Origin of the sequence: Ralstonia pickettii (assembly GCF_030582395.1) — a bacterium.
Lineage (GTDB): Bacteria > Pseudomonadota > Gammaproteobacteria > Burkholderiales > Burkholderiaceae > Ralstonia > Ralstonia pickettii_D.
Genome location: NZ_CP104381.1, coordinates 394565 through 450278, shown reverse-complemented (window position 1 = coordinate 450278; position 55714 = coordinate 394565). Strand labels below are relative to the sequence as shown.

General features: G+C 64.5%; 55 protein-coding genes and 1 other RNA gene (2 of these 56 cut by a window edge). 28 read left to right on the top strand and 28 right to left on the bottom strand.

Annotated elements, in window-relative coordinates; genetic code table 11:
- The 9 genes from lnt to N5B55_RS02085 all read left to right on the top strand — a co-directional run.
- Window positions 1-78: the 3' portion of an apolipoprotein N-acyltransferase gene (gene lnt / locus N5B55_RS02125; RefSeq protein WP_304539743.1), read on the top strand. 1434 nt of this gene lie to the left of the window's left edge; the window shows 78 of its 1512 coding nt (coding positions 1435-1512); the start codon falls outside the window, past its left edge; the stop codon is at window positions 76-78.
- A 169-nt stretch (window positions 79-247) separates the two neighbouring features.
- Window positions 248-1234: a glycine--tRNA ligase subunit alpha gene (gene glyQ / locus N5B55_RS02120; protein WP_065856698.1), complete on the top strand. Its 987-nt coding sequence runs from the start codon at window positions 248-250 to the stop codon at window positions 1232-1234.
- Window positions 1231-1890: a hypothetical protein gene (locus N5B55_RS02115; RefSeq protein WP_304538981.1), complete on the top strand. Its 660-nt coding sequence runs from the start codon at window positions 1231-1233 to the stop codon at window positions 1888-1890. Before glyQ ends, N5B55_RS02115 begins: the two co-directional genes overlap by 4 nt.
- Window positions 1891-1976: 86 nt before the next feature.
- Window positions 1977-4070, top strand: a complete 2094-nt coding sequence (gene glyS / locus N5B55_RS02110; protein WP_178959320.1) for a glycine--tRNA ligase subunit beta — start codon at window positions 1977-1979, stop codon at window positions 4068-4070.
- Between the two features lie 31 nt (window positions 4071-4101).
- Window positions 4102-4680, top strand: coding sequence for a D-glycero-beta-D-manno-heptose 1,7-bisphosphate 7-phosphatase (gene gmhB / locus N5B55_RS02105; protein ID WP_065856692.1), 579 nt, complete (start codon window positions 4102-4104; stop codon window positions 4678-4680).
- A gap of 11 nt (window positions 4681-4691) precedes the next feature.
- Complete coding sequence (locus tag N5B55_RS02100) at window positions 4692-5444, top strand: lysophospholipid acyltransferase family protein (RefSeq protein WP_304538980.1); 753 nt, start codon at window positions 4692-4694, stop codon at window positions 5442-5444.
- Window positions 5441-6319, top strand: coding sequence for a M48 family metallopeptidase (locus N5B55_RS02095; RefSeq protein ID WP_304538979.1), 879 nt, complete (start codon window positions 5441-5443; stop codon window positions 6317-6319). Before N5B55_RS02100 ends, N5B55_RS02095 begins: the two co-directional genes overlap by 4 nt.
- A gap of 120 nt (window positions 6320-6439) precedes the next feature.
- Window positions 6440-6847: a lactoylglutathione lyase gene (gloA, locus tag N5B55_RS02090; protein ID WP_004635533.1), complete on the top strand. Its 408-nt coding sequence runs from the start codon at window positions 6440-6442 to the stop codon at window positions 6845-6847.
- Complete coding sequence (locus N5B55_RS02085; protein ID WP_304538978.1) at window positions 6831-7736, top strand: DMT family transporter; 906 nt, start codon at window positions 6831-6833, stop codon at window positions 7734-7736. The genes gloA and N5B55_RS02085 overlap by 17 nt, the downstream gene beginning before the upstream one ends.
- Here N5B55_RS02085 and rsmA read toward each other — a convergent pair.
- The 4 genes from rsmA to N5B55_RS02065 form a co-directional block, all read right to left on the bottom strand.
- Window positions 7723-8568, bottom strand: a complete 846-nt coding sequence (rsmA, locus tag N5B55_RS02080) for a 16S rRNA (adenine(1518)-N(6)/adenine(1519)-N(6))-dimethyltransferase RsmA (RefSeq protein ID WP_304538977.1) — start codon at window positions 8566-8568, stop codon at window positions 7723-7725. The genes N5B55_RS02085 and rsmA overlap by 14 nt on opposite strands.
- A 31-nt stretch (window positions 8569-8599) precedes the next feature.
- Window positions 8600-9616: a 4-hydroxythreonine-4-phosphate dehydrogenase PdxA gene (gene pdxA / locus N5B55_RS02075; RefSeq protein ID WP_304538976.1), complete on the bottom strand. Its 1017-nt coding sequence runs from the start codon at window positions 9614-9616 to the stop codon at window positions 8600-8602.
- Between the two features lie 88 nt (window positions 9617-9704).
- Entirely contained in the window at window positions 9705-11192 is a 1488-nt protein-coding gene (locus tag N5B55_RS02070) for a peptidylprolyl isomerase (protein WP_175402377.1), read from the bottom strand.
- Between the two features lie 7 nt (window positions 11193-11199).
- Window positions 11200-13641: an LPS-assembly protein LptD gene (locus N5B55_RS02065; protein WP_304538975.1), complete on the bottom strand. Its 2442-nt coding sequence runs from the start codon at window positions 13639-13641 to the stop codon at window positions 11200-11202.
- 176 nt (window positions 13642-13817) lie between these two features.
- On the opposite strand from N5B55_RS02065, the gene N5B55_RS02060 reads away from it, so the two are divergent.
- Genes N5B55_RS02060 through murU form a run of 4 tightly spaced genes read left to right on the top strand, consistent with a single transcriptional unit; the run spans window position 13818 to window position 16652 of the window.
- Complete coding sequence (locus N5B55_RS02060) at window positions 13818-14891, top strand: aminoglycoside phosphotransferase family protein (RefSeq protein WP_304538974.1); 1074 nt, start codon at window positions 13818-13820, stop codon at window positions 14889-14891.
- The gene (locus tag N5B55_RS02055) at window positions 14891-15619 is read left to right on the top strand and encodes an AzlC family ABC transporter permease (RefSeq protein WP_304538973.1); all 729 of its coding nucleotides are present in this window, start codon (window positions 14891-14893) and stop codon (window positions 15617-15619) included. Before N5B55_RS02060 ends, N5B55_RS02055 begins: the two co-directional genes overlap by 1 nt.
- Window positions 15616-15942, top strand: a complete 327-nt coding sequence (locus tag N5B55_RS02050; protein ID WP_304538972.1) for an AzlD domain-containing protein — start codon at window positions 15616-15618, stop codon at window positions 15940-15942. Before N5B55_RS02055 ends, N5B55_RS02050 begins: the two co-directional genes overlap by 4 nt.
- Window positions 15943-15959: 17 nt before the next feature.
- Window positions 15960-16652, top strand: coding sequence for an N-acetylmuramate alpha-1-phosphate uridylyltransferase MurU (murU, locus tag N5B55_RS02045; RefSeq protein ID WP_304539742.1), 693 nt, complete (start codon window positions 15960-15962; stop codon window positions 16650-16652).
- 4 nt (window positions 16653-16656) lie between these two features.
- On the opposite strand, the gene N5B55_RS02040 is transcribed toward murU, so the two are convergent.
- Entirely contained in the window at window positions 16657-18714 is a 2058-nt protein-coding gene (locus tag N5B55_RS02040) for a putative bifunctional diguanylate cyclase/phosphodiesterase (RefSeq protein ID WP_304538971.1), read from the bottom strand.
- A gap of 225 nt (window positions 18715-18939) precedes the next feature.
- Between N5B55_RS02040 and N5B55_RS02035 the strand changes: the two genes are divergently transcribed.
- From N5B55_RS02035 to N5B55_RS01985, 11 genes are all read left to right on the top strand, one after another.
- Window positions 18940-20328 (top strand): aminopeptidase P N-terminal domain-containing protein, encoded by a 1389-nt coding sequence (locus tag N5B55_RS02035; protein WP_304538970.1) that lies wholly within the window; start codon window positions 18940-18942, stop codon window positions 20326-20328.
- On the top strand, window positions 20325-21560 hold the full coding sequence (locus N5B55_RS02030; protein ID WP_304538969.1) for a UbiH/UbiF/VisC/COQ6 family ubiquinone biosynthesis hydroxylase: 1236 nt from the start codon (window positions 20325-20327) through the stop codon (window positions 21558-21560). Before N5B55_RS02035 ends, N5B55_RS02030 begins: the two co-directional genes overlap by 4 nt.
- A gap of 3 nt (window positions 21561-21563) precedes the next feature.
- Window positions 21564-22847, top strand: coding sequence for an NAD(P)/FAD-dependent oxidoreductase (locus N5B55_RS02025; RefSeq protein ID WP_304538968.1), 1284 nt, complete (start codon window positions 21564-21566; stop codon window positions 22845-22847).
- 196 nt (window positions 22848-23043) lie between these two features.
- Window positions 23044-24111 carry a tRNA dihydrouridine synthase DusB gene (gene dusB / locus N5B55_RS02020; protein WP_304538967.1) on the top strand — a complete coding sequence of 356 codons (1068 nt, stop codon included), beginning with the start codon at window positions 23044-23046 and terminating at the stop codon, window positions 24109-24111.
- A complete protein-coding gene (locus N5B55_RS02015; RefSeq protein WP_004635563.1) occupies window positions 24108-24341 on the top strand; it encodes a Fis family transcriptional regulator in 234 nt (77 codons plus the stop codon). Before dusB ends, N5B55_RS02015 begins: the two co-directional genes overlap by 4 nt.
- A 96-nt stretch (window positions 24342-24437) precedes the next feature.
- Window positions 24438-26012: a bifunctional phosphoribosylaminoimidazolecarboxamide formyltransferase/IMP cyclohydrolase gene (gene purH / locus N5B55_RS02010; RefSeq protein WP_304538966.1), complete on the top strand. Its 1575-nt coding sequence runs from the start codon at window positions 24438-24440 to the stop codon at window positions 26010-26012.
- Between the two features lie 83 nt (window positions 26013-26095).
- Window positions 26096-26641 (top strand): crossover junction endodeoxyribonuclease RuvC, encoded by a 546-nt coding sequence (ruvC, locus tag N5B55_RS02005; protein WP_012761187.1) that lies wholly within the window; start codon window positions 26096-26098, stop codon window positions 26639-26641.
- Window positions 26642-26720: 79 nt separating this feature from the next.
- Complete coding sequence (locus N5B55_RS02000; RefSeq protein ID WP_304538965.1) at window positions 26721-27860, top strand: glycerophosphodiester phosphodiesterase; 1140 nt, start codon at window positions 26721-26723, stop codon at window positions 27858-27860.
- A 99-nt stretch (window positions 27861-27959) separates the two neighbouring features.
- Window positions 27960-28541, top strand: coding sequence for a Holliday junction branch migration protein RuvA (gene ruvA, locus N5B55_RS01995; protein ID WP_304538964.1), 582 nt, complete (start codon window positions 27960-27962; stop codon window positions 28539-28541).
- Between the two features lie 64 nt (window positions 28542-28605).
- A complete protein-coding gene (gene ruvB / locus N5B55_RS01990; protein ID WP_154206339.1) occupies window positions 28606-29682 on the top strand; it encodes a Holliday junction branch migration DNA helicase RuvB in 1077 nt (358 codons plus the stop codon).
- A gap of 15 nt (window positions 29683-29697) precedes the next feature.
- Window positions 29698-30408 (top strand): queuosine precursor transporter, encoded by a 711-nt coding sequence (locus N5B55_RS01985; protein WP_154206338.1) that lies wholly within the window; start codon window positions 29698-29700, stop codon window positions 30406-30408.
- Here the strand turns inward: N5B55_RS01985 and N5B55_RS01980 are convergent.
- The 3 genes from N5B55_RS01980 to tyrS are packed head-to-tail and all read right to left on the bottom strand — an operon-like array spanning window position 30405 to window position 32879.
- On the bottom strand, window positions 30405-31085 hold the full coding sequence (locus N5B55_RS01980; RefSeq protein WP_065859166.1) for a histidine phosphatase family protein: 681 nt from the start codon (window positions 31083-31085) through the stop codon (window positions 30405-30407). The genes N5B55_RS01985 and N5B55_RS01980 overlap by 4 nt on opposite strands.
- Window positions 31086-31104: 19 nt before the next feature.
- On the bottom strand, window positions 31105-31617 hold the full coding sequence (gene dtd / locus N5B55_RS01975; RefSeq protein WP_012761182.1) for a D-aminoacyl-tRNA deacylase: 513 nt from the start codon (window positions 31615-31617) through the stop codon (window positions 31105-31107).
- The gene (tyrS, locus tag N5B55_RS01970) at window positions 31614-32879 is read right to left on the bottom strand and encodes a tyrosine--tRNA ligase (protein WP_304538963.1); all 1266 of its coding nucleotides are present in this window, start codon (window positions 32877-32879) and stop codon (window positions 31614-31616) included. The genes dtd and tyrS overlap by 4 nt, the downstream gene beginning before the upstream one ends.
- Before the next feature lie 175 nt (window positions 32880-33054).
- On the opposite strand from tyrS, the gene N5B55_RS01965 reads away from it, so the two are divergent.
- Window positions 33055-34209, top strand: a complete 1155-nt coding sequence (locus tag N5B55_RS01965) for an anhydro-N-acetylmuramic acid kinase (protein ID WP_304538962.1) — start codon at window positions 33055-33057, stop codon at window positions 34207-34209.
- 65 nt (window positions 34210-34274) lie between these two features.
- On the opposite strand, the gene erpA is transcribed toward N5B55_RS01965, so the two are convergent.
- From erpA to rplM, 5 genes are all read right to left on the bottom strand, one after another.
- On the bottom strand, window positions 34275-34649 hold the full coding sequence (erpA, locus tag N5B55_RS01960) for an iron-sulfur cluster insertion protein ErpA (RefSeq protein ID WP_004633183.1): 375 nt from the start codon (window positions 34647-34649) through the stop codon (window positions 34275-34277).
- A 126-nt stretch (window positions 34650-34775) separates the two neighbouring features.
- Complete coding sequence (locus N5B55_RS01955) at window positions 34776-35180, bottom strand: bactofilin family protein (RefSeq protein WP_012761179.1); 405 nt, start codon at window positions 35178-35180, stop codon at window positions 34776-34778.
- 43 nt (window positions 35181-35223) lie between these two features.
- On the bottom strand, window positions 35224-35979 hold the full coding sequence (locus N5B55_RS01950) for a DUF6776 family protein (protein WP_012761178.1): 756 nt from the start codon (window positions 35977-35979) through the stop codon (window positions 35224-35226).
- Window positions 35980-36209: 230 nt separating this feature from the next.
- On the bottom strand, window positions 36210-36602 hold the full coding sequence (gene rpsI, locus N5B55_RS01945) for a 30S ribosomal protein S9 (protein ID WP_004633190.1): 393 nt from the start codon (window positions 36600-36602) through the stop codon (window positions 36210-36212).
- Between the two features lie 12 nt (window positions 36603-36614).
- Window positions 36615-37043 (bottom strand): 50S ribosomal protein L13, encoded by a 429-nt coding sequence (rplM, locus tag N5B55_RS01940; protein ID WP_009239122.1) that lies wholly within the window; start codon window positions 37041-37043, stop codon window positions 36615-36617.
- 701 nt (window positions 37044-37744) lie between these two features.
- On the opposite strand from rplM, the gene N5B55_RS01935 reads away from it, so the two are divergent.
- Window positions 37745-38191, top strand: coding sequence for an OsmC family protein (locus N5B55_RS01935; RefSeq protein WP_004633197.1), 447 nt, complete (start codon window positions 37745-37747; stop codon window positions 38189-38191).
- Window position 38192: 1 nt separating this feature from the next.
- Here N5B55_RS01935 and rnpB read toward each other — a convergent pair.
- From rnpB to N5B55_RS01915, 4 genes are all read right to left on the bottom strand, one after another.
- Window positions 38193-38534: RNase P RNA component class A (rnpB, locus tag N5B55_RS01930), an RNA gene on the bottom strand.
- 13 nt (window positions 38535-38547) lie between these two features.
- A complete protein-coding gene (locus N5B55_RS01925; RefSeq protein ID WP_369812436.1) occupies window positions 38548-39345 on the bottom strand; it encodes a DUF3025 domain-containing protein in 798 nt (265 codons plus the stop codon).
- 7 nt (window positions 39346-39352) lie between these two features.
- Complete coding sequence (gene pyrC / locus N5B55_RS01920; RefSeq protein ID WP_304538961.1) at window positions 39353-40387, bottom strand: dihydroorotase; 1035 nt, start codon at window positions 40385-40387, stop codon at window positions 39353-39355.
- 33 nt (window positions 40388-40420) lie between these two features.
- The gene (locus N5B55_RS01915) at window positions 40421-41719 is read right to left on the bottom strand and encodes a glycerate kinase type-2 family protein (RefSeq protein WP_304538960.1); all 1299 of its coding nucleotides are present in this window, start codon (window positions 41717-41719) and stop codon (window positions 40421-40423) included.
- A gap of 156 nt (window positions 41720-41875) precedes the next feature.
- Between N5B55_RS01915 and N5B55_RS01910 the strand changes: the two genes are divergently transcribed.
- Window positions 41876-42706, top strand: a complete 831-nt coding sequence (locus tag N5B55_RS01910) for a class II glutamine amidotransferase (protein WP_004633204.1) — start codon at window positions 41876-41878, stop codon at window positions 42704-42706.
- 189 nt (window positions 42707-42895) lie between these two features.
- Here the strand turns inward: N5B55_RS01910 and N5B55_RS01905 are convergent, their stop codons facing one another.
- From N5B55_RS01905 to N5B55_RS01875, 7 genes are all read right to left on the bottom strand, one after another.
- Window positions 42896-43630: an amino acid ABC transporter ATP-binding protein gene (locus N5B55_RS01905; RefSeq protein WP_065859149.1), complete on the bottom strand. Its 735-nt coding sequence runs from the start codon at window positions 43628-43630 to the stop codon at window positions 42896-42898.
- Window positions 43627-44310 (bottom strand): glutamate/aspartate ABC transporter permease GltK, encoded by a 684-nt coding sequence (gene gltK, locus N5B55_RS01900; RefSeq protein ID WP_065859146.1) that lies wholly within the window; start codon window positions 44308-44310, stop codon window positions 43627-43629. The genes N5B55_RS01905 and gltK overlap by 4 nt, the downstream gene beginning before the upstream one ends.
- Before the next feature lie 18 nt (window positions 44311-44328).
- A complete protein-coding gene (locus tag N5B55_RS01895; protein WP_154206332.1) occupies window positions 44329-45057 on the bottom strand; it encodes an amino acid ABC transporter permease in 729 nt (242 codons plus the stop codon).
- Between the two features lie 99 nt (window positions 45058-45156).
- Window positions 45157-46065 (bottom strand): glutamate/aspartate ABC transporter substrate-binding protein, encoded by a 909-nt coding sequence (locus N5B55_RS01890; protein ID WP_065859144.1) that lies wholly within the window; start codon window positions 46063-46065, stop codon window positions 45157-45159.
- 521 nt (window positions 46066-46586) lie between these two features.
- Window positions 46587-47888 carry a Glu/Leu/Phe/Val family dehydrogenase gene (locus N5B55_RS01885; protein ID WP_065859142.1) on the bottom strand — a complete coding sequence of 434 codons (1302 nt, stop codon included), beginning with the start codon at window positions 47886-47888 and terminating at the stop codon, window positions 46587-46589.
- 151 nt (window positions 47889-48039) lie between these two features.
- The gene (locus N5B55_RS01880; protein ID WP_012761171.1) at window positions 48040-48984 is read right to left on the bottom strand and encodes a LysR family transcriptional regulator; all 945 of its coding nucleotides are present in this window, start codon (window positions 48982-48984) and stop codon (window positions 48040-48042) included.
- A 16-nt stretch (window positions 48985-49000) separates the two neighbouring features.
- A complete protein-coding gene (locus N5B55_RS01875) occupies window positions 49001-50839 on the bottom strand; it encodes an ABCB family ABC transporter ATP-binding protein/permease (RefSeq protein WP_304538959.1) in 1839 nt (612 codons plus the stop codon).
- Window positions 50840-50929: 90 nt separating this feature from the next.
- Here N5B55_RS01875 and N5B55_RS01870 point away from each other — a divergent pair, with 90 nt between their 5' ends.
- Complete coding sequence (locus N5B55_RS01870; RefSeq protein ID WP_012761169.1) at window positions 50930-51367, top strand: acyl-CoA thioesterase; 438 nt, start codon at window positions 50930-50932, stop codon at window positions 51365-51367.
- Between the two features lie 63 nt (window positions 51368-51430).
- Here N5B55_RS01870 and N5B55_RS01865 read toward each other — a convergent pair whose 3' ends face one another.
- The 4 genes from N5B55_RS01865 to N5B55_RS01850 form a co-directional block, all read right to left on the bottom strand.
- A complete protein-coding gene (locus N5B55_RS01865) occupies window positions 51431-52195 on the bottom strand; it encodes an enoyl-CoA hydratase (protein WP_304538958.1) in 765 nt (254 codons plus the stop codon).
- Between the two features lie 26 nt (window positions 52196-52221).
- On the bottom strand, window positions 52222-53187 hold the full coding sequence (locus tag N5B55_RS01860) for a DegV family protein (RefSeq protein WP_178959297.1): 966 nt from the start codon (window positions 53185-53187) through the stop codon (window positions 52222-52224).
- A 218-nt stretch (window positions 53188-53405) separates the two neighbouring features.
- Window positions 53406-54605: an acetyl-CoA C-acyltransferase gene (locus N5B55_RS01855; protein ID WP_012761166.1), complete on the bottom strand. Its 1200-nt coding sequence runs from the start codon at window positions 54603-54605 to the stop codon at window positions 53406-53408.
- A gap of 33 nt (window positions 54606-54638) precedes the next feature.
- Window positions 54639-55714, bottom strand: the 3' end of a protein-coding gene (locus N5B55_RS01850) for a 3-hydroxyacyl-CoA dehydrogenase/enoyl-CoA hydratase family protein (RefSeq protein ID WP_304538957.1). It continues 1405 nt past the right edge of the window; only the last 1076 of its 2481 coding nucleotides appear in the window; the start codon falls outside the window, past its right edge; the stop codon is at window positions 54639-54641.

The window sequence follows — 55714 nt, the reverse complement described above, 5'->3', positions numbered from 1 at the left end:
AACGGGCCCGCGCTGGGCCTTGGCGCGCTGGTTCTGCTGGCGGCATTCGTGCGCCGCCGTCGGGCATCGGCAGATTGATGGTTCAGCCTCCGGAGGGCTTTCGAGCCACTTTCCGGAGTCGCTGACAAAAAACGCTAAAATTCAACGTTTTACGGCGGGCAGGGAGCCAGGCGCTTCTCGTGCCCGCCGCTGCATTCCACCGTCGCGCCGCGCAACGCATCGTTCCGGCGGACCAACGGGTACCACCATGCTCACCTTCCAGCAACTCATCCTCAAGCTGCAGTCGTACTGGGACGCCCAGGGCTGCGCCCTGCTGCAGCCGATCGATCTCGAAGTCGGCGCCGGCACGTCGCACGTGCACACTTTCCTGCGCGCGATCGGCCCGGAGCCGTGGCGTGCCGCCTATGTGCAACCGTCGCGCCGGCCCAAGGACGGCCGCTACGGCGAGAATCCGAACCGCCTGCAGCATTACTACCAATATCAGGTGGTGTTGAAGCCCGCGCCGGAAAACATCCTCGACCTGTATCTCGGTTCGCTGGAAGCACTGGGCCTGGACCTGAAGCAGAACGACGTCCGCTTTGTGGAAGACGACTGGGAAAACCCCACGCTTGGCGCCTGGGGCCTGGGCTGGGAGGTCTGGCTCAACGGCATGGAAGTCACGCAATTCACGTACTTCCAGCAGGTCGGCGGGCTGGACTGCAAACCCGTGACCGGTGAGATCACCTACGGCATCGAGCGTCTGGCGATGTACCTCCAGCAGGTCGAGAACATCTACGACCTGGTCTGGACAGAGTGGGAAGAGCCGGGCCCGAACGGCCCCGTGAAACGCCGCCTGACCTACGGCGACGTCTATCACCAGAACGAAGTCGAGCAATCGACCTACAACTTCGAGCAGGCAGACACGACCGTTCTGTTCCGCCGCTTTGCCGAGCACGAAGCCGAAGCGAAGCGCCTGATGGGCGTGCGCGCAGAAGGCGACGCCACGGCTGAGGGCGACGCACCTGTCGTGCAACTGGCCCTGCCGGCCTACGAGCAGGTGCTCAAGGCCGGCCACACCTTCAACCTGCTGGATGCGCGCGGTGCAATTTCGGTGACGGAACGCGCGGCTTACATCGGCCGCATCCGCAACCTGTCGCGTCTGGTCGCGCAGGCTTACTACGACTCGCGCGAACGCCTCGGCTTCCCGATGTGCGGCACAGCCGCTGCCGCCGCCAAGACGACGGAGGCCGCATGACGGTCAACCGAGCACGGCGTGGCCTGGCGCTGCTGACGGCAGCGTCCATCGCCGCGCTGGCGCTACCGGCGAGCGTGGCGCAAGCGGCACGGCATCGCACGTCCAAGGCGGCATCGACAGAGAAGGTTTTCGTCGTGCCCAGCACCCTGACGCAGCTTTGCGTGTCCGATTCCAAGCCGCTGCAGCAAGCGCTGAGCACGGCCTGGACGCCGCCTCCGCCGTCGCTCGACCAATGGACGAGCCTGGTGCGCACGATGGCGTGCGACCTGTCCGGCGCGCGTGACCTCGGCTGGCATCGCGTGCCGTTGCGCACCTACGGGACGGCCCTGCGCTTCCCACTGACATGGGTGGAATGGCAAGGCACCGGCGCCAAGGCACAGCGCCGCGCGCGCGTGTTCCGCTCGGCGGCGCAATTGCCGAGCCGCCTGGAATTCAACGTGTCCGGCACGCTGCAAGAAGTGCGTTACGACGCGCGACGGGGCTTGCTGTCGGCCCGCTTCCTGCGCCGCGATGCGGCCGCGCCCGGCACCACCCCTGCGCCGATTGCACCGCCTCCGCCGCCGGGTCAGTGCGCCGGCACACAATTGCAATTCCAGCAGCAGAACGGCGTGTGGCTGCTTTCGGGCGTGGAGCCCGTTCCCGGCTCGCCCTGCTGATCACCGAACCGAACCACACAACGTATCGCCGCACCTGATCTGAGCACCCTGCGGCGCAGAACAACGACGTCACCGATTCAAACGCTATGTCCACCCTCCTGATCGAACTGCTGACCGAAGAACTGCCGCCCAAGGCGCTGGCCCGCCTGGGCGAGGCGTTTGCACGCGGCCTGTTTGACGGTCTGTCGGCGCAAGGCCTGCTCGAAGAGGGCGCCGCCGTGGAAGGATTTGCCACGCCGCGCCGCCTGGCCGCATCGATCACCGGCGTGCGCCGCACTGCGCCCGATCGCGAGTTGCGCGAGAAGGTGCTGCCTGTGACCATCGCCTTCGATGCCGAGGGCAAGCCCGCAGCGCCGCTGGTCAAGAAGCTGGCCGCACTGGCCAAGACCGTGGGCGTGGAGGCCATCGCCCCCGAATCGCTGGAACGCGCGCCCGACGGCAAGGCCGAAGCGCTGTTTTATCGCTACACCGCACGCGGCGCCGTGCTGGCTGACGGCCTGCAGACTGCACTGTCGCAAACCGTCGCCAACCTTCCGATCCCGAAGGTGATGACGTATCAGCGCCCGAATGGCGAGAACGTCCAGTTCGTGCGCCCCGCCCACAAGCTGATTGCGCTGCTCGACAGCGAGGTCATCCCCGTCAGCGCGTTCGGCCTGCAATCGGGCAACGTGACGCTGGGCCACCGTTTCCTGTCGGCTGGCGAAATCGTCATCCAGGACGCCGCGTCGTATGCGAGCACGCTGGAGTCGCAAGGCAAGGTCATCGCCGGCTATGGCAAGCGCAAGGAGGCCATCCGCGCCGAACTGCTCAAGACCGCCGGCGCCGATACGGTCGTTATGCCCGAAGCGCTGCTCGATGAGGTGAACGCGTTGGTCGAATGGCCCGTGGTCTACCCCTGCCATTTCGAGGAAGCGTTCCTCGCCGTGCCGCAGGAGTGTCTGATCCTGACCATGCAGACCAACCAGAAGTACTTTGCGCTGACCGACGCGCAGGGCCATCTGCGCAACCGCTTCTTGATCGTCTCGAACATCGCCACGGATACACCCGAGGCCATCATTCAAGGCAATGAGCGCGTGGTCCGCCCGCGCCTGGCCGACGCGCGCTTCTTCTTCGAGCAGGACAAGAAGAAGCCGCTGGCCGATCGCGTGCCGCTGCTCTCGCGCGTGGTCTATCACAACAAGATCGGCACGCAACTTGAACGCGTGTCGCGCCTGCAGGCCATCGCCGGCCAACTGGCTGAGAAGCTTGGCGCGGATGTGGCGCACGCTTCGCGCGGCGCGCTGCTGGCCAAGGCCGATCTGCTGACCGACATGGTGGGCGAGTTCCCCGAGCTGCAAGGCACGATGGGCACGTACTATGCACGTCATGACGGCGAACCCGACGATGTGGCGCTGGCCTGCTCCGAACACTACCAACCGCGCTTTGCCGGCGATGCGCTGCCCAGCACCGCCACCGGTACCGTGGTGGCGCTGGCCGACAAGCTCGAAACGCTGGTCGGCATCTGGGGCATCGGCCTGCAACCCACGGGCGAGAAAGATCCGTTCGCGCTGCGCCGCCACGCGCTGGGCATCCTGCGCATGCTGATCGAGAAGCCGCTCGCGCTCACGATCGACGATGCGCTGCAGATTGCCGCCGCCGGCTTCGACGGCATCGCCGCCGTCAAACCGGACCTCGCCGCCATCTCTGACTTCCTCTACGACCGCCTGCGCGGCTACCTGAAGGACAAGGGCTACAGCACCAACGAGGTCGAAGCCGTGGTGAGCCAGCGCCCGCAGCGCCTGGACGACATCGTCGCGCGCCTGGAAGCCGTGCGCGCCTTTGCTGCCCTGCCGCAGGCCGCAGCGCTGGCGGCCGCCAACAAGCGCATCACCAACATCCTGAAGAAGACGGACGTGGCCATTGGTGCCGTGCAGCCGCCGCTGCTCAAGGAAGACGCCGAGCGCGCGCTGCATCAATCCGTGGTTGCAGCGGAGCCGCAGGTGCACGACGCCTTCGCACGCGGCGATTTCACCACTGCGCTCAAGACGCTGGCCGGCCTGCGCGAAGCGGTCGACACCTTCTTTGACGGCGTGATGGTGATGGCCGACGACACCGCGCTGCGCGATAACCGCCTGGCGTTGCTGGCTGAACTGCACGGACTGATGAACCGCGTCGCGGACATCTCCAAGCTGGCCGCCTGATCGGCACCCCAAGCACCGTTCGGAGCCCACCATGCCCCACGTTCCCAAACTGGTGATTCTCGACCGCGATGGCGTTATCAACCGCGACAGCGACCAGTTCATCAAGTCGCCTGACGAGTGGATCGCGCTCGACGGCAGCCTGGAAGCCATTGCCGAGCTGAACCAGGCCGGCTACCAGGTGGTGGTGGCAACCAACCAGTCGGGTATCGGGCGCGGCCTGTTCGAGGCCGCTGCGCTCAACGCCATGCACGAGAAGATGTACAAGGCGCTTGCCACCTCCGGCGGGCGCGTCGATGCCGTCTTCTTCTGCCCGCACACCGCCGCCGATGCCTGCGAGTGCCGCAAGCCCAAGGCCGGCATGCTGCGCGAGATCGCACGCCGCTTCGACATGGACCTGACCGGCGTGCCGGTCGTGGGAGATTCGCTGCGCGACTTGCAAGCCGGTGTAGAAGTCGGTGCCGTGCCCCACCTCGTATTGACCGGCAAGGGCATCAAGACCCGCGATGCCGGCAACCTTCCCCCAGGCACCCAGATTCACGAGGACCTGCGTGCGTTTGCGCGTGCGCTGCTATCTCCCGTGCCCCAGGGCACGCCCACGCGCGCCCCTTGAATTCGCCCCCAATGACTTTTATCCGTTCGCTGCTGTACCTGGTTTTCCTGATCGTTTGGACACCGATTTACGCGGTGGCCTGCTTCATCGTCTTTCCGTTCATGAACCCGCACCACCGCTTCTGGATGGTGTCCGGCTGGACAAAGTCTGCAATCTGGATGGCACGCTGGCTGCTCGGCATCCGCTGGCAATACCAGGGCTGGGAGAACATCGAGGAAGCCGTCGCCACCAACAAACAGGTTGTGCTGCTCTCCAAGCACCAGTCGGCGTGGGAAACCATGGCCTTCGTCGCGACCATGCCGCGACCGTTGTGCTACGTCTTCAAGCGCGAGCTGCTGTTTGTGCCGTTCTTCGGGTGGGCGCTCGGCATGCTCAAAATGGTGCACATTAACCGCAAGGACGGCGCCAATGCGTTCGCCTCGGTGGCGCGCCAGGGCAAGGAGCGTCTTGCAGATGGCGCGTGGGTGATCATGTTTCCGGAAGGCACGCGCACGCGTTCGGGCGACCCGAAGCCACGTTACAAAAGCGGCGGTGCGCGCTTTGCCGTGGATACCGGCGCATGGGTCATCCCCATCGCGCACAACTCCGGCCGTGTGTGGCCGCGCAATTCGTTCCTGAAGCATCCGGGCCTGATTACGCTGTCGGTCGGGCCGGCCATCTCGAGCGCCGGCAAAACCAGCGACGAACTCAATCGCGAAGTCGAAGCGTGGATCGAAACAGAAATGCGTAGAATCGACGCCGATAGCTACCGCGAGCACGCATGAAACTGCTGCGCCCACCGACTTCGCCCACCCCCGCCGACAGCGTCCAGCTTGAGTTACCGCTGCTCGCACCCGAAGCCCCGTCGGCATCGCAGCCGCCTGACGCGTCCCTCCTCGCTCCGCCCGCACTCGACTTTTCCACCGCACCGCTCGGCCCCAATCAGCGCCGCCTGACCTTGGGCGAGCGCGCGCTCATCTATAACCTCAAGCGTTCGTCGCGGCGCACCATCGGCTTCGTCATCGATGACCGGGGCCTGTCGATCACGGCACCGCGCTGGGTCACGCTCGCCGAGATCGAACACGCCATCGCCGAAAAACAGAAGTGGATCTTCGCCAAGCTGGCCGAATGGCGCACGAGCGCCGCACGCCGCATGCTGCCGCAGATGGAGTGGCAGGACGGCGCCGCACTCCCTTTCCTCGGCAAGACGATCACGCTCAAGCTGGAATCGCCCATCGGCGCATTGATGTTCGATGCCGACAGCAGTGTGCTGCACCTGGGCCTGCCACCCGGCACCACTGATCAGCAGATCAAGGACCGCGTGCAAGGCTGGCTGCAGACGCAGGCGCGACGCCTCTTCGGCGAGCGCCTGGAGGTGTACGCCGAGCGCCTTGGCGTGCGGCATAGCGCGTATGCGCTGTCCTCCGCCGCGACGCGTTGGGGAAGCTGCACCGCCGACGGCAAGATCCGCCTGAACTGGCGCCTCGTGCATTTCCCCCTCAGCCTGATCGACTACGTGGTTGCGCATGAGCTCGCGCATCTCAAGGAGATGAACCACAGCCCGCGCTTCTGGGACACGGTGGAATCGATCTTCCCTGAGTTTCGTGAGGCGCGGGAGCAACTGCGCTCGCATCCGCCGGAATACCTGCCGGCATTCTGATCCCGCCAGGCCGGCGCCACCGAGGCGGATGCGCCGGTGGCAGAACATGGCTGCCCTGCAGGGTCCGCCACACCCCCCTACAATATTGCCTTCCCGCAGTTCTCCAGGAAGGAAATCCCCATGCGAATGCTCCACACCATGCTGCGCGTCGGCGACATGCAGCGCTCGATCGACTTCTACACCAAGGTGCTCGGCATGCAGTTGCTGCGCACCAGCGACAACCCCGAGTACAAGTACTCGCTGGCGTTCGTCGGCTACGGCCCGGAAGCCAGCAACACGGTCATCGAACTGACCTACAACTACGGGGTGAGCGAGTACGAACTCGGCACGGCATTCGGGCACTTGGCCATCGAGGTCGACGATGCCGCACAAGCCTGCGACCAGATCCGCAACGCCGGCGGCAAGGTCACGCGTGAAGCGGGTCCGGTCAAGGGCGGCAGCACCATCATCGCGTTTGTGGAAGATCCGGACGGCTACAAGATCGAGCTGATCCAGGCGCGCTCGATGCCCGATGGCAACCGCCACTGACGCCATCCGCCGGCCGCTGGACGGCACCGCCATCGGCCTGATGGTGGTGCTGTGCATGTGCTGGGGCTTTCAGCAGGTTGCCATCAAGGTGGCCGCGCACGACGTGGGCCCCGTCATGCAGGCCGGTGTGCGCTCGGCCATCGCATCGGTTCTGGTATTTGCGTTTGCGCTCTGGCGCGGCACGTGCCTCTCGTTGCGCGACGGCACGCTGGCCGGCGGCCTGATGGCCGGCGTGCTGTTCGGTGTCGAGTTCCTGTGCATCTTCATCGGCCTGGGCTACACGACTGCCTCGCGCATGGCGGTGTTCCTCTACACGGCGCCGATCTTCACGGCGCTCGGCCTGCACTTTTTCGTGCCGGGCGAACATCTGCGCCCGCGCCAGTGGGCGGGCATCGGCATTGCATTTGCGGGGATCGTGCTGGCGTTTGCCGGCGGTGTCATACACCCGGCGGCCGGGCCGTCGACCTCGTTGGGCGACGCGCTGGGCGTGGTGGCAGGTGCGCTGTGGGGCGCGACGACCATCGTCGTGCGGGCAAGCAAGCTCTCCGAGGCACCGGCGGCGAAGACGCTGCTGTACCAACTGGCCGTCTCGGCCGTGCTGCTGCTGTTGATGGCGGCGGGCACTGGCCAGGCCTTTACCGCAAACCTCACACCGACCGCGCTGGCCAGCCTCGCTTACCAGTCCGTGCTGATCGCGTTCGCCAGTTACCTGACGTGGTTCTGGCTGCTGCGCCGCTATCTGGCGTCTCGGTTATCGGTGTTCTCGTTCCTGACACCGCTGTTTGGCGTGGCGTTTGGCGTGCTGCTCTTGCATGAGCCGGTGGGCCTGCGGTTTGCGCTGGCGGCAACGCTCGTGCTGTCGGGCATCCTGCTCGTCAATCTTCGCTGAGATCGGAAACGCTGCCGGCGATGCGGTTGGCCGGCAGCGCATTCGCCACCGCCACGAAATCGTCCACCGGCACCTCTTCTGCGCGGCGGCTCAGGTCAAAGGCGAGCGCGTCGAAATCAACCACGTCTCTTAGTGCGCCCAGGGTGTTGCGCAGCACCTTGCGCCGCTGCGAAAACGCCATCGTCACCACCGTGCCCAACGCGCGCATGTCGACGGGCGCATACGGCGATTTGTCGGCCGGCCACGGAATCATCCGCACCACCGCCGAATCCACCTTGGGCGGTGGGTTGAACGAGCCCGGCGGCACATCCAGCACCAGCTCCATGTAGTAGCGCACCTGCAGCATCACCGACAGCCGGCTGAAGGCCTTGCTGCCCGGCGCGGCGACCATGCGGTCGACCACTTCTTTCTGGAGCATGAAATGCTGGTCGCGCACACGATCGGCGAACGTGGCCAGATGGAACAGCAGCGGGCTCGAGATGTTGTACGGCAGGTTGCCGACAATGCGCAGCGGCCGGTCCGCCTCCAGCAGCGCGCCGAAATCGAACGCCAGCGCGTCGCCGGCATGCACGACCAGCCGATCGCCGAAACGCTTCTGCAAGCGTGCGACAAGATCACGGTCCAGCTCGACCACCTGCAGGGTGCGCACGCGCTCCATCAGCGGGACGGTGAGTGCGCCGAGGCCCGGGCCGATCTCGACGAGCACATCGTCGGGCTTCGGATCAATGGCGGCGACGATGGCGTGGATCACGCCGTCATCGACCAGGAAGTTCTGGCCAAAGCGCTTGCGGGCCTGGTGCCCCTGGTGAACGCCGGTCGTGGATCGTGCCATTGCGAACTCGAAATCGATAAGGTGAAGAAATTCAGGAACGTGCCGTGTGCCGAGCCATGGCGATGGCGGTATCGATCGCCTCGATCATGCTGCCGAATTCGGCGCGGCCCGTGCCCGCCAAGTCCAGCGCCGTACCGTGGTCCACCGACGTGCGCACGAATGGCAAACCGAGCGTAATGTTCACGCCGTGGCCGAAGGTGCCGTACTTGAGCGGCGCCAAGCCTTGATCGTGGTACATCGCCAGCACGCAATCGGCATCGGCCAGAAGGCGCGGCTGGAACAGCGTATCGGCCGGATAAGGACCGCGCGCATCGATTCCGCGCGCACGGGCACGGGCGATGGCCGGCTCGATCACTTCGATCTCTTCCCGCCCGAGGTGACCAGATTCACCCGCATGCGGATTCAACCCCGTCACGAGGATGCGCGGTGCAGTCAAGCCGAAGCGTGTGCGCAGATCACGCTGCACGATGTCCAGCGTTTCGTCGAGCACCGCTGGCGTGATGGCGTCCGGCACCTCGCGCAGCGGCAAGTGCGTCGTCGCCAGCGCCACGCGCAGCATGGCGTTGTCGTGCGCCGGTTGCGGACCAGCGAGCATCATCACCACGCGCGGCGTGCGGCTGCGCTCGGCCAGATACTCGGTGTGGCCGGTAAATGGCACCCCGGCGTCGTTGATCGTGCTCTTCTGCACCGGCGCCGTGACCATCGCGTCGTAACGCATGCCGTCTGCCGTGCCGATCAGGCAGCCGTCGATGGCCGCGTCGAGCAGGTCCAGCACATAGCGGCCGTTCGCGGCATCAAGCGCTCCGGCGCGCACGGGCGCACCCAGCCGGCGCTCCACCATCGACAGTGCCGTAGAGACAACGCGCCAGAAATCGCCCTGCCCCATCGCGTCGGCGCGCGCCTGCAGCAAAGCGGCATTGCCCATCACATGCCACTGCACATCGGCGTAACGCGGCGACGCCTGTCGTGCCAGGTGCAACAGCGCAGCCACGGTGATGTCGGGGCCGATACCAGCGGGTTCGCCAGTGGTGATGGCAATGTTCAGCATGCAGCGCTTTCCTGCGATGGTTTCTGAAGCGATCTAGAAACGCCACGGCCGCCCGCAGGCGGCCGTGAGCGATGCGGATGTCCGTAGCTTACTGCTGACGGTTCACGCGGTATTCCACGTGTGCCGAATCGCGCAGCTCACGCAGCCAGTCCTCATAGGCGGCCTGGACTTTCTGCTCGCGAATCACCGACCGTGCGTAGTCGCGTTGGCGGTCCCCCGACACCTCGGCTTCACGGCGGCCTTCCACCTGAATCAGATGCACGCCGAACTGGCTCTGCACCGGCTGCGACACATCACCCGGCTTGAGCTGGTTCATGGCCTGCTCAAATTCCGGCACCAGCTGGCCCGGCGACACCCAGCCCAGCTCGCCACCCGCACCGGCCGACCCGTCCTGCGAATACCGCCGTGCCGCATCGCCAAAATCGTAACCGTGGACAATGCGGTCACGCAGGCCCATCAATTGCCGGCGCGCGTCGTCCGCCGACATCGTCGGACCGGTCTTGATCAGGATGTGGCGCACTTGCGTCTGCTGCACCTTGGCGGCAATCGCGGTGCCCGGCGCGCGCTTGTCCAGCAGCTTGATCACGTGATAACCGGCCGGGCTTTCGACCACCTGGCTCGCCACTTGGCCCGCCTTCATGTCGACCACGGCGTTGGCAAACACAGCCGGCAGGCGCCCAATCGGACGCAGCCCAAGCTCGCCGCCTTGCGAGGCGTCCTGTGCGCCCGAATTGTCACGCGCCAGCTTGGCGAAATCGGCACCGCTCTGCGCTTGCTTGAGCAGACTTTCGGCCTTGCTGCGCGCTGCAGCCTTCTCGGCGTCCGTGGCGCCCTCGGCGACGGGCACGAGAATTTGCGCGACGTTGTATTGCTGCTCGCCTGCCGGGGCCGTGCCGCCGCCCTGCTGCGCCAGGTAGTTGTCGATCTCACCGTCGTAGACCTGCACCTTCGAGTCGACCTCGCGCTCACGCAGGCGCGCCAGGAGGATTTCCTGACGCAGGTCGTCGCGGTACTTGTCGTACGTCATGCCGGCGTCCTTCAGCTTGCTCTTGAGCTGCGGGACGGAGAGGTTGTTGCGCTGGGCCACGCTTTCCACAGCGCGATCCACATCGGCGTCGGACACGCGGATGCCGCTTTCCTTGGCGGTCTGCGCCTGCACGCGCTCCAGGATCAGCTGTTCAAGCACCTCGCCCAGCATATCCGCGCGCGGGGGCAGCGGCCGGTTCTGCGCACGGAACGTGCGCTCGACCAAGTCGGCGCGATTGAGCAGTTCACGGCGGGTGATGACGTCGGTGTTGACCACGGCCACCACCTCGTCGACGAGTTGGCTGCGCGGCGCACCCGGGGCAGTCGGCTCTGGCAGCGTGCCCTGCAGCAGCGGCTGGCTCGGCGACGAACCCGGGTTGGCGAAGATGCCGCGCACCGGTGCAGTCTTCTTTGCCGACTGCGCTTGCTGCGCATGGACGGCAGACGACAGCGTGGTCCCCGCCATCAGCGCGACCAGCACGCCGGTGGCAACACGCAAGCGGCCCAGAGGAGCCACACGCGTGGCGAAAGCGGTCGATTGGAAAGCCATGATGTCGTTATTCATATTGATCCAGCACGGACGGCGTGATCGGCTGCGCGGTCACCGGCTGGTAGCCGGGCACGTTCAAACGAATCACGTCGATCGGATTGTTCCCCACCTTCGACAAACCCTTGAATTCGATCTGGGCAAAGATATGCGTCGTATAGCTCGAAACCGCATTGCTGTAGCGCTGCACCGCCAGTCGACCGACCCAGCAGTCCGCCACATATTCGAGGCCGAGCAGCATATCCGATGGCTTGCGCGCATCCAGGTCGTAACCGATGCGACCCAGGCCGTAGAGGCGCCGCGTAATCGGCCACTGCGTGGAGATATCGGCCTGTTCCAGCGGCAGCTGACCGGTATTGGCGTCTTGCCGGTAGTAGCGGTAGCCGAGGTTGATCACCTTGTTGGCCTCGGGCTTCCAGCTGAACGCGACCGTCGAACGCATGATGCGGTCGAGGTCCTGATTGTACTGAAGGTTCGTATCAAAAAAGATGCCACGGAACATCTGGATCGTGGTCGCGCCCAGAAGGTCCGAATAGCGGCGCACCGACGTCGGTGCTGCACCCGCCAGCGTCACGCGCTGGCCTTCGAAATCGATGCGCTGGGCGATCGTGGCACGCAGGCGCTCAATGCCTGATTCGGCCTCGATAAACCGCGTGGTGACACCTGCCGTCACCTTGTTGTTGTCGGCAATGCGGTCGTAACCGGTGTACGGGTTCTCGGTAAAGATCTGGCCGAGGTTGTAGTCGGACTGCCCGGTATCGAACAGCGGAATCTGCGACTGATCGCGATACGGCGTGTACACGTAGAACACGCGCGGCTCCAGCGTCTGGATGTAGCTCACGCCGAACAATTTGGAGACCAGCGGCGCATCGCGCTCGAAGGTCATACCCGAATCGAGCGAGAACGTCGGCAGCGTGCGATTGATCTGCGTATCTTGCGTATCGCCAGCCGGACGGTCTAGGCGATACGAAGTGGCGTTCAGGATGAACTTTGGCGTGACGAACCAGCCCGGACGGATGACCGGAAAGCTGATCGTCGGCTGCATGAACAGGCGCTCGCCCTGCACGGTATTGGCGGTCGGGATCGAGAACCGCGTGTAGTCGGTCAGGAAATTGATGTCAAAGCCGCCTACGTCGTACCGGTTATACGTCAGGCTCAACTGAGGGACACGCTCGTACGGCGCTGCTAGTTGCGTAGTGGCGGTCGACAGGGTCTGGAACTTCTGCACGCGCGCCAGCGCAACCCAATCGCCGATGGAATAGGTGACGCCGCCTTCCTGGACATACTGTCGCTGCGTCGCAGTGACGATGCTGCGACCAAGGTCATCCGGATAAGTGTTATCGGAAACCTTGTTGTAGTTGATATAGCCGGTCAGGCCCGGGGCCAGCCGCTGCGTGTGTACTGCCGAAATCGACCAGCGGTTACGACCCGCTTCACGATCATCGGGCAGGAATTCGCCCCGCAGGACGCCGCTGTACGACGTATCGAGATAGCGGTATTCAGCGCCAAGCTGCAGGCCACGCGTACTGAGCAGACGCGGATACAAGGTCAAATCGCGGTTCGGCGCGATATTGAAGTAGTACGGCAGCGTGACGTCGGCCCCGCTGCGGCTGTTGTAGCCGAACACCGGTGCCAGGAAACCGCTGCGCCGATCGTCATTGAGCGGAAAATCCATGACCGGCGCCGCAAACACCGGCACACCGAAGAAGTGCAGCACGCCGTTGCGCCCCGTGCCGACCTGGCGGTCGCTGTCGATGTCGATGCGGCTGGCGCTGAAGTACCAGTCGACGTTGTCGGGCGAGCACGTGGTGTACGTGCCGCGCGTGATGCGGCTGTTGTCCTTGTCGATGAAGTCGATGCGGTCTGCAGTGCCGTGGCCGCCGTTGGAGTGGAACTCGTAGCTCGGCGTGCTGATGGTCCCTTCGTTGGCGGTAATCTTCAGCTTGGCGTCCGGGCCGGTGACCAGCGTGCCGCCCTTGAACAGGCGCACGTTGCCGGTTGCGGTTGCGACATCGGTGTCCTGGTTGTAATCGAGCGTGTCGCCCTTCAGCACCGAGCCGTTGCGGCGCAGTTCGCCATTACCGCGCAGGTGGATGTCTTCGTTGGTGCGACCGTCCATCTTGTCGGCCGCGGTAAACGTCGGGACAGTGTTGTCCGGTCGCTGGACGGGCTCGGCCATCTTGGGCAACAGCGGACTGCCGCCGGGCGTGGTCGGTCCGGACGTCGCCAGCGCGGTCACCGACGAGGCCGGAGTGACAGCGGGCGCCGTCGCTTGCGTTGTGCCCGTGCTCTGCGCCGCGGACGTCGCCGTCCAGACACCGGCCACCGCAAATACCAGCGGGCGCAATGCCAGCGTGCCACGCCTGATGGTGGCCAAGTCGGCGGGCCGCTGATCGGGCGCGGCGACAGCAGCGCGCTGCCGGTTCTTCCTGGCTCGGTTCGGTTCGGTCATGCAGATCGGGAACAGGGCCGCGCGCGCAACGGCACGCACAGGCACAAAATCAGTCGGTACTGCGGTCAATCCCGCCGCCGGACGCAGCCTGGACAAGGCCGGCGCTCGCTCGCGGCGAAACTCGGTCGGGTATTATACGGGGCTTCCTCCCAGCCTCATTCCAGCATTCTCTCAGCATGGCTTCGACCCCTGGCGCCGCAGCAGGCGCAACCGACGCACGCCTCAGCCAATTGCGCGACTGGCTCGGCACATTGCCCGCCGCCCACGGCCTGCGCATCGACACGCTGCAACCTGCCTCGGCCGATGCCAGCTTCCGCCGGTATTTCCGCCTGGACAGCGCCGTCAGTGGCAAGCCCGGCACGCTGGTCGTCATGGACGCCCCGCCGCCGCAGGAAGACTGCCGCCCGTTCGTCCATGTGGCCGGTCTGCTCAATGGTGCCGGCGTGCGCGCGCCGCTGGTGCTGGAGCAGGATCTTGCGCAGGGCTTCTTGCTGCTGACCGACCTGGGCCCACAAACGTATCTGCAATCGCTGCGCGAGCGCGATTTCGACCTCGCCTACGCCAACACGCTGTTCCGCCCTGCCATCCATACTCTGGTGCGCTGGCAGGTGGCTTCCCGCGAAGGCGAGCTGCCGCCGTATGACGAGGCGCTGCTGCGCCGCGAACTGTCGCTGTTTCCGGACTGGTACGTCGACCGCCACCTGCAACGCCCGCTCGACGCAACCCAGCGCGAATCGCTCGACAAGGTGTTCAAGCTGCTGGTCGATAGCGCCTTGGCCCAGCCGCGCGTGTACGTGCATCGTGACTACATGCCCCGTAATTTGATGATCAACGCGGCCGACCCATCGCAGCCGGGCGTGCTGGACTTCCAGGACGCCGTCTACGGACCGATCACCTACGACGCCGCCTCGCTGCTGCGCGACGCCTTCCTGTCGTGGGACGAAGAGCAGGAGCTGGATTGGGCCGTGCGCTACTGGGAAGCGGCCCGCGCCGCCAAGTTGCCCGTGGACGAAGACTTCGGCGAGTTCTACCGTGCGCTCGAATGGATGGGCGCGCAACGCCATCTGAAGGTGGCCGGCATTTTCGCGCGCCTGTGCTACCGCGACGGCAAGACCGGCTACGTGGAAGACACTCCGCGCTTCATCGCCTACCTGCGCCGTGTATGCAGCCGCTACAACGCGCTGGCGCCGCTGGCCCGCCTGCTCGATCAACTCGAAGATCGCGCGCAGCAGATCGGCTACACGTTCTGATGGCCTCTCCCCGCACCGTTGAGTTTCGCGCCGGTATGCTGGCACTCGCGCCGATGCTGCTGGGCGTGGTGCCGTTCGGCATGATCTACGGCGTGCTGGCTACGTCGGCCGGCATGCCCGCATGGCTTGCCGTGGCGATGAGCGCCATCGTTTTCGGTGGCGCGTCGCAGATGATCCTCGTGCAGTTGTGGGCAGGCGGCGCGCCCGCGCTGGTGATTGCGGCGACCGTCTCGATGGTGAATCTGCGGCACGCGCTGTATTCGGCCAGCATTGCGCCGGCGCTGGCGCATCTGCCGCGCCGCTGGAAATGGCTGATCGCCTATCTGCTGACCGACGAAGCCTTCGCCGCCATGAACCGCCGCGTGGTCACCGCGCAGCCGGGCAGCGAGGAAGCCGCCTACCGCCATTGGTATTTCCTCGGCGCTGGCGTGGCGCTGTGGTCGAGCTGGCAGGCGTCGACCATCGTCGGCGTGCTGCTGGGCGCGCAGGTGCCGACCTCGTGGCCGCTCGATTTCTTCCTGCCCCTTACGTTTATCGCCATCGTGGTGCCGGCACTGCGCACGCGCGCACAACTCGCTGCAGCCTTGTCCGGCGCCGCGCTGGCCGTGGCGTGGACGGGCTGGCCGCACAAGCTCGGGCTCATGAGCGCCGCGTGCGTGGGCATTGCCGTCGGCGCACTGGTTGAGCGCTTACTGGCCCGGACGTCCGACAAGGGGGCTGCCGCATGAAAGCCCTGATCCTCTTCGGCGTGCTGTTGATTGCCGGCGCCGCCACCTATCTGATCCGCCTATCGTTCATCGCGCTGGAAGGGCGCATGAACCTGCCGATGTGGTTCCGCAGCGCCCTGCCCTATGTGCCGGCTGCGATGCTGACCGCGCTCATCGCGCCCGACCTCCTGATGCGCGATGGCGCGCTCGCGGTGTCGGTCGACAACCCACGCCTGCTTGCCGGCGTCGTCGCCATCGTCATTGCACGGGTGACGAAAAGCGCGATGTGGACCATCGTCGGCGGGATGGCCGTGCTGCTGATTCTCATGAAGGTGATGGCTTGAATTCGACGACGCGCGCCATGATTTTTGCGGCGGGCCGCGGCGATCGCATGCGGCCGCTGACCGACCACACGCCCAAGCCACTGCTCACCGTGGGCGGCAAACCCCTGATCGTCTGGCAGATCGAGCGCCTGGCTGCTGCCGGCGTGCGCGACATCGTCATCAACCACGCGTGGCTCGGCGCGCAGATCGAAACCGCCCTGGGCGATGGCAGCGCGTGGGGCGTGCGCCTCGCATATTCGCCGGAAGAGCAGGCGCTCGAAACGGCAGGCGGGGTTGCGCAGGCCATGCCGCTGCTGCATGCAGGCGATGGGCACAGCGTATTCATTGCCGTCAGCGGCGATGTGTTCTGCGATTACGACTACGCCTTGCTGCGCGAGCGGGCGCCCGCAATGGCCGCGCAAGCGGCGCCGGGCATGCATCTGGTGATGGTGCCCAATCCGCCCTACCACCTGCGCGGCGATTTCGCGCTGGATAACGAAGGCATGCTCCACGCCGAAGGCGCCGAGCGCCTCACGTTCGGCAACATCGGCTTGTACGACACACGCCTGTTTGCCGGCATCGCGCCCGGCACGCGGCTGGCAATGACGCCGCTGTACCACCAGGCGATCGCCGAAGGTCGCGCCACCGGCGAGCGCTTCGATGGCCGCTGGGAAAACGTCGGCACGCCAGCCCAGCTGGCCGCGCTAGACGCTGAAGTCGCGTCGCGCTAAGCGCTTACGCCATCGCCGCGCTCAACGATTCCGCCGTCATCGGGCGGCCGAGCAGGTAGCCCTGCAGCGAGTGGCAGCCGAGCCGCGTCAGGAACGCCTGCTGCTCGGCGGTCTCCACACCCTCTGCGACGATGCGCAGGTTCAGCGTCTGGCCCAGCGCCACGATGGCCGAGACGATGGCCGCGTCTTCCGTGTCGTGCGCCAGGTCGCGCACGAAGCCGCGGTCGATCTTCAGTTCGCTGGCAGGCAAACGCTTGAGATAGAGCAGGCTGGAATAGCCGGTGCCGAAATCGTCGATCGAAATCCTCACGCCCATCGCGTCGAGCTGCTGCAGGATCTGCAGGCTCGCGTCGACATCGCGCATGGCGGTCGATTCTGTAATTTCCAGCATCAGGCTGCGCGGGTCCAGCGCATGGCGCGCGAGCGTATCGCGCACGGTGTCGATGAGTGCGGCATGGCCAAACTGCAGCGCGGAGAGATTCACGGCGACGGTCCAGCCGGCGTGCCCCTCGCGTTGCCATTGCGCCATCTGGCGGCAGGCCTCGTCCAGCACCCAGGCGCCCAGCGGCACGATCAGACCGGTCTTTTCGGCCAGCGGGATGAATTCATCGGCGGGCACCAGACCGCGCTGCGGATGCTGCCAGCGCACCAGCGCCTCCACGCCCATGATCGGCCCATTGGGCGCATTGAATTTCGGCTGGTAATGCAGCACGAGTTCGTGCCGCTCGACCGCGCGGCGCAGGTCTTGCACAAGCTGCAACTGCTGATGCACGTCGGCGTTCATCGATGGCTCGAAAAAGCTGTAGGCGTTCCGGCCCAGGCCCTTTGCGTGGTACATCGCCGCATCGGCGTTGGTCAGCAGGTCATGCTGGTTGCCGCCGTCGCCAGGGTAGATCGCGATGCCGATGCTGGTGGAGACGCGCAATTCGTGACCGCCGGCCATGAAGGGCTCGCGCACCACGCCCAGCAGCGCGTCGGCCAGGGTGCCGGCGTCTTCCGGATCATCCACATAGGCCAGCACGACGAATTCATCCCCACCGACTCGCGCCACGGTGTCCTGCTGCCGCACCCGCGCGCCGATGCGCTGCGCGACGTCGATCAGCAGCAGATCACCCACGTGGTGGCCATAGACATCGTTGACGGCCTTGAAACCGTCCAGATCCATGAACATGACTGCGAAGCGGCGCTTCTCGCGATCAGCCGTGCGGATCGCCTGGGTCAGACGGTCTTCCAGAAGCACGCGGTTGGACAGCTTGGTCAGGTTGTCGTGCAGCGCAAGGTAGGCCAATTCCTTGTTGGCTGCGGCCAGCGAGTTCGCCAGCAAGGCGGTGCGCGCTTCCATGCGCAAATCCAGCACCGAGATGATGAGCGCGATGGCCAGCACCGCCAGCGTCACGATGATGATGACCAGCGCCAGCCATTCGGCACTCGCGCCGGTGTGCGCAGCGCCACACACGCTGCCGTATGGAAACGCCGCCGCGGCCATACCCACGTAGTGCATGCCGACGATCGCCACGCCCATCACCACCGCCGAACCGGCACGCAGCGCACGAACGCGTCGCGACTGCTGCCGCAGGCGAAACGCCATCCACAGCGCCACGCCCGAGGCCAGCACGGCAATCACGATCGACAGAGCAAACCTGGCGGGGTCGTATTGAATGCCGGGGTTCATGCGCAGCGCGGCCATGCCGGTGTAATGCATACCCGCCACGCCTGCGCCCATGAGGACGGCGCCGCCCGCCAAGCGGGGCCACGGCAGTTCACGCCGGCTGACCAGCCATAACGCAAATATTGACGCCCCAATGCCAATGGCGAGCGACGTCAATGTGATACCGGCGTCATATCCAACCGGGATCGGCAGGTTCAGCGCCAGCATGCCGACAAAGTGCATCGACCAAATGCCCAACCCCATGGCCGAGGCGCCGCCGATGAGCCACCACAACGCCGCGCGGCCTTGCGCGGTCACGACGCGTCCTGCCATATCCAGCGCCGTATACGACGCCAGGATGGCCACGAAGAGGGAAAGCAGGACGAGAAGAGGGTTGTAACTACTGGCGAGCATCGGTTCTCCTGGGCAGGCCGATCCAATGCGGCCAATCCACTGCAGGCGGAGGTCGCAACCGGGATGCAAACAGCTCAGTATTAACGGCGGCCGCCGCCCGAGACTTTAGGAGACGCCGTCCGCACCGCACAAGTCTCCTTTTGGGTGTAGCGATGCCCCCCTCCCAGTGCCCGCCAAGCGCGGCGTTACAATCGATGCATCCTTTCTGTCGCTGGAAAACACGCCATGTCCGCCACCGAACTCGCTTTCCTCCAGACCTATCGCCAGCGCCGCGAACGCGTCGTGCAGTGGCTGCGCACTGCATCGGGTGGTCGTGGCGGAGTCGCCATCGTGCCGACCGCGCCCGAAGCGATGCGCAACCGCGACAGCGACTACCCCTACCGGCACGACAGCTACTTCTATTACCTGACCGGCTTTACCGAGCCCGAAGCGGTGCTCGCCATCGTTGTGCCCGCGGGCAACGCGCCGGCGCGCAGCGTGCTGTTCTGCCGCCCGAAGCATGAGGAGCGCGAAATCTGGGACGGCTTCCGCTTCGGCCCGGAAGCCGCGAAGGACGCCTTCGGCCTGGAAGAAGGGCACTCGGTGGAAGACATTGATGCGACGCTGCCCAAGTTACTCGCCAATGCAGGTGCCGTGGCCTATCCGCTCGCCGAGAGCAGTGCGTTCGATCGCCGCATGCGCCGCTGGCTCGATGCAGTGCGCATGCAAGGCCGCGCGGGGGTGTCGTCGCCGCACCAAGCCCTGGACGTGCGCGCGATCCTCGATGAGATGCGGCTGTTCAAGGACGCAAGCGAACTTGACATCATGCGCCGTGCCGGACGCATCTCTGCCGGGGCGCACGTGCGCGCCATGCAGGCGTCGCGTGCCGGGCTGCGTGAATACCATCTCGAAGCGGAACTGCTATACGAATTCCGCCGCCACGGCGCGCAGAGCGTTGCCTACAACTCCATCGTGGCGACGGGCCCGAACGCGTGCGTACTGCACTACCGCGCCGGCAATGCAGAACTGCGCGACGGCGATCTCTGCCTGATCGATGCCGGCTGTGAACTGGATGGCTACGCGTCAGACATCACGCGCACGTTCCCGGTCAATGGCCGCTTCACCGGCCCGCAACGCGAACTGTATGAGCTTGTGGTGGCCGCGCAGGAAGCCGCCCTTGCGCAGACGCGCCCCGGCGTGCCTTACAACGTGCCGCACGATGCCGCCACCCGCGTGCTGGCCCAAGGCATGCTCGACACCGGCCTGCTCGACGCAAACAAGGTCGGCACGCTCGATGACGTGATCGCCGGCGGCCAATACCGTCAGTTCTACATGCACCGCACCGGCCACTGGCTCGGCATGGACGTGCACGACGTGGGGGAATACCGCACGCCCGGCACCGTTGCCCCGGCTGAAGGCGAACGCCCGTGGCGCCCGCTGGAAGCCGGCATGGTGCTGACCGTCGAACCCGGGATCTACGTGCGCCCCGCGCCCGGCGTGCCGGAACAGTATTGGCACATCGGCATCCGCATTGAAGACGACGCCATCGTCACGCCCGAAGGGTGCGAAATCATCACGCGCGACGTGCCGGTGGCCCCAGACGAAATCGAACTGGTGATGCGGAGCCGCGCATGACCGGGAGCATCACAGCGAACAGCGCCGCGCCGGAGTTCGACGTCGCCATCGTCGGCGCAGGCCCCGTCGGGCTGGCGCTGGCGAACTGGTTGCTGCGCGACACCGACTTGCGCATCGCCCTGTTCGACGCGCGCGATGCTGAAGCCGCCGCGCGAGACCCGCGCGCGCTGGCGCTCTCGCATGGCTCGCGCGTGCTGCTGCAGGAGATTGGCGGCTGGCCTACGCGCGCCACGCCCATCACGCACATCCATGTCTCGCAGCGCGGCCACTTCGGGCAGGCGCATATCCGCCGCGAAGACTACGACGTCCCCGCGCTCGGACACGTCGTGCAATACGGCGACCTGAGCGCCGCGCTCAACGCCGCACTCGCCACGCTGGTGGCACGCTACCCGATGCGCCTCACCCGCTACGACCACACGCCCGTGGAGCGCGTCGAGCAACTGCCGCGCGCCGACGGCACGGTGGCCCCGGCACGCGTGCGGGCGCTGCGCGAGGGGCGCCATCCGCTGGCCATCGAAACCGAAGTCGTCATCCAGGCCGAAGGCGGCTTGTTTGACGACGCACGCAAGCAGCAACGCGGCATTGCACAGGCGCGGCGGCGCGATTACGGCCAGACCGCCATCGTCGCGCACGTGCGCTGCAGCGCCCCGCTGGAAGGCTGGGCGTGGGAGCGCTTCACGCCCGAAGGCCCGCTCGCGTTGTTGCCGCAGGATGATGCGCACGGTCCCGGCTACGCGCTCGTCTGGTGCTGCGCGCCCGACGAAGCGCGCCGACGCGCAGCCTTGCCCGACGACGCCTTCCTTGCTGAGTTGGGCGCTGCCTTCGGTGAGCGCATGGGCCACTTCACCCACGCCAGTCCGCGCCACACATTCGCGCTTGGGCTGCACGCCCAGCGCATTCCGGTCGACCGCCGTGTCGCCGCCATCGGCAATGCCGCGCAGACGATTCACCCCGTGGCAGGCCAGGGCTTCAACCTCGGCCTGCGCGATGCGTTCGAGATGGCGCGCGCGCTTCGGGAAGGGGCCACGGCAGCCACCCTCGCCCGCTTCGCCCGCGAACGCGCGTTCGACCGCGCCGTCACCATCGGTCTGACCGATTTGCTGCCGCGCGCGTTTGCCGTGCCGGGCCGGCCGTTTGGCCACCTGCGGGGCGCGGCGCTGACGCTGCTGGAATGCCTGCCGCCGCTCAAGCACGGGCTGGCGCGGCAAATGATGTTCGGGCAGCGGGGCTAACGCGTGGCAACACCCGAGGGCAGCGCTGCGGGCGATCGCCACCAGATCACCGTGATTGGCGCCGGCATTGTCGGCACGGCGTGCGCCCTGCAATTGCAACGTGATGGCCATCAAGTCACGCTGCTCGATCAGGCCGGCATTGGCGAGGGTTGCTCGTTCGGCAACGCAGGCTGCCTGAGCGTGGCGTCGGTCGTGCCGATGGCGCTGCCGGGCATGCTCAAGCAGGTACCGAAATGGCTGGCCGATCCGATGGGACCGCTGACGGTGCGTTGGCCCTATCTGCCGCGCGCGCTGCCGTGGCTGCTGCAATGGGTGCTCGCGGGCAACGAGGCGCAGGCCCGCGCGACCGCGCAGCCGCTGGCGAGTCTCTTCAGCGCGACCTTCCCCGGTTATCGCCACCTGCTCGACGCCGCGCAATATGACGACCTGATCCGCCAGACGGGCCACCTGTATGTGTGGCGCACGCTGGCGCGTTCGTCGGGCGACGTGCTGGCGCAGTCCATTCGCGATGCGACGGGCGTGCGCTCGCAAGCCCTGAGCGCCGGTGAAGCGCGCGAACTGGAGCCCGCACTGGCCGCCGACATCCAATCCGGTCTGCTGCTGCCCGACAACGGCTTCACAGTGAATCCGGAACGGCTGGTCAAGACGCTGGCAGCCAACTTTGCGGCGGCCGGGGGCACCTTCCTGCGCCGCAAGGTGTTGGACATGGAATTCGGCCGCAGCGACTACGGCGGCCCGACTCGGCTGCACACCGATCGCGGCACGCTGCCCGTGTCGAAACTGGTGCTGTGCGCCGGTGCTTGGTCGATGCGGCTGGGCGCGAAACTCACCAGCATCCGCATTCCGCTCGACACGGAACGCGGCTATCACGCCACGCTGCGCGCGCCCAGCGTGCAGCCTTCACGGCCGATCATGGATTGCGAGCGCAAGTTCATCGCCACGCCCATGGAAGGCGGCTTGCGGATTGCCGGCACCGTGGAGATCGGTGGGTTGGACGCGCCGCCCGACTACCGCCGCGCCCGCGTCCTCATGCAACAGGGCCAGCAGCTCTTCCCCGGCCTAGGCTTTACGGACGACAGCCAATGGATGGGCCATCGGCCCTCTCTACCCGACAGCCTGCCCGTGATCGACCGCTCGGAGCGCCACCGCAACGTGTTTTTTGCATTCGGGCACGGCCACCTGGGCATGACGGGGGCGCCGGGTACAGCCCGACTCATCGCCGATCTGATCAGCGAGCGCACGCCTTTCATCGACGCCCGCCCCTACGGCCTGCACCGTTTCCAATAACACCAGCCACGGCAAAAACCGCGCCGCCGATCGCACTGCGGCATAGTTTGTGCACAACATTTAGGCAATCCGGCGGTTTGGCGGTAAAATCCCGTCCTCGCATTTTTTCACTCCCGTCGCTCCGCCCGATCGTCATCCGACGCTGGGCGGGAGGGGTGATTTTTCGTTTCTTCCAGCCGCTTCTTCTTCGCCAGCCTTGCAGATCGGACCGCATACCCTTCGCAACAACCTGTTCGTCGCCCCCATGGCGGGCGTGACGGACCGCCCGTTCCGTCAGCTGTGCAAACGGCTGGGCGCGGGCTATGCGGTGTCCGAGATGGTCGCGTCCAACGCGCAGTTGTGGAAAAGCGAGAAGACCATGCGGCGCGCCAACCACACGGGCGAGGTCGAACCGATTGCCGTGCAGATTGCCGGTGCCGAGCCGATGATGATGGCCGAGGCCGCGCGCTACAACGTCGATCGCGGTGCGCAGATCATCGACATCAACATGGGCTGCCCTGCCAAGAAGGTATGCAACGTGGCCGCCGGTTCCGCTCTGCTGCAGAACGAGCCGCTGGTCCAGCGCATTGTCGAGGCCGTGGTCGGTGCGGTGGGCGATCGCGTGCCGGTGACGCTGAAGATCCGCACCGGTTGGGACCGCGAACACCGCAATGCCCTCACCGTAGCGCGCATTGCGCAGGATGCCGGCATCAGCATGTTGACCGTGCACGGCCGCACGCGTGCCGATCTGTACCACGGTGAAGCGGAATACGACACCATCGCCGCGGTCAAAGCGTCGGTGCGCATTCCGGTAGTGGCCAATGGCGATATCACCACACCGGCCAAGGCCAAGCACGTGCTGGCCGTGACCGGCGCCGACGCCATCATGATCGGCCGCGCGGCGCAGGGGCGCCCGTGGCTGTTCCGCGAGATCGAGCATTTCCTGCAGACCGGCACGCTGCTGCCCGCGCCGGAAGTGGAAGAGATCCGCGGCATCATGAATGCGCATCTGGAAGAGCACTACGCGTTCTATGGCGAATACACCGGCGTGCGCACCGCACGCAAGCACATCGCCTGGTACACGCGTGGGTTGGCGGGGGCCAACCTGTTCCGCCACCGCATGAACACCATCGAGGACACCGCGGCCCAGCTGGCCGCCGTCAACGCGTTCTTCGACGAGCAGCGTGCGCTGTCCGACCGTCTGGTCTACGAAGACCAGGCGACCGGTGGCGACCGCCCCACGACGGGCAACAACGACAACAACAAGGAACTGCTTGCCGCATGAGCCGCAACCCGATCGAACGTTGCATCCGCGACAGCCTGGATGCGTATTACCGTGACCTGGACGGTGAGAACCCCTCCAACGTCTACGACATGGTGCTGCAGGCCATTGAACGGCCGCTGCTGGAAACCGTGATGGAATGGGCTTCCAACAACCAGTCGCAGGCGGCCGACTACCTCGGCATCAACCGCAATACGCTGCGCAAGAAGTTGCAGCAGCACGGCCTCATCTGAAGTTGCTGGCCGGCCTTTGAACCGATTTCCTTTCTGACGGCGCCTCCTGCCAGTTCGGCAAACCCAGCGCCACACCCGCCCACCGGCGTTTCCACCATGATCCAGCAAGCCCTGCTTTCCGTTTCCGACAAGACCGGCATCGTCGACTTTGCCCGTGCCCTGCACGAGCGCGGCGTCAAGCTCCTCTCCACCGGCGGCACCGCCAAGCTGCTTGCCGAATCCGGCCTGCCCGTGACGGAAGTGGCGGACTACACCGGCTTTCCGGAAATGCTCGACGGCCGCGTCAAGACGCTGCACCCGAAGGTGCACGGCGGCATCCTGGCCCGCCGCGACCTGCCTGAGCACATGGCCGCGCTGTCCGAACACAGCATCCCGACCATCGACCTGCTGGTGGTGAACCTGTACCCGTTCCAGCAGACGGTGGCCAAGGACGAATGCACGCTGGCCGACGCCATCGAGAACATCGACATCGGCGGCCCGACCATGCTGCGCTCGGCGGCCAAGAACCATCGCGACGTGACGGTGATCGTCGATCCGGCCGACTACGCCACCGTGCTGGCCGAAATGCAAGCCAACAACAACACGGTCGGCTACGAGACCAACTTCATGCTGGCCAAGAAGGTGTTTGCGCACACCGCCCAGTACGACGGCGCGATCACCAACTACCTGACGAGCCTCGGCGCCGACAAGTCGCACAGCACGCGCAGCGCCTATCCGCAAACGCTGAACCTCGCCTTCGAAAAGGTGCAGGAGATGCGCTACGGCGAGAACCCGCACCAATCCGCCGCCTTCTATCGCGACCTCAAGGCCGTCGACGGCGCGCTCGCCAACTACACGCAACTGCAGGGCAAGGAGCTGTCGTATAACAACATCGCCGACGCCGATGCTGCGTGGGAATGCGTGAAGTCGTTCGACCCCGCCAAGGGCGCCGCCTGCGTCATCATCAAGCATGCCAACCCCTGCGGCGTGGCCATCGGCGTCACCGCCCAAGAGGCGTATGAGAAGGCGTTCAAGACCGACTCCACCTCGGCCTTCGGCGGCATCATCGCCTTCAACGTGCCGTTGGATGATGCGGCCGCACAGGTGGTGGCTAAACAGTTCGTAGAAGTGCTGATCGCCCCGGGCTTCTCGGAAGGCGCACGGGCCGTGTTCGCGGGCAAGCAGAACGTCCGCGTGCTGGAAATTCCGCTCGGCAAGGGCGTGAACGCATTCGACTTCAAGCGCGTTGGCGGCGGCCTGCTGGTGCAGAGCCCGGATGCCAAGAACGTGCAGCCGAGCGAGCTGCGCGTGGTCACCAAGCGCCACCCGACGCCGAAGGAAATGGACGATCTGATGTTTGCCTGGCGCGTCGCCAAGTTCGTCAAGTCCAACGCCATCGTGTTCTGCGGCGGCGGCATGACGCTGGGCGTGGGCGCCGGCCAGATGAGCCGTGTGGACTCGGCCCGCATCGCCAGCATCAAGGCGCAGAACGCCGGCCTGACGCTGGCCGGTTCGGCTGTGGCATCGGATGCGTTCTTCCCGTTCCGCGACGGCCTGGACGTGGTGGTAGATGCTGGCGCCTCCTGCGTGATCCAGCCGGGCGGCTCGGTACGCGACGATGAAGTGATCGCCGCCGCCGACGAGCGCAACGTGGCGATGATCTTCACCGGCACCCGCCACTTCCGCCACTAAACGGCCCGGTGGTTCGACCGATCAGCGGGGCAAGGCGTAGACTGGCGCCTGCCCCGTTTTTCTTTTCTGCTCCGCTCCATTTCATGCGCATTCTCGGCATCGATCCCGGCCTTCGCACCACGGGTTTCGGCGTGCTCGAACGGCACGGGCACAAGCTCGTCTACGTGGCCTCGGGCACGATCAAGAGCAATGGCAATGCCGACCTGCCCAGCCGTCTGAAGACGCTGTATGACGGTGTCTCCGAACTGGTGAGCACCTACCGGCCGGACTGCGCTTCCATCGAAAAGGTGTTCGTCAACGTCAACCCGCAGTCGACGCTGCTGCTGGGCCAGGCCCGCGGCGCGGTGATCTGCGGCCTGATGAGCGGCAACCTGCCCGTGTTCGAGTACACCGCGCTGCAGCTGAAGCAGGCCGTGGTCGGCTATGGCCGCGCCAACAAGGACCAGGTGCAGGAAATGGTCGTGCGCTTGCTCAACCTCGCAGGCAGGCCGGGCGCCGATGCGTCCGACGCGCTGGGCGTGGCGATCTGCCATGCGCACGGCGGTGAGACGCTGGCCGCCATGGCCGGTCTGGCGCCGCAGCTTGCGCAAAAGGGGCTGCGCGTGCGGCGCGGCCGCCTCGTCGGCTGACAGGATTCTCAAAGCCGGCGGGGTAGCAGCATCCAGGCACGGCGACTACCATGCGGGTACCCGTCTTCAGGAGCCTCCGATGCCTCGCCGCCTCATCCTGCCGACCTTGCTGATCTTGAGTACGTCCGTCGCCCTCTCCGCCTGCCGGCTGGAGTACCACCACGGCAGCGGTGGCGGTGGCAACACCGCGCCCATCGCCACCCTCCAGGTGATCGGCCATCGCGGTGCATCCGCATTGCGGCCGGAACACACGCTGGCCTCGTACCAGAAAGCCATCGACGACGGCGCCGATATCATCGAGCCGGATCTCGTCTCTACCAAAGACGGCGTGCTGGTTGCGCGCCACGAGAACGAAATCTCCGGCACGACCAACGTGGCCGACGTGGCCGCGTTTGCCGGCCGCAGGACCACCAAGACGATCGACGGCCAGAGCGTCACGGGCTGGTTCACCGAAGACTTCACGCTTGGCGAATTGAAAACGCTGCGCGCACGCGAACGCATCCCGAGCATCCGTCCTGACAACGTTGCCTACAACGATCAGTTCGACATTCCCTCGCTCGACGAGATCATCGCGCTGGCGCGGGACCAATCCGCCAAGCTCGGCCGCAACATCGGCATCTATCCGGAGACGAAGCACCCGACGTACTTCCAGTCGATCGGCCTGCCGCTCGAAGACAGGCTGATCGACGGCCTGCGCCGTGACGCGTTCACGGCCAGCCGCACGACGGTCTACATCCAGTCGTTCGAGGTCGCCAACCTCAAGGCCATTCGCAACAAGATCGGCAGCAGCCAACCGAACTGGAAACTCGTGCAGCTGATGGGCACATCCGGACGACAGCCCTACGATTTTGTAGTCGCCAAAGACAGCCGTACCTTCGGCGACATGATGACGAGCCAAGGCATGCGCGACATCGCCGCATACGCCAACGGCGTCGGCCCGGACAAGAGCAGCATCATGGGCCTGGATGCGAACGGCAAGCTGACCGATCCGACCGACCTGATCCGCAACGCGCACAACGCCGGGCTGATTGTCCATCCGTACACGTTCCGTCCGGAGAACACCTTTCTGCCGCCGTCGCTGCGCAGCGGTGCGGACAACACGCGCAACGTCAACGGCTCGATTACCGAGATCCAGGCGTTCCTGCGTGCGGGCGTGGACGGCTTCTTCACGGATGATCCTGCCGTCGGGCGGCAGGCCGTGTCGACCTTCAAACGCTAGCCTTCGCGCATCGGAGCCGTAGGCAGCGGCCGAGCCCGGACCGGGCCGTGCGGTGGGTTTGGGCTACACTGCGTCCCGTTTTGGAGGAGAACCCCACCCATGATCGGACGCATCGCCGGGACGCTGATCGAAAAGAACCCGCCGCATCTGCTGGTCGATTGCCACGGCGTCGGCTACGAAATCGACGTGCCGATGAGCACGTTCTACAACCTGCCCGCCACCGGCGAGAAGGTCGTCCTGCTCACGCAGCAGATCGTGCGCGAGGACGCGCACCTGCTCTACGGTTTCGGCACCGCCGCCGAACGTGAAACCTTCCGCCAGCTCATCAAGATTTCAGGCATCGGCGCCCGCATCGCGCTGGCGGTGCTGTCGGGTATGTCGGTGGCCGAGCTCGCGCAGGCCGTCACGCTGCAGGAAGCCGGGCGCCTGACGCGCATCCCGGGCATCGGCAAGAAGACGGCCGAGCGCCTGTTGCTCGAACTCAAGGGCAAGCTTGGCGCTGATCTGGGTGCGGTGCCCGCCGGCCCCGCCGTCTCGGACGACGCGGTCGACGTGCTCAACGCCCTGCTGGCGCTGGGGTATTCCGACAAGGAAGCGGCGCTCGCCATCAAGCAGGTGCCGGCCGGCACGGGCGTATCCGAGGGGATCAAGCTGGCCCTCAAGGCGCTGTCCAAGGGCTGACGCCCGCGGCGCGGCAAGACGGTAGAATGGCCTGCTCGCGCCTTCCCGGCGCCGTCTGCCCGTCATGATCGAAACCGACAAGCTCGCCGCCAAGGCTGTCTCTGCTGAGCGCATCATCTCAGCCTCCCCCGCCTCCCCCAATGAGGAGGCGTTCGAGCGCGCGCTGCGCCCCAAGCTGCTCGACGAATACGTCGGTCAGGAAAAGGTGCGCGGCCAGCTCGACATCTTCATGACCGCAGCCAAGAACCGCAGCGAAGCGCTGGACCACGTGCTGCTGTTCGGGCCGCCGGGTCTCGGCAAAACGACGCTGGCGCACATCATCGCGCGCGAAATGGGCGTCAACCTGCGCCAGACTTCCGGCCCCGTGCTGGAGCGCCCGGGCGATCTGGCCGCGCTGCTCACGAACCTCGAAGCCAACGACGTCCTCTTCATCGACGAAATTCATCGGCTCTCGCCCGTTGTGGAAGAAATCCTGTACCCGGCGCTGGAGGACTACCAGATCGACATCATGATCGGCGAGGGCCCGGCGGCGCGCTCGGTCAAGCTCGATCTGCAGCCCTTTACGCTCGTGGGCGCCACGACGCGCGCCGGCATGCTGACCAACCCGCTGCGTGATCGCTTCGGGATCGTCGCGCGTCTGGAGTTCTATACGCCGGCCGAACTGGCGAAGATCGTCACGCGCTCGTCGGGGCTGCTGAACGCCCACATCGTGGACGAAGGCGCGTTGGAAATTGCCAAGCGCTCGCGCGGCACCCCTCGTATCGCCAACCGTCTGCTGCGCCGCGTGCGCGACTTCGCCGAGGTCAAGGCCGACGGCGTTATCACACGTGAGGTAGCCGATGCCGCGCTGGCCATGCTCGACGTGGATGCGGTCGGCTTCGACCTGATGGACCGCAAGCTGCTCGAAGCGATCCTACACAAGTTCAATGGCGGGCCGGTCGGCATCGACAACCTGGCAGCCGCCATCGGCGAAGAGCGCGACACCATTGAAGACGTGCTCGAGCCCTACCTGATCCAGCAAGGCTATCTGCAGCGCACGCCGCGCGGACGTGTGGCCACGGCTTCGGCATACCAGCATTTTGGGCTGGGCGCCCCCAAGAGCAGCGCGGGCCCTGACCTCTGGGACGACACCAACAACTGAGCATCGGCCGCCGCCATGACCACCCAAAGTCCTCAGCGCAACTTCCGCTACTACGACTTCGTGATGGCCGCCTTCGTGACGGTGCTGCTGTGCTCCAACCTGATCGGCGCGGCCAAAGCGGCACAGGTCACGCTGCCGGTTCTGGGATCGGTCACGTTTGGCGCTGGCGTGCTGTTCTTCCCGATCTCGTACATCTTTGGCGACATCCTCACCGAGGTCTACGGCTACGGGCGCGACCGGCGCGTGGTGTGGGCGGGATTTGCTGCGCTGATCTTTGCGTCGTTCATGTCGCTGGTCGTGCTGGCGCTGCCGGTGGCGCCCTTCATGGCCGGTTATCAGAAGAGCCTGAACGACGTATTCGGCAACACGCCGCGCATCGTCGCCGGGTCGCTCATCGCGTTCTGGTGCGGCAGCTTTGCCAACAGCTACACGCTGGCGAAGATGAAGATCGCGACGGAAGGAAAATGGCTGTGGACGCGCATCGTCGGGTCCACCGTGGTGGGCGAGGCGGTCGATTCGTCGCTGTTCTACGTGATCGCCTTCTACGGCATCTGGCCGCATGAACAGGTGCTGCGCGTGGCCATCGCGCAATACATTCTCAAGACCGGCTGGGAAATCGTCGCAACGCCGCTCACCTACCGCGTCGTCGCCTTCCTCAAGCGTGCCGAGAACGAGGATTACTATGACCGCGACACCAATTTCACGCCGTTCCGGCTGAAGGTTTAAGGAACGCGGCGGTCCACCTCGTCGAGCACCAGCAGATCCAGGTGCGCGACATCTCCCCATTGCAACACGGTCAGTTGATGACCATCGGATGAAAGCCGGTTGATGCTCGCGTTGCGCAGCTCATGCCGGCGCGGCTCGGTCAGCGTCATGGCGTTGGCGTGGCGAAACAAGCAATCGAGCACGCCGCCGTGGCTGACCAGCGCAATGCGCTCGCCGGGGTGGCGACGGATCAGGCGGAGCGCTGTCTCGACCGCACGTTCGTGGAATTCAGTGAGCGTCTCGCCGCCGGGCGGGGCGAATTCGGGCACGCGGTTCTGCCAGGCATCAAAGTCGGCCGGATGCTGTGCGGCGACTTCTGCGTAAGTCAGCCCTTCGAACTGGCCGTAGCAGCGCTCGCGCAAACCTTCGTCGTCGCGCACGGTCACGCCCACTTCATCTGCCAGCGCCTGCGCCGTCTGCCTGGCCCGCGAGAGATCGCTCGCATAGACCGCATCGAAACGCTCCCGTGCCAGCGCCCTGCCAAGCTGCGCCGCTTGCTCCAGCCCTTGCGTATTCAGGGGCACATCGAGTTGGCCTTGCAGGCGACGCTCACGGTTCCAGTCGGTCTCGCCGTGCCGGATAAGCACGATGTGGGTGATCTGCGGCATCGGCAGGGGGATGGCGGCGGCGCGTGGCATCACAAGGTTCCTGGACGAGTCAGACAGATTTGGCCACGTCCGGCGTGGCTGTCTTTGCAGCAGATGCAGCAGCTTGCGGCGCAACCTGCAACCAAAACGTGACCGGGCCATCGTTGACGAGCGACACCTTCATGTCGGCACCAAACTCGCCCGTCGCCACGATCGGGTGCTGCGCACGCGCGCGCGCCACGAAGTGTTCGTACAGGCGGCGGCCATCTTCCGGCGGCGCGGCGGGGGTAAAGCTCGGCCGCGTGCCGGACTTGGTGTCGGCCGCCAGCGTGAACTGCGACACCACCAGCAAGCCGCCTGCCTGCCCGTTGCCGTCGATATTGCGCACGGGCAGGTTCATCTTGCCCTGCGCGTCGGAGAAGACGCGGTAGTTCAGCAGCTTCTCGAGCAGACGATCGGCCTCTGCAGCGGTGTCACCGCGCTCCGCACAGACAAGCGCGAGCAGGCCCGGGCCGATCTCGCCGACGACGCGGCCGTCCACACGGACCGCGGCCTCGGACACACGCTGGATCAGTCCGATCACTTCAGCACCACGCGCGCAAAGCGACGCTTGCCGACCTGCATCACAAACGTGCCGGCGTCGATCTTCAAGGCCTTGTCGCTGACGACAGTGCCGTCGATCTTCACGCCGCCCTGCTCGATGTTGCGGTTGGCGTCCGACGTGGACGGGCACAGCCCGGCCTGCTTGAGCAGTTGAGCAATGCCCAGCGGTGCGCCCGACAATTCAATCTGCGGAATGTCGTCCGGCACACCGCCGCGTGCGCGGTGGTTGAAGTCTTCCAGGGCGCGTTCGGCGTCCGCCTGGCTGTGGAAGCGCGCAACGATCTCCTGCGCCAGCATCACCTTGCAATCGCGCGGGTTGCGGCCCAGCGCGATCTCTTGCTTCATCAAGTCGATCTCGGCCAAGGGGCGGAACGACAGCAGGGTGTAGTACGTCCACATCAGGTCGTCGGAGATGCTCATCAGCTTGCCGAACATCTCGTTCGGCGCCTCACTGATACCGACGTAGTTGCCCTTGGACTTGGACATCTTCTCGACGCCGTCCAGGCCAACCAGCAGCGGCATCGTCAGGATGCACTGCGGCTCCTGGCCGTATTCCTTCTGCAGTTCGCGGCCGACCAGCAGGTTGAACTTCTGGTCGGTGCCGCCCAGTTCCAGATCGGACTTGAGCGCGACCGAGTCGTAGCCCTGCATCAGCGGGTAAAGGAATTCATGCACCGAGATCGGCACGCCGGCCTTGTAGCGCTTGGTGAAGTCATCGCGCTCCATCATGCGGGCGACGGTGTACTTGGCGGCGAGCTGGATGATGCCGCGCGCGCCCAGCGGGTCGCACCACTCGCTGTTGTAGCGGATCTCGGTCTTGCTCGGGTCCAGAACCATGCTGGCCTGGCGGTAGTACGTCTGCGCGTTGGTCTCGATCTGCTCGCGCGTGAGCGGCGGGCGCGTGGCGTTGCGGCCGGACGGGTCACCAATGGTCGAAGTGAAGTCGCCGATCAGGAAAATCACTTGGTGGCCCAGGTCCTGCAACTGGCGCATCTTGTTGAGCACCACCGTGTGGCCGATGTGGATGTCAGGCGCCGTGGGATCCAGGCCCAGCTTGATGCGCAGCGGCACACCCGTCGCGGCGCTCTTGGCCAGCTTCTGCTCCCACTCGGCAGCGATCAGCAATTCGTCGCAGCCGCGCAGCGACACTTCCATCGCGTGCGCCACCTCCGGGGTGACCGGATACTTTGGTTTGCCCGGCGTAGCGTTGTCGGAAGCGGCGGAAGTGGCAGATGCAGTCATGGCAAAAGGAAAGGTCACCGCGCCGCACAGGGAAAACGGCGCGAACGGATCAACAATCAGGGAAAAGGTGCGTGCACGATGGCCGACATCAATTGAAGCGTGCCGGCCGCGCGATCCGGGGATTTTACCGTGATGTGTCCATTTGGCCTGCCATTGCGCTGGTAAGCTGTCGCGCATGAGCCATCCGAACCACACCGCACTCTCTACCGATCGCTACATCGGCCTCATGTCGGGCACCAGCCTGGATGGCGTCGATGGCGTACTGGCGGACTTTTCCGGCGAAACCCCGACCGTCCTCGCCGACGCGTACGTGCCCTTCTCGCCCGAGTTGCGCCAGCGCTTCCTGGACCTGCAACGCGCCGGCCACGACGAGATCCATCGTGAGGCGCTGGCCGCCAATGCGCTGGCCATGGCCTACGCCGACTGCGTTGCCCGATTGCTTGCCGCAACCGGCCTGGCCGCGCAGGACGTGCGGGCCATCGGCGCGCACGGGCAGACCATCCGTCATCAGCCCGGCACCCACGATGGCATCGGCTACACGCGCCAAACGCAGCACCCGGCGGTGTTGGCCGAGCGCACCGGCATCGATGTCATTGCCGATTTTCGCAGTCGCGACATCGCCGCCGGCGGCCAAGGCGCCCCCCTCGTTCCCGCACTGCATCGCGCGCTGTTCGGCCTGCCCGATGCCTGGCGAGTGGTCTGCAACATTGGCGGCATCGCCAATCTCACTGTCTTGCCGCCGCAGAATTCGAACGCGCGCGACGCCGTACTTGGCTTCGACTGCGGCCCGGGCAACGCGCTGATGGACTATTGGGTTCAAATGCACCGCGATACCCGCTACGACGCCGACGGCGCCTGGGCCCGCAGCGGACACGTCGACGAGATGCTCCTTGCGCGCTTGAAGGCTGAACCGTTCTTCGCGGCGCTGCCGCCCAAGAGCACCGGCCGCGACCTGTTCAACCCGGCATGGCTGCAACAAATCCTCGGCGATGCGCTGAACACCGCGCGCCCCGAGGATGTTCAAGCCACGCTGCTCGCGCTCACGGCCGACACCATCACCGATGCCGTACGTACCCATGCGCCACAGGCGGCGTCACTACTGGTCTGTGGTGGTGGCGCCCGCAACGGCGCGCTGATGGCACGCATCGCGCAGCAATTACCGGGGGTGCAAGTCGCTCCGACGGAGGTGTTCGGTGTGCCCGCACATCACGTGGAGGCGCTCGCATTCGCGTGGCTCGCGCGCCAGTGCGTGCTCCGCGCCCACGGCAATCTGCACACCGCGACCGGCGCATCGGGCGGTCGCATCCTCGGCGCGATCTACCCGGCTTGAGCCCCAATCTGCAGCCAACAAAAAAGCGCACCGAAGTGCGCTTTTTCTTTTACAGCGATATGGCGTCAGACCGAGAACGACGAGCCGCAACCACACGTGGTCGAGGCATTCGGGTTCTTGATGACGAACTGCGCGCCGTTGATGTCTTCCTTGTAGTCGATCTCGGCGCCCACCAGGTATTGGTAGCTCATCGAGTCGATCAAGAGCGAGACGCCATTCTTCGTCATCGTCGTATCGTCTTCGTTGGTCTCTTCGTCAAAGGTGAAGCCATACTGGAAGCCCGAGCACCCGCCGCCTTGCACGAACACGCGCAGCTTCAACTCCGGGTTACCTTCTTCTTCAATCAGTTGCTTGACCTTGTCCGCAGCGCTGTCTGTAAAGACCAGCGGAGCCGGAACCTCGTTCACATCGGGCGTGGCTGCCTGCGCGACTGCGTTCATGAAAATCTCCTGTGGGAACGTCTGAAACTTGCCTGTATTTTAAGCGCAAGCTGCAAATCGTGCCGAAGCCCCGCGTTTCAAGTGGGCATTGTGCGGTGCGCCAGCAACGGCCGGTGCGGGATGTGATCAGTCCTGGTTGGAGGCCAGCTTGAGGTTGGGCAGCAGCTTCACATCGCCAGGCGCCGCGTGCGTCAGCGTGCCCATGACGACTGCACCTTGGTGCATTTCCAGCGCCGCATATTGGACGTTGCCCTCAATGCGCGCCTTCGGTTGCAGTTCCAGCAGCTCCGCCACGTGCACCGGGCCAACCACCGTTCCGTTCAGGATCAGATGGCCGACGTGCACCTCCCCCTCGACACGCGCACTGTCGGTAATCACCAACATGCTGGGCTTGTCAGGATCGCCGTAGATGTTGCCCTTGATCTCGCCATCAATCCGCAGACCGCCCGAGAAACGCAGATCCCCCTCCAGCTTGGTACGGGCACCCAGTAGCGTTTCGATCGCTAGCCCTTTCTTTTTGCCAAACAGCATCGTCGTCTCCTCTGTGTACGGATCCTCGACAGGACAATGCCCGTCAGATGGAAAAACTCTGGCTCGCTTTGATCTTGCCGTTCTGCAGCACTTTCACCATCACCGATTGCACCGTGGCGCCGGGGGGCACGTCCACCCAGCCCTCGAGGCGCTGGTAGTGCGTGAGCTTGACGCGGGCGCTGGTCGCAGGTGATCCACTCGCTGCGGCGCCCGGGAAATCGATCGTAGCAGGTTTGCCACCCTGCACTACGTTAAGCGTGAGCGCCAGTTGCCCCTCGAATTCGGACACCGGCGCGAAGGCCTTGCCGCCGCCTTGCATCAGCAGAACCCGGAACCGCATGCGCGTCGGCTGCGCCTCGTCCGGCGCGATGCGGAAGCTGCGCACGTAGATACCAGCGGAATTGGTGGGGGCAGGCAACAGACTGTCAAAGAACGCCAGATCCTCCTTCAACTGAGCATTTTCAGTCTCCAGTGCCTTGAGTTGCTCGGCCATCTGTGCCTGAGCCCCTTCGGCGATCCCCAGACGGGCATCCACCGTGCCGGCCGATGCGGAAAGCTTGTCGCGCTCGGCCTGCACGGCGGCCAACTTGGCAGCCAGCTCGCGATTCATTGCGCGCAAATCGGCATCGTGCGGCCCGGTCAGTCGGCGCCCTTCTTCGAACGCCCACAGCGCCGCGGCTGCCGCCAGCCCCAGTACGACCGCGACCAGCAAAACTGTTACTGGCCAAGGCAGGCGCGAACGGACAGTGACGTTCGGCGCGAGCACGGAAGCGCGACGCAACAAGCGACGCGCCTTCATGCGCGCACCTCCTGGCCCGTCTTGCGGATCAGAATCGGATTAGGAGAAACAGCGGATTGCATCATACGGGCAGAACGCTAACGAAATGTGAATTGTAGTCCTGCAGACATGTCGGAGCTGTTGCAAAGGGTAAGCAACGCGCCCAAAACATCACACCGTTTAGTTCGAACGCTCAAAACAAAAAACCACACCCGAGGGTGTGGTTCTTTGCTGAAGCAGGTGGAAGCGGATTAACGCTTCGAGAACTGCTTGGCGCGGCGGGCCTTGCGCAGACCAACCTTCTTACGCTCGACTTCACGTGCATCGCGCGTCACCAGACCGGCCTTCGACAGGGCGGGCTTGAGCGTTGCATCGTAATCGATCAGGGCGCGGGTGATGCCGTGACGCACGGCACCGGCTTGGCCGGTTTCACCGCCACCGACCACGTTCACCTTGATGTCGAACGTAGCGGCGTGGTTGGTCAGTTCCAGCGGCTGACGCACGATCATCAGCGAGGTTTCACGAGCGAAGTACTCGTTGATGGCCTTGCCGTTGACGATGATGTCGCCCTTGCCGGACTTGATGAAGACACGTGCCACAGCGCTCTTGCGGCGGCCGGTGCCATAGTTCCAGTTTCCGATCATGGATTAGGCCCCTTAGATTTCCAGCGCTTTCGGCTGCTGAGCTTCGTGCGGATGCGAGCCTTCGGCGTAAACTTTCAGCTTCTTGATCATCGCGTAGCCCAGCGGACCCTTCGGCAGCATGCCCTTCACAGCCTTTTCCAGGGCACGGCCCGGGAAACGCTGCTGCATCTTGCCAAACGTCGTTTCGTAGATACCGCCCGGGTAACCCGAGTGGCGATAGTACTTCTTGTCGGTCGTCTTGGCGCCCGTCACGCGCAGCTTGGCTGCGTTGATGACGATGATGAAATCGCCGGTATCGACGTGCGGAGTGAATTCGGGCTTGTGCTTGCCGCGCAGTCGGTGTGCCACTTCGCTGGCGACACGCCCGAGGACCTTGTCCGTCGCGTCAATCACGTACCAATCGCGCTTCACCTCATGGGGCTTTGCGGAAAAGGTCTTCATGATTTTTCCAAATATTGAGTCAGTGCCCGAGTGGACCCGTATCGCGCTGAGAACTTGCGTTCAGACTGCTCACGAACGGATCGTCTTGCGGACGCCTGCGCAACCTTATGCAAGGTCATCGCCGGCCCGCCTTCCCGCTTGTTGGTGCGGGCTCTCTGGATTTCTTTTCCGCGGGCAATCCGGAAAAGATTTCAATTGTACCCCGCGCAGACCTCTTGACACAAGAAAAAAGGGGCGCTCGAGTCGGGTGGACGAAAAAAAACCCAAGCTATCAAGCTTGGGTTTGAATCCACCAAAGGAGGAGGGTGGAGGAGACACCTGCTGATCGTTGACTTGGTGGGTTGCACCGCATCAGTCGATCCAATGGTGCAAATTATATCTACTTCTGGGGCACGCGCAAGGAAATTTGCACTACGAAATTGCATTTCGTAATACGGAATACGAATCAGGTGAGCGATGATGAAATATTTCCTTTATAAATCAATAGGTTGATAGCAATCCCCGCCAACCCAGTCAGCCTACGCTAGAGCTATTCTTCAAATCCAGGCGCCATTTTGGCGCACAAGTGACGGGTTGCACCTTTTCGCACGGGCGTCACTGTCAAGCCGCGTTCACCCTAGGCATGCCAACGCGTGCGAGGGCCGATGGCTACAATGTGGCTTTTCGTCGGCGCTGGCCGACCCTCTGCACAAGGATTGGACATGGATTGCACTGTGAGCTGGACCGGCCCGGATGGCATGGCCTTTTTGGCGGAAACCGGCAGCGGCCACCTCGTCACGATGGATGGTGCGCCGGACGGGGGTGGCCGCAATTTGGCACCGCGCCCCATGGAAATGGTCTTACTGGGCACCGGCGGCTGCACAGCCTATGACGTGGTGCTGATCCTGAAGCGGGGTCGCCAGGACGTGCAGGGCTGCAGCGTCAAGCTGCACGCCGACCGCGCCGAGACCGACCCCAAGGTTTTCACGCGCATCCACTTCACCTTCACGGTGACGGGGCGCAATCTGAAACGGGAAACGGTGGAGCGCGCGGTACAGCTTTCGCACGAGAAGTATTGCTCGGCGTCGATCATGCTGGCCAAGACGGCCGAGATTACGCACTCGTTGGAACTGGTGGACCTCGCCACGCAGCCAACGGCATCGGAATAAGAAGCGAAGCGGACCGATAAGCCGGATTCTGTGCGCCGCGTGGCCGAAACCAGCGGCGTGACAACCATTCCTCTAGACCGGCTGTTGCCAGCCGGCTCAAGCTCCCTACCCGCAGACTCAGCGAGCCGCTTCATCGCCTGCTTACTTGGGATTGCTCCGGGTGGAGGTTACCGCGTTTCACCCTTCGCCCTGACCGAAGCCGGGGCGAAGACTCGTCTCTGTGGCCCTATTCCGCACGTCACCGTGGATGGTCGTTAGCCATCACCCTGCTCTATGGAGTCCGGACTTTCCTCCCCTTCCGCTCGCACGAGGCGGCGGAAGCAGCGGTTGTCTGGTCCGCTTCGCGAGGCGCGAGTCTAGCACTGTTCAGGTATGAAGCGCCGCCGGCCGGGCCGAAAGACCGCTGTATCCAGATAGAAGCCGGCGTCTTCATTGGCATCGCACCAACCTGGGATCCCCATGACCGGCAACGGACGGAAATTGCCCGGCGCGAGATCGGCGTGCAGGAGCGTCGCGGCCAGCGCAGCGTCGAGGGACGGGTGGTCCGCCGGCAACGCCGCCACATGCACCGGCCATGCATGGGCGGTGATCGACTTGTAAGGCGCCACCAGCTTCTCCAGCAGCGCATGGCCGAACGGCAGAACGGCGCACGTCGCGTCCCACTGTGCCCTTCCCTCTACGAACAGGTCGCGCCAATCGAAAGCGGTCAGACTGCGCTCCGGGGCAGCTTCGGTATGCACGAAGATCAGGGCGTTTTCGTCGAACAGGGTGGCGGCATCGCGGACGGTGCCGCGTGCCGCGCCAATCCCGTCCTGCGTAATCGCCCGCGCCTGACGCGCATTGAGTGCCGCTTTGGCAAGCGGCCAATGCAACCAGATCAGGGCGTTGAAAAAGTCGTGGAGATTGTCCCGCGTTGGCACCTCGCCGGTGGCGGCGATGTGTGCTTCGTAGGCGATGCCGGCCAGCAAGGCATCTTGCGGCACGAAGCGCAGGGCATGGCCGCCGGCGGTACGGATTGCCTGCGCGGCCGGATGTGCGTTCAGCGCGTCTCTAAGATCAGACCCGCCCTCAATCGCGCGTGCAATTGGGGCGCCGATCGGTTCCAACGGTGCGAACGCCGGATGGCTCCAGTCGATCGCACCCAAGCATTCCACTGCCAAATCAGACCGACTTCCAGCGCAGCATCTCGCCGCCGCGCAGTGGCACCAGCGTCTGCTCGCCGAACGGGACTTCGGCGGGAAGCTGCCATTGCGAACGCGTGAGCGTGAGCGTGCCGGCGTTGCGCGGCAGGCCGTAGAAGTCAGGGCCGTGCAGGCTCGCGAAGCCTTCCAGCTTGTCGAGTGCGTTGGCGTCTTCAAAGGCCTCGGCGTACAGCTCCATGGCGTGCAGTGCGGTGTAGCAGCCGGCGCAGCCGCAGGCGTGTTCCTTGACGCCCTTGGCGTGCGGCGCGCTGTCGGTGCCAAGGAAGAACCGCGGGTGACCCGAGGTGGCCGCTGCCACCAGCGCCAGGCGGTGCGTTTCACGCTTGAGCACCGGCAGGCAGTAGTAATGCGGGCGAATACCGCCGACGAACAGCGCATTGCGGTTGTACAGCAGATGATGCGCGGTGATGGTCGCGCCAACCGGGCCTTCCGCATCGCGCACGTATTCGGCAGCGTGCTTGGTGGTGATGTGCTCGAACACGGCCTTCAGCGCGGGGAAGTCGCGGCGCAGGGGCAGCATCACCGTGTCGATGAAGACCGCCTCGCGGTCGAAAATGTCGACGGTGGGGTCGGTCACCTCGCCGTGCACGAGCAGCGGCATGCCGACTTCCTGCATCGCTTCAAGCGTCTTGGCGCAGCGGCGCAGATCGGTCACGCCGGCATCGCTGTTTGTGGTGGCGCCGGCCGGATACAGCTTCACGCCGTGGATGAAACCACTGGCCTTCGCTTCGCGGATCACCTCGGGCGAGGTGTTGTCGGTGAGGTACAGCGTCATCAGCGGCTCGAACTGCGTGCCCGCCGGCAGCGCGGCAAGGATGCGTTCGCGGTAGGCCCGCGCCTGCGCGGTCGTGGTCACCGGCGGCTTGAGGTTAGGCATGATGATCGCCCGGCCGAACTGGCGCGCGGTGTCGCCCACCACATCGGCGAGCGCATCGCCGTCGCGCAGGTGCAGGTGCCAGTCATCGGGGCGGACGATCGTAAGAGTGTCGGTCATGGTGCGTGCGAAAGCGGTCGGCAAAAACGTGAATCAGAGAATGAGAATGACGCGGTAATCGTTGACGTTGGTGCGCGTCGGGCCCGTGACGATCAGGTCATGGGCGGCTGCAAAGAAACCGTAGGCGTCGTGTGCGTCGAGCGCGGCACGGGCGCCGACATCCTTGGCGGCGGCGCGGGCGATGGATCCGGGGTCGAGCAGCGCACCCGCATTGTCCTCCGATCCGTCGATGCCGTCCGTATCGGCGGCGAGTGCGTAGACGTTGTCCATGTCTTCGAGCGTGACGCCGAGCGAGAGGAGGAACTCCGCGCAGCGCCCGCCGCGGCCTCCGGTCAAGCCTGGCGGGATCGTCACCGTGCATTCGCCACCGGAGATGAGGGCTACCGGCGCTACAAACGGGGTGCCGTGCTGGCGCACCTGCCGCGCCAGCGCGCCATACACCTGGGCAACCTCGCGCGCCTCGCCGGTGACCGTGTCGCCGAGGATGGCCGTGTGGATACCTCGCGCCGCAAACACCTGCGCACCGGCCTGGAGGCTCTGTTGCGCGGTGGCGATGACGTGATTGGTCACGCGTGCAAAGCAGGCGTCGCCGGGTTTGGGCGTTTCGGCAATTTCGCCGCGTGCGCCACGTTCGAGGTGCGCGCTCACGGTGTCCGGCATATGGGCGCGCCAACGTTTGAGGATGGCGAGCGCATCGGCGTAAGTGCTCGCATCCGGCACGGTCGGGCCGCTGGCAATGGCGCTCGGGTCATCGCCTGCCACGTCCGAGACGATCAGTGTCGTGACCGGCGCCCGGGATGCGGCCGCAAGCCGCCCGCCTTGGATGCGCGACAGGTGCTTGCGGACGATGTTCATGTCGGTGATCGGCGCGCCGCAGCGCAGCAACTCGCGCGTCACGGCCTTCAGATCGGCCATCGGGATGCCTTCGGCAGGCAGGGACAGCAGACTGGAGCCGCCACCCGAAACCAGCACGATCAGGCGGTCGCGCTCGGTGAGCGCGCAAACCCGATCCAGGATTTCCTGCGCCGCCTGTTCGCCCGCCTCGTCCGGCACCGGGTGCCCGGCTTCGATAACGCGGATGTGCTCGGTCGGCAGGCCATGCGCATAACGCGTGACGACCAGGCCTTCGATCTGTGCGCGGCCGGCATAGGCCTGCTCGACGGCCAGCGCCATCGACGCAGCCGCCTTGCCGGCGCCGACCACGAGCGCCTTGCCACCGGCGTGTGGTGGGGGAAGGAAATCCGCGACGATTTTCAGCGGGTCGGCCGCGCCCACGGCGGCAGCGTAGCTCTCCAGCAGGAGGGCGCGGGCGGCAGTGCGGTCGAGCTTCATGCGAATGGGTTCCGGTTGAGGCAGTCTGGAGGCATGGCGTGCGGCATGTGCGCAACGCCCGACCCCAGGGGCGGCGCCGGGAAGACGAAGGCGCTTGGCACCCCCGGCGGCCGGCAGGATAATGAACATTTTATTGCATCCGACTTTTCCCCCACCATGTGCCAGCTGCTGGGCATGAACTGCGCCGAACCGACCGATGTGACGTTCTCGTTCACTGGGTTCGCCGCGCGCGGTGGCGTGACCGACCACCATGCCGACGGCTTCGGGGTCGCCTTTTTCGAAGACAAGGCCTGCCGCCTGTTCATCGACAACCAGTCGGCCGGCACCTCGCCGGTGGCGGAACTGGTCAAGCGCTATCCGATCAAGTCGAAGAACGTCATCTCGCACATCCGCAAGGCGACGCAGGGCACGGTGCGGCTGGAAAACTGCCACCCCTTCATGCGCGAGCTGTGGGGCCGGCACTGGATATTTGCCCACAACGGAGACCTGAAGAACTTCTCGCCATTCCTTTCGGGCGTCTACCAGCCTGTGGGGGATACCGACAGCGAACTCGCCTTCTGTTTCATCATGCAGGCGCTGCGCAAGCGCTTTCCCGGGTCGCAGCCGCCGCTCAACGAGCTGTTCTACGCGCTGTCCGACATCACCAAGGAAATCACCCGCTACGGGGTGTTCAATTTCCTGCTGTGCAACGGGCAGGCGCAGTTCGCGCATTGCTCGACGCGGCTGTATTACATCGTGCGGCAGTGGCCGTTCTCGACGGCGCATTTGATCGACGCCGACATGACGATCGACTTCGCCAAATACACGACGCCGGCCGATCGGGTGGCTGTCATCGCCACTGCTCCGCTTACCGACAACGAAGTCTGGACGCAATTCGCCCCGGGCGAGCTGCTGATGTTCGAATCGGGCCAAGCCACGATGGCGACCAAGGTGCCGATTCCGGAAGCCGTGCAGATCGCCAATGCGGCCAATACGGCTTGCACCTGACACGATCTTCGCCCAACAAAAAGCCGCTCCTGAGAGAGCGGCTTTTTGTTGCCTCCAACCCGGCGCTTAAATCGGTTCAGGATCCGTAGCGAGCGGCCCGAGGTTGGTCCGAGAAGCGCAGCCGTACATGGGTACGGCGAGCATCGCAGGGACAAGATCGGGTCGCGCAGTAGGATCGTGAAGCGATTTTCAGTGCGACAGGATCTTCGACAGGAACTGCTTGGCGCGATCGGAACGCGCGTCGATGTTGCCGAAGAACTCTTCCTTCTCGCAGTCTTCAACGATGCGGCCCTGGTCCATGAAGATCACGCGGTTGGCCACCTTGCGCGCGAAACCCATTTCGTGAGTCACGCACATCATGGTCATGCCTTCCTTGGCCAGTTCGACCATCACGTCGAGCACTTCGTTGACCATTTCCGGGTCCAGCGCGGAGGTCGGCTCGTCGAACAGCATGCAGATCGGGTCCATCGACAGCGCGCGGGCAATCGCGACACGCTGCTGCTGACCGCCCGACAGCTGGCCGGGGTACTTGGCTGCGTGTGCCTTCAGGCCAACGCGCTCGAGATACTTCAAGCCCTTGGCGGTTGCCTCGTCCTTGGAACGGCCCAGCACCTTCTGCTGTGCGATCGTCAGGTTTTCGGTAATCGACAGGTGCGGGAACAGCTCGAAGTTCTGGAACACCATGCCCACGCGCGAACGCAGCTTCGGCAGATTGGTGCCCTTGGCGCCGACGGACGTGCCGTCGACCAGAATCTCGCCCTTCTGGAACGGCTCCAGCGCGTTGACGGTCTTGATCAGCGTGGACTTGCCCGAACCCGACGGGCCGCACACCACCACCACCTCGCTCTTCTTCACGCTGGTGGTGCAATCGGTCAGCACCTGGAAGGCGCCATACCACTTGGAAACGTTCTTGATCTCGATCATTGGGTCACCTTCTTCTGAAGTCGCTTCACCAGCACGGAGGCGCCGAAGCAGATCACGAAATAGCACAAGCCGGCAAACAGCAGCAGCTCGACGATACGGCCGTCGCGCTCACCGATGTTGTATGCCTGCGTAAAGAAGTCCGACAGCGCGCTCACATACACCAGCGACGTATCCTGGAACAGGACGATAGCCTGGGTGAGCAGCAGCGGAATCATGTTGCGGAAGGCCTGCGGCAGAATCACCAGGCGCATGGCCTGACCGTAGGTCATGCCCATCGCATAGGCTGCGAACATCTGCCCGCGCGACACGCTCTGGATACCGGCGCGGATGATCTCCGAGTAATACGCCGCTTCAAACAGCGCGAAAGCGACCAGCGCGGACGTCATGCGCATGTCGGTGGCAGGCGACAGGTTGAAGATCTTCTGCAGCACCTGCGGCACGATCAGGAAGAACCACAGCAGCACCATCACCAGCGGGATGGACCGGAAGAGGTTCACGTACGCCTGCCCAAACCATTGCAGCGGCTTGACGCCCGAAAGCCGCATCATCGCCAGCAGTGTGCCCCAGACGATGCCGACCAGGATGGCCGTGCCTGTGATCTCGAGCGAGAGGAGCATGCCCTCGCCGAGCACGCGCATGTTGTCGCCGTTGATGGACGAGAAATCGAAGTGATAAGCCATGAAGAGTCCTCGCCTCGATTACTTGCCACCGATGAAGCCAGGCAGCCGGGAACGTGCTTCCACCCAGCGCATCAGGCCCATCACGGTCAGATTGATCAGCATGTACATCAGCGTCACGGCGATAAACGATTCGTACGGCTGCGCGGTGTAGTCCACCAGCTGGCGGCCCTGTGCGGCCAGCTCCAGCAGGCCGATCGTCGATGCCACGGCGGAGTTCTTGAAGATGTTCAGGAATTCCGACGTGAGCGGCGGCACGATGATGCGGAACGACATCGGCAGCATCACGTAGCGATACGTCTGCGCCAGCGTGAAGCCCATCGCGAGGCCGGCGTTGCGTTGACCGCGCGGCAGCGAGTTGATCCCCGAGCGCACCTGTTCGCACACGCGCGCCGCGGTAAAGGTACCGAGACACAGCATCGCGCACAGGAACATCGACGTATTGGGGTTCATCTGCTTGATGTAGTCGCCCCCCGGCACGAGTTCGGGCACGACGAAGTACCAGATGAAGAGCTGCACGATCAGTGGAATGTTTCGGAACAGTTCCACATACGCTGCGGCAAGGCCCGACAGCCACTTGTTCGGCACCGTTCGCAGCACGCCCAGCACGGAGCCGATGACGAGCGCGATGATCCAGGCGGACAGGCCGAGCACGACAGTGGTCTTCAACCCCGCCAGCAGCCAGTCCAAGTAGGTCTGATTCTGGGCGGCTTCCGTAAAGAAGACGCCCCAGTTCCAGTGGTAATTCATGATGGTTCCCTCAAAAAGAAACGGAAGGGAGAAGACCTGTTAACCGGCCTTTGCCTTCCGTTTCGGTGACGCTTGTATCAGGCCCGTTGAGGGAGCCGATCAGTCAAGAGCCTTGTCGTTCGGGTTCTTGATCAGCGCCTTCATGTCGTCCGACAGCGGGAACTCCATGTTCACGCCCTTGGGCGGAACCGGCTGCTCGAACCACTTCTTGTATTCGGCATTGATCGTGCCGTCCTTCATCATGCCGGCAATGGTCTTGTCAGCCAGCGCCTTGAACGGAGCGTCATCCTTGCGGACCATGCAGCCGTACGCTTCACGCGATTGCGGCTTGGCAACGACCACCCAATCGGCCGGGTTCTTGGCCTTGGCGCGCTCGCCATACAGCAGGGCGTCGTCCATCATGAACGCGACGGCGCGACCCGATTCCAGCGTCAGGAACGACTGGCCGTGGTCCTTCGTGCTGATGATGTTCATGCCCATCTGCTTCTCATCGTTCATCTTGCGCAGCAGGCGCTCCGAAGTCGTACCGGCGGTGGTCACGACGTTCTTGCCCTTCAGGTCTGCCCAATCTTTGACGCCCGAATCCTTCTTCACCATGATGCGCGTACCGATGATGAAGATGGTGTTCGTGAACGATGCCTGCTTTTGGCGTTCGAGGTTGTTCGTGGTCGAACCGCACTCCAGATCGATGGTGCCGTTCTGCAGCAGCGTGATGCGGTTCTGGGACGTAACCGGAATCTCGTTGACCTTCAGATCCTTCAGGCCGAGTTGCTTCTTCACGTCCTCGGCAATCTTGGTGGCGACGTCGTACGAATAGCCGATCGTGCGGACACCGCCGACGTTGTAGCTGAACGGAATCGACGAATCGCGCACGCCCAGCGTGATGGTGCCGGTGTCTTTGATCTTCTTGAGCGTACCAGTCAGCTCTTCTGCGTGGGCAGCGCTGCCGAACGTACCAACGGCGACACCAACGGCTGCAACCACGGTTGCCAGCTTGGCGAGGTTCATGAAAGTCTCCTTTTGACCATGAAAGAGAAAGACGGGACTGTACCAAAAAACGTTTGGAGACAGTATTGGTGTTGCCACTAAATCGTTGAATCCAACGGAGTTTTTCCTCTGGCGCGGACCCTGCCGCAGCTGTGTTTTCCGAGCAACCGGATACCTTACGTTGTGCTTTCCGGAAAACCGGAAAAGACGCGCAGGGCCAGACATGGCGACGCTCTGCAACATCGGCACGCGGGCACGGTTGCTTGAGCGGAATGACCGCCAATTGCTAAGGAAAACCAGGGGAAATAAAGCCCGCCCGATGTGCGCTCTCTGTCGCTTAACGAACCCGACTTGAGGATGGGAAGGACGACGATGACGCCATCGCCCTTCTCATGGTGCGGCGCTCCGGAACGTTATGGTTGGCCCCATGAGCACCGGCTTTCTTCAACCGTCGCGCATAGCCACCTGATCGGCAGCAACGCGATAGACCAGTGCGGTGCCCTGTTGGAGCACCGCGCCGGTATTGACCAGCGCGTTGCCGATCAGGGGTACAGACCGCGCTCTTGGCGAGCCTGCAGAATCCGCGTACAGGCGATGATGAACGCCGCCGTACGCAGAGTAACCTTGTTGTCCTGCGCCACTTGCCAGACGCCACGGAAGGCATCCTGCATGATCCGTACCAGCCGCTGGTTGATCTCGTCTTCGGTCCAGAAGAAGCTCGAGAAATCCTGCACCCACTCGAAGTAGCTGACCGTCACGCCGCCGGCGTTGGCGATTACGTCCGGGCAGACCAGGATGCCGCGGTCGCGCAGGATGTCGTCAGCCTCGGGCGTCGTAGGGCCGTTTGCACCTTCCACGACAATCTTTGCCTTGATATGGGGCGCGTTCTTGGCGGTGAGCTGACCCTCCAGCGCGGCCGGAATCAGGAATTCGCAGTCCAGTGCCCAGAAATCGTCTTGCGAGACGGTCTCGGCAGCAAAGCCGGCCACGCTGCCATTGTGGTCAACGTGCTTGATCAGCGCGTCGACATCCAGGCCGTTGCCGTTGAAGACGATGCCCTTGTGGTCTTGCACGGCAATGACCTTGGCGCCGGCGTCGTGGAACAGCTTGGCGGCCACGCTGCCGACGTTGCCGAAGCCCTGCACCACAATGCGCGCACCCTTGACGTCGATGCCGAGATTGCGTGCGGCTTCGCTGCCGACCACGAACACGCCGCGGCCGGTCGCCTCGCGACGGCCCAGGCTGCCGCCCAGCGCGATCGGCTTGCCGGTCACCACGCCGGTCGCGGTGGAGCCTTCGTTCATGGAGTACGTGTCCATCATCCACGCCATGATCTGCGCGTTGGTGTTCACGTCCGGGGCCGGAATGTCCTTGTTCGGACCGATGATGATGCCGATCTCGCTCGTGTAGCGGCGCGTCAGGCGTTCAAGTTCGCCGGAAGACAGCTTGCGCGGGTCGACGCGGATACCGCCCTTGGCACCACCGTACGGCACATTCACGGCCGCATTCTTCACCGACATCCAGGCAGACAACGCCATCACTTCCGACAGCGTCACGTCCTGGTGGAAACGCACGCCGCCCTTGCCCGGGCCGCGCGACGTATTGTGCTGCACGCGATAGCCCTCGAAGTGGGCGATGCGGCCGTCGTCCATCTGGATCGGCACATCGACGATCAGCGCGCGCTTGGGGCGCTTGAGCGTTTCAACCCAACGTGCGAGCGAGCCGAGATAGGGGGTGACCCGATCGACCTGCTGCAGATAGATGCCCCACGGGCCAAGATTGTCGGCCGGCAGATAGGACGGGATGGCGTGCTGGAGTGTCGACGGAGATGCGACATTGGACATGGCTGTCTTCCTTTTTTGGACCTCGGTAAGGTCCTTCAAGTCCCACAAAATGCCCGCCAGCTTAGGGACCGGCCAGAACGAAATCCAATGCCGTTTTTACATCGGGTTATGCATCTGGCGCATAACCCTCTACTCCAATCCGGGTGTCCGTTTAGTCCGCCAGCGCGCTCCATAACGTGTCGATCAGCTCGCGTTTGCGCTTGGACTGGGGGTGCCGACGGTCGTGTGCGCCGCTTTGCGGGTGCTCGCGGTAAAGCCGTATTTCCATCTCGATCGACAACGTACCGCCGCCCTTGCCTTCGGCGCGCACGAGGCGCCCGGCTGCCACGTCGTCGCGCACCGCACTCTCGGGCAGGAAGGCCACGCCATGGCCGGCCAGCGCCATCACCTTGAGCGCCTCAGCCATGTCGGTTTCGTAGCACTTGTCGAGTAGCGGCGCCACCGGCGAGTTTTCCAGCAGCACATCCACCATGCGCCCGAGAAAAGCGTTGGGCGTGTAGCTCAGGTAGGCGATGGGCTTGCGTGCGGTCGGAACGAGCCGATAAATCGGCCGCCCGCTTGCATCCGGCCTGGAAAACGGAGACAGGCGCTCGGTGCCAAGCACCAGCATGTCGTAGCGCGTGGGGTCGAGCTGGATCATCTGCCGTGCATGGTGATAGACCATCACGAGATCGCACCCCCCCTCCACCAGCGTCATCACGGCATCGTGCACGTTGAGCGCGCGCAGCCGGCATTGCAGCTTGCCGATCTTTTCTTCCACTTGTGCAAGCCAGCCGGGGAAGAACGTGAGCGACAGCGTATGCGGCACGGCAAAGTCGATCGTCGAGGCGCTGGCCGGACGCTGGCCGCGCATCAGTGCGCGCGTCTCGCTTACCTGGGCGAGCATCGCCAACGCCTGTTCGTAGAAGACCTCGCCGGCGGGGGTCAGGCGCGTGGGGTAGCTTGATCGGTCGATCAGCTCATTGCCGAGCCACGCCTCAAGGGATTGGATGCGCCGCGAAAACGCCGGCTGCGTCACGTGCCGCAATTCGGCCGAGCGCGAAAAGCTGCGCGTCTCGGCCAGGCTGATGAAGTCTTCCAGCCATTTGAGTTCCATCGCGTTGTCTCTCCCCTCAACCTGCTCGGGCGTCTTCTGTTTCTTCGGAGACGCGCTCCGGCTCGCGCGCCTGCATGCGCCACATCTGCGCGTAACGGCCTTCCGCACGCAGCAACGATTCATGCGTGCCGCGCTCGATGATGCGACCGTGCTCCATCACCAGGATCTGGTGCGCACGGACGATGGTCGACAAGCGGTGCGCGATGACCAACGTGGTGTGGTTCTGCGCTAGGCGCATCAGTTCTTCCTGGATGGCGTGCTCGGTGCGCGAGTCCAGCGCAGACGTCGCTTCATCGAAGACGAGAATCGGTGGACGCTTGAGCAGGGTGCGCGCAATCGCCACACGCTGCTTCTCGCCGCCGGAGAGCTTCAGGCCGCGCTCGCCGACTTGCGTCTCGTAGCCGTCGGGCAGCGATTCGACAAAGTGATGGATCTGCGCCGCGCGGGCGGCTTCGATCACCTCTTCGCGGCTTGCATCGGGGCGCCCGTAGGCGATGTTGTAATAGATGCTGTCGTTGAAGAGCACCGTGTCTTGCGGAACGATGCCGATAGCGGCGCGCACGCTGGATTGCGTGACATCACGCAAGTCCTGTCCGTCGATCTGGATGGCGCCGGACTTCACGTCATAGAAACGGAACAGCAGGCGCGCCAGCGTCGACTTGCCGGAACCGCTCTGCCCCACCACCGCCGTGGTCGTGCCGGCCGGAATCGTAAAATCGACATCGAACAGAATCTGGCGATTGGCCTCGTAGCTGAAGTCGACATGCGCGAAGCGCACTTCGCCCGCATGCACCGTCAGCGGCGGGGCGTCTGGCTTGTCGGCCACTTCGCGGTTGGTCTGCAGCAGATTGAACATGCGGTCCATGTCGGTCACGGCCTGCTTCAGCTCACGGTAGATCACGCCCAGAAAGTTGAGCGGAATGTAGATCTGCAGCATCAGCGTGTTGACGAGCACGAGGTCGCCCAGCGTCATGTGCCCCGCCGCCACACCCTGCGTGGCGCGATACAGAATCAGGATGAGCGCCGTGGCGACGATGAACTGCTGGCCGAAGTTCAGCACCGACAACGAGTTCTGTGACCGGATGGCGGCGGCGCGGTAGTGCTTCAGGTTCTCGTCGTAGCGACGTGCTTCGTAGTCTTCGTTGCCGAAGTACTTGACCGTCTCAAAATTGAGCAGCGAATCGATTGCCTTCTGGTTGGCGCGCGAATCCAGCTCATTCATCTTGCGGCGGAAATGCGTGCGCCAGTTCGTCACCGTCACCGTAAATACGATGTAGCTAACCAACGCGCAGAACGTGATGAGCGCGAACCACACGTCGTACTTCACGAAGAAATACGTGATGACAAGGCCGACTTCCACCAGTGTCGGCAGGATGCTGTACAGCGAATACGAGATGAGCGACTGGATGCCGCGCGTGCCGCGCTCAATGTCGCGACTCATGCCGCCGGTCTGGCGCTCAAGGTGAAAGCGCAGGGACAGCGCATGCAGATGCCGGAACACCTGCAGCGCGAGCGTGCGCACAGAACTCTCGGTCACCTTCGCAAACAGGATTTCGCGTAACTCCGAGAACAGCGACGTCGACAGCCGCAGCAGCCCGTAGCCGATGATGATGCCCACCGGCACCACCAGCAGCGCACGCGGATCGGACGGCGACACGTTCATGGAATCGATCAGCCGTTTCATGACCATCGGCACGCCAAGGTTTGCCACCTTGGCCGCGATCAGAAACGAGAGCGCCAGCGCCACGCGCCATTTGTAGGCCAGCAGATACGGCAGCAGGCTCTTGATGGTGCGCCAGTCGCCGCGGGCAGCCCCCGGCGGAGGCGGTTCGGAAGAGGCGGGAAAGCGGCGCATGTGCGGTGCAATAAAATAGCGGATTGTGTATTCTCCCACCGATCACCTGCGCGCGCCCTGGCCTCGCTGGTGGGCCCTCCCTCTGCTTCAATGCTGCCCTGCATCATCATGTCCGATACCCAAGCCCCACCTGAAACCGTCACGTTGCCCGCCGACAAGCAACCCGCCGTGCGCGTGATGCCCATGCCCTCCGACGCCAACGTTCACGGCGATGTGTTTGGCGGCTGGATCATGTCGCAGGTGGATATCGCAGGGTCGATTCCCGCCGTGGTGCGCGCCAACGGCCGGGTGGCGACGATCGCGGTCAACTCGTTCGTCTTCAAGCAGCCGGTGTACGTGGGCGATCTGGTGAGCTTCTACGCCAACGTGGTGAAGACAGGCCGCACGTCAATCACCGTGGACGTGGAAGTCTATGCGCAACGCATGCACGCCAACGGCCGGCACGCCACCGTCAAGGTGACGGAAGCCACTCTCACCTACGTGGCGACCGACGAGACCCGCAAGCCGCGCGTGCTGCCGCCGCTCTGAACGGTCACGCCCAACAAAAAACCCGGCTTCGCGCCGGGTTTTCTTTTGCAGGAAACGATTCGCTCAGTGGAACTTGGAGAAGTCCGGGCGGCGCTTTTCGAAGAACGCCGTGAACGCCTCGCGCGCCTCCGGGGCACGCAGCATCTCGCCGAACTGCTTGCCTTCCACCGACATGCGCTCGGCGATCTGCGGCGTTGCGCCCTCCTTCATCAGGCGCTTGGTGGCGCGCAGCGATGCGGGCGGCAACAACGTCAGCTTGCGCGCTTGCGTGCGCACGAAGGCATCCAGCTCGCCGGCCGGCAACACGCGGTTGACCAAGCCCAGCTCGCGCGCTTCGTTCGCGTCGAATGGCTCGCCGAAGAGCAGCTTGTCAGCCGCGCGGTGGTAGCCGGCCAGCTGCGGCAGCAGCAAGCTCGATGCGGCTTCAGGGCAGAGACCCAGCTGCGCGAACGGCATCGACAGCTTGGCCGTATCGGATGCGTAGACGAGGTCGCAATGCAGCAGCATGGTCGTACCCACGCCGACAGCCGCGCCGCTCACCGAGGCGATCAACGGCTTGCTCGCTGTGCTGATCGCGCGCAGGAACTGGTGCACAGGGGCGCTCTCGTCCTTGGGCGGATTCTTCATGAAGTCTTCGAGATCGTTGCCCGCCGTGAACACGCTCTCATGACCGGCCAGCACGATCACGCGAATGGCGGGATCGGTTTCGGCGGCCACCAGAGCATCGGCCAGCGTTTGATACATCGCGGCCGTGATGGCGTTCTTGCGGTCTAGGCGGTCAAAGGTCAGCGTCAGGATGCCGTCTGCAGTCTCGGTACGAATCGACATGAAAACTCCAGGTAAAACCTGCGCCCCTAAATCGGCACAGGCGAATCAGATAGATAACCGACGGAGAACGCGTTGGCCCCAACGTTCAACGCCACGGTCAGGCTCATCGGCGCAAGCAGTACCTCCACGCCGTGGTCCTGTGCGGTTCGCATCAACGCTTGCACCGGTTCCATGCGGCGTACGGTGTCGAGCGAACCGGAATACGTGATCGCCACCACGGGCGTGGCCAGCCGCTCTTCGGCGATCATGGTTTCGGTATGCGCAAGCAGGCGGCGAATCCCTTCCTCCGAGCCGCGCACCTTGGCGATGGCTTCCGTCTCGCCACGATGCATGTGGATGAGCGGACGCACGTTGAACGCCGTCCCCATCATGTAGCGGCCCCAAGTGATGCTCTTCTCGCCCTTCTGCTTGGCGCGCGTGTACATGTACAGCAACTCGTCGGGCACGAGATAGACGTGCGAGGCGTCGCGCAGGCGGTTTTCGATCACGTGCACGACGTCACGTACCTCTGCGCCTTCCCGCAGCATGCGTGCGGCTTCATGCACCATCAGCGCCTGGCCCGGGCCAATGGCGCCGGTATCGACCACCGTCAACTCGAACAGCCCTGAGCGGCCTGCATCCTTGCGTGGCTTGAAGCTTTTGGCCGTGGTGCCTACCACCGCACCAGTTGCATGGCTGTAGAAATGACTGCGCGAACTGGCAATGGTCAGCAGCAAGGCCCGATCGTGCTGCGTGACCACGTGCCTGAGCAGGAAGTCTTCGATTTCGCGCTCGAGCAGCGGAATCGATTCGGCGTAGTGATCCTGCTTGTCGACGAGGTATTTGCGATAGAGCTGCGGAAGCGCCACCTCGTCGCGGCGGTCTTCCACAAACAATTCGCCCGCACGAATGCGGAACGGCACTACGCCCAACCCCAGTTGATCGATCATCGAGCGTGGCATATCGCATGCCGCGTCGGTCAATACGATTGTGTCGCCGATAGTGTTGCCCATCGCACGCCCTCCTCTTGGTGCACCGCCGGTGGCCCGGTGGTGTGTCTCCTCTGTTGCGGAATCATGGTTCCGCTTCTGTCGCGATGCCGGCTAGGTGCCGGCCGCGTTCTTCGGCGCGCTTGTTGATGTAGTACTGCGCGCGCCTGCGCAATCATGCGTGTTGAGACGGGCGATTTACAAGCAGGGGGAAGAACTTAATCCTTCCCCCTGACGTGGGGTCACATGCGTTCGAAAATGCCCGCGGCGCCCATGCCGGTGCCGACGCACATCGTCACCATGCCGTACTTCTGGTTGCGACGGCGCAGGCCGTGCACCACCGTGGCCGCACGAATGGCACCGGTGGCGCCCAGCGGGTGGCCCAGCGCGATCGCACCACCCAGCGGGTTGATCTTGCTGGTGTCCAGGCCCAGGTCCTGGATCACGGCGAGCGACTGCGCGGCAAACGCCTCGTTCAGTTCGATCCAGTCGATCTGGTCCTGCGTCAGGCCGCCCGCCTTCAGCGCGGCCGGAATCGCTTCCTTCGGGCCGATCCCCATGATCTCCGGCGGCACGCCGCGCACCGCAAACGATACGAAGCGCGCCAGCGGCACCAGGTTGAACTGCTTGAGGATCTTCTCCGACACCAGGATCAACGCGCCCGAACCGTCCGACGTCTGGGAGCTGTTGCCGGCCGTCACGCTGCCCTTGTTGGCGAACACGGCGCGCAGCTTGCCCAGACCTTCGACCGACGTATCGGCACGCGGGCCTTCATCCAGCGACATCGTGCGGGTCTTGATGTCGATCGCGCCCGTGCCCAGGTTCGGGAACTTCTCGATGATCTCGATCGGGGTGATCTCGTCCTTGAACTCGCCGGCTTGCTGCGCGGCCAGCGCCTTCTGGTGCGAAGCCAGGGAGAAGGCGTCCTGCGCCTCGCGCGAGATCTTCCATTGCTGGGCGACCTTCTCGGCGGTCAGGCCCATGCCGTAGGCGATGCCGACGTTCTCGTCGCGCGTGAAGATGTCTGGCGACATCGACGGCGAGTTGCCCATCATCGGCACCATGCTCATCGATTCAACACCGGCGGCGATCATCACGTCGGATTCACCCACGCGGATGCGGTCGGCAGCCATCGCCACGGCGGTCAGGCCCGAGGCACAGAAACGGTTGACGGTGACACCGCCCACCGTGTTCGGCAAGCCGGCCAGCAGCGCACCGATACGCGCCACGTTCAGGCCCTGCTGCGCTTCCGGGATCGCGCAGCCAACAATGGCGTCTTCGATCAACGCCGGGTCCAGGTTCGGCACCTGTGCGACAGCGCTCTTGAGGATGGTCGCCAGCAGATCGTCCGGGCGCAGGTTCTTGAGCGTGCCCTTCGGAGCCTTGCCGATCGGGGAACGCGTCGCGGCGACGATGTAGGCGTCTTGCAGTTGCTTGGTCATGATGAAACTCCTGTCTCTCTGTCGTCGCGGCAATTAGTTGCGCACCGGCTTGCCGGTCTGAAGCATGCCCATGATGCGTTCCTGGGTCTTGGAGCTGCCGAGCAGATCCACGAAGGCCTTGCGCTCCAGCGCCAGCAGCCATTCTTCGTCCACCAGGGCGCCGGCTTCGACATCACCGCCGCACACGGCTTCAGCAATGCGCGAGGCAATCGTGAAGTCGTGCTGCGAGATGAAGCCGCCGTCACGCATGTTCACCAGCGACGCCTTGATCGTGGCGATGCCCGAACGGCCCGCCACCGGAATGCCCACCGGACGCAGCGGTGCGCGGTAGCCCGAATCGGACAGCGCACGCACTTCATTGCGCGCAACGTGCAGCAATTCGTGCACGTTGAAGACGATCGTGTCGGTCGGTTGCAGGTAGCCGATCTTCTGCGCGTCCAGCGCGGAAGACGACACCTTGGCCATGGCCGCCGCCTGGAAACGGTTGGTCAGGAACTGCAGGATGTTCGTGCTGCCCGCTGCCTGCGCAGCCTTGGCAGCGGCCAGGGCCGCTTCTTTCAGGCCACCGCCCGCCGGCACCAAGCCCACGCCCACTTCCACCAGACCGATGTACGTTTCCAACGCAGCCACACGCTTCGCCGAGTGCAGCAGCAGTTCGCAACCGCCGCCCAGTGCGATGCCCGACGCCGCGGACACAACGGGCACGCCGGCGTATTTCACACGCATCATGCCGTCCTGGAACTTCTTGACGAACGGCTCGATGCCCTTGGCACCGCCCATCATGAAGGCCGGCATGGCTTCTTCCAGGTTTGCACCGGCCGAGAACGGACCACCCGGCGCGCCCAGCTTGAGCGATGTCGGCTGCCACACCACCAGACCCTTGTAGCCAGCTTCGGCCAGATCAACCGCACGCGTCAGACCGTCGATGACGCTCGGTCCGATCGTGTTCATCTTGCTCTTGAACGAAACGATCAGCACGTCGTCCTGACCGGCCGCGTCGTCCACCCAGATGCGCACGGCATCGGTCTCTTCGATAGTCTTGCCGTAGGTGAGCGGGTTGACCGTCGTCGCACCCTTGATCGGAGCACGGAACACCTGGCGGCCGTACA

What these genes read in the sequence shown, in the direction of transcription:
- glyQ (WP_065856698.1), top strand. Translation starts at nt 248, where the DNA reads ATGCTCACCTTCCAGCAACTCATCCTCAAGCTGCAGTCGTACTGGGAC.
- N5B55_RS02115 (WP_304538981.1), top strand. Translation starts at nt 1,231, where the DNA reads ATGACGGTCAACCGAGCACGGCGTGGCCTGGCGCTGCTGACGGCAGCG.
- glyS (WP_178959320.1), top strand. Translation starts at nt 1,977, where the DNA reads ATGTCCACCCTCCTGATCGAACTGCTGACCGAAGAACTGCCGCCCAAG.
- gmhB (WP_065856692.1), top strand. Translation starts at nt 4,102, where the DNA reads ATGCCCCACGTTCCCAAACTGGTGATTCTCGACCGCGATGGCGTTATC.
- N5B55_RS02100 (WP_304538980.1), top strand. Translation starts at nt 4,692, where the DNA reads ATGACTTTTATCCGTTCGCTGCTGTACCTGGTTTTCCTGATCGTTTGG.
- N5B55_RS02095 (WP_304538979.1), top strand. Translation starts at nt 5,441, where the DNA reads ATGAAACTGCTGCGCCCACCGACTTCGCCCACCCCCGCCGACAGCGTC.
- gloA (WP_004635533.1), top strand. Translation starts at nt 6,440, where the DNA reads ATGCGAATGCTCCACACCATGCTGCGCGTCGGCGACATGCAGCGCTCG.
- N5B55_RS02085 (WP_304538978.1), top strand. Translation starts at nt 6,831, where the DNA reads ATGGCAACCGCCACTGACGCCATCCGCCGGCCGCTGGACGGCACCGCC.
- rsmA (WP_304538977.1), bottom strand. Translation starts at nt 8,568, where the DNA reads ATGGCACGATCCACGACCGGCGTTCACCAGGGGCACCAGGCCCGCAAG.
- pdxA (WP_304538976.1), bottom strand. Translation starts at nt 9,616, where the DNA reads ATGCTGAACATTGCCATCACCACTGGCGAACCCGCTGGTATCGGCCCC.
- N5B55_RS02070 (WP_175402377.1), bottom strand. Translation starts at nt 11,192, where the DNA reads ATGGCTTTCCAATCGACCGCTTTCGCCACGCGTGTGGCTCCTCTGGGC.
- N5B55_RS02065 (WP_304538975.1), bottom strand. Translation starts at nt 13,641, where the DNA reads ATGACCGAACCGAACCGAGCCAGGAAGAACCGGCAGCGCGCTGCTGTC.
- N5B55_RS02060 (WP_304538974.1), top strand. Translation starts at nt 13,818, where the DNA reads ATGGCTTCGACCCCTGGCGCCGCAGCAGGCGCAACCGACGCACGCCTC.
- N5B55_RS02055 (WP_304538973.1), top strand. Translation starts at nt 14,891, where the DNA reads ATGGCCTCTCCCCGCACCGTTGAGTTTCGCGCCGGTATGCTGGCACTC.
- N5B55_RS02050 (WP_304538972.1), top strand. Translation starts at nt 15,616, where the DNA reads ATGAAAGCCCTGATCCTCTTCGGCGTGCTGTTGATTGCCGGCGCCGCC.
- murU (WP_304539742.1), top strand. Translation starts at nt 15,960, where the DNA reads ATGATTTTTGCGGCGGGCCGCGGCGATCGCATGCGGCCGCTGACCGAC.
- N5B55_RS02040 (WP_304538971.1), bottom strand. Translation starts at nt 18,714, where the DNA reads ATGCTCGCCAGTAGTTACAACCCTCTTCTCGTCCTGCTTTCCCTCTTC.
- N5B55_RS02035 (WP_304538970.1), top strand. Translation starts at nt 18,940, where the DNA reads ATGTCCGCCACCGAACTCGCTTTCCTCCAGACCTATCGCCAGCGCCGC.
- N5B55_RS02030 (WP_304538969.1), top strand. Translation starts at nt 20,325, where the DNA reads ATGACCGGGAGCATCACAGCGAACAGCGCCGCGCCGGAGTTCGACGTC.
- N5B55_RS02015 (WP_004635563.1), top strand. Translation starts at nt 24,108, where the DNA reads ATGAGCCGCAACCCGATCGAACGTTGCATCCGCGACAGCCTGGATGCG.
- purH (WP_304538966.1), top strand. Translation starts at nt 24,438, where the DNA reads ATGATCCAGCAAGCCCTGCTTTCCGTTTCCGACAAGACCGGCATCGTC.
- ruvC (WP_012761187.1), top strand. Translation starts at nt 26,096, where the DNA reads ATGCGCATTCTCGGCATCGATCCCGGCCTTCGCACCACGGGTTTCGGC.
- N5B55_RS02000 (WP_304538965.1), top strand. Translation starts at nt 26,721, where the DNA reads ATGCCTCGCCGCCTCATCCTGCCGACCTTGCTGATCTTGAGTACGTCC.
- ruvA (WP_304538964.1), top strand. Translation starts at nt 27,960, where the DNA reads ATGATCGGACGCATCGCCGGGACGCTGATCGAAAAGAACCCGCCGCAT.
- ruvB (WP_154206339.1), top strand. Translation starts at nt 28,606, where the DNA reads ATGATCGAAACCGACAAGCTCGCCGCCAAGGCTGTCTCTGCTGAGCGC.
- N5B55_RS01985 (WP_154206338.1), top strand. Translation starts at nt 29,698, where the DNA reads ATGACCACCCAAAGTCCTCAGCGCAACTTCCGCTACTACGACTTCGTG.
- N5B55_RS01980 (WP_065859166.1), bottom strand. Translation starts at nt 31,085, where the DNA reads ATGCCACGCGCCGCCGCCATCCCCCTGCCGATGCCGCAGATCACCCAC.
- tyrS (WP_304538963.1), bottom strand. Translation starts at nt 32,879, where the DNA reads ATGACTGCATCTGCCACTTCCGCCGCTTCCGACAACGCTACGCCGGGC.
- N5B55_RS01965 (WP_304538962.1), top strand. Translation starts at nt 33,055, where the DNA reads ATGAGCCATCCGAACCACACCGCACTCTCTACCGATCGCTACATCGGC.
- erpA (WP_004633183.1), bottom strand. Translation starts at nt 34,649, where the DNA reads ATGAACGCAGTCGCGCAGGCAGCCACGCCCGATGTGAACGAGGTTCCG.
- N5B55_RS01955 (WP_012761179.1), bottom strand. Translation starts at nt 35,180, where the DNA reads ATGCTGTTTGGCAAAAAGAAAGGGCTAGCGATCGAAACGCTACTGGGT.
- N5B55_RS01950 (WP_012761178.1), bottom strand. Translation starts at nt 35,979, where the DNA reads ATGAAGGCGCGTCGCTTGTTGCGTCGCGCTTCCGTGCTCGCGCCGAAC.
- rpsI (WP_004633190.1), bottom strand. Translation starts at nt 36,602, where the DNA reads ATGATCGGAAACTGGAACTATGGCACCGGCCGCCGCAAGAGCGCTGTG.
- rplM (WP_009239122.1), bottom strand. Translation starts at nt 37,043, where the DNA reads ATGAAGACCTTTTCCGCAAAGCCCCATGAGGTGAAGCGCGATTGGTAC.
- N5B55_RS01935 (WP_004633197.1), top strand. Translation starts at nt 37,745, where the DNA reads ATGGATTGCACTGTGAGCTGGACCGGCCCGGATGGCATGGCCTTTTTG.
- pyrC (WP_304538961.1), bottom strand. Translation starts at nt 40,387, where the DNA reads ATGACCGACACTCTTACGATCGTCCGCCCCGATGACTGGCACCTGCAC.
- N5B55_RS01915 (WP_304538960.1), bottom strand. Translation starts at nt 41,719, where the DNA reads ATGAAGCTCGACCGCACTGCCGCCCGCGCCCTCCTGCTGGAGAGCTAC.
- N5B55_RS01910 (WP_004633204.1), top strand. Translation starts at nt 41,876, where the DNA reads ATGTGCCAGCTGCTGGGCATGAACTGCGCCGAACCGACCGATGTGACG.
- N5B55_RS01905 (WP_065859149.1), bottom strand. Translation starts at nt 43,630, where the DNA reads ATGATCGAGATCAAGAACGTTTCCAAGTGGTATGGCGCCTTCCAGGTG.
- gltK (WP_065859146.1), bottom strand. Translation starts at nt 44,310, where the DNA reads ATGGCTTATCACTTCGATTTCTCGTCCATCAACGGCGACAACATGCGC.
- N5B55_RS01895 (WP_154206332.1), bottom strand. Translation starts at nt 45,057, where the DNA reads ATGAATTACCACTGGAACTGGGGCGTCTTCTTTACGGAAGCCGCCCAG.
- N5B55_RS01890 (WP_065859144.1), bottom strand. Translation starts at nt 46,065, where the DNA reads ATGAACCTCGCCAAGCTGGCAACCGTGGTTGCAGCCGTTGGTGTCGCC.
- N5B55_RS01885 (WP_065859142.1), bottom strand. Translation starts at nt 47,888, where the DNA reads ATGTCCAATGTCGCATCTCCGTCGACACTCCAGCACGCCATCCCGTCC.
- N5B55_RS01880 (WP_012761171.1), bottom strand. Translation starts at nt 48,984, where the DNA reads ATGGAACTCAAATGGCTGGAAGACTTCATCAGCCTGGCCGAGACGCGC.
- N5B55_RS01875 (WP_304538959.1), bottom strand. Translation starts at nt 50,839, where the DNA reads ATGCGCCGCTTTCCCGCCTCTTCCGAACCGCCTCCGCCGGGGGCTGCC.
- N5B55_RS01870 (WP_012761169.1), top strand. Translation starts at nt 50,930, where the DNA reads ATGCTGCCCTGCATCATCATGTCCGATACCCAAGCCCCACCTGAAACC.
- N5B55_RS01865 (WP_304538958.1), bottom strand. Translation starts at nt 52,195, where the DNA reads ATGTCGATTCGTACCGAGACTGCAGACGGCATCCTGACGCTGACCTTT.
- N5B55_RS01860 (WP_178959297.1), bottom strand. Translation starts at nt 53,187, where the DNA reads ATGGGCAACACTATCGGCGACACAATCGTATTGACCGACGCGGCATGC.
- N5B55_RS01855 (WP_012761166.1), bottom strand. Translation starts at nt 54,605, where the DNA reads ATGACCAAGCAACTGCAAGACGCCTACATCGTCGCCGCGACGCGTTCC.